The organism is Vibrio sp. Isolate23 (genome assembly GCF_022398095.1).
In the GTDB taxonomy this organism is placed as follows: domain Bacteria; phylum Pseudomonadota; class Gammaproteobacteria; order Enterobacterales; family Vibrionaceae; genus Vibrio; species Vibrio coralliilyticus_A.
In genome coordinates this window covers 57,672-115,342 of sequence record NZ_JAKEUV010000006.1, presented here as the reverse complement: position 1 = coordinate 115,342, position 57,671 = coordinate 57,672, and the positions used below count along the sequence as shown (strand labels likewise).

General features: G+C 40.0%; 55 protein-coding genes (2 of these 55 cut by a window edge). 15 read left to right on the top strand and 40 right to left on the bottom strand.

Features of this window, described 5'->3' with window-relative positions; all coding sequences use genetic code 11:
* From birA to wecA, 3 genes are all read left to right on the top strand, one after another.
* Nucleotides 1–656 carry the 3' portion of a bifunctional biotin--[acetyl-CoA-carboxylase] ligase/biotin operon repressor BirA gene (gene birA, locus L1D31_RS15380; RefSeq protein WP_239837961.1) on the top strand. 307 nt of this gene lie to the left of the window's left edge, so 656 of the gene's 963 nt are visible here — the last part of the coding sequence; its start codon lies off the left edge, out of view; it ends in the stop codon at nucleotides 654–656.
* A 109-nt stretch (nucleotides 657–765) separates the two neighbouring features.
* Nucleotides 766–2,106: a CDP-diacylglycerol--serine O-phosphatidyltransferase gene (gene pssA, locus L1D31_RS15375; protein WP_239837960.1), complete on the top strand. Its 1,341-nt coding sequence runs from the start codon at nucleotides 766–768 to the stop codon at nucleotides 2,104–2,106.
* 60 nt (nucleotides 2,107–2,166) lie between these two features.
* Entirely contained in the window at nucleotides 2,167–3,243 is a 1,077-nt protein-coding gene (wecA, locus tag L1D31_RS15370; protein WP_239837959.1) for a UDP-N-acetylglucosamine--undecaprenyl-phosphate N-acetylglucosaminephosphotransferase, read from the top strand.
* A gap of 6 nt (nucleotides 3,244–3,249) precedes the next feature.
* On the opposite strand, the gene L1D31_RS15365 is transcribed toward wecA, so the two are convergent.
* From L1D31_RS15365 to wecB, 22 genes are all read right to left on the bottom strand, one after another.
* The gene (locus L1D31_RS15365; protein ID WP_239837958.1) at nucleotides 3,250–4,476 is read right to left on the bottom strand and encodes a glycosyltransferase family 4 protein; all 1,227 of its coding nucleotides are present in this window, start codon (nucleotides 4,474–4,476) and stop codon (nucleotides 3,250–3,252) included.
* 4 nt (nucleotides 4,477–4,480) lie between these two features.
* Entirely contained in the window at nucleotides 4,481–5,992 is a 1,512-nt protein-coding gene (locus L1D31_RS15360; RefSeq protein WP_239837957.1) for a heparinase II/III family protein, read from the bottom strand.
* Nucleotides 5,993–6,154: 162 nt separating this feature from the next.
* Nucleotides 6,155–8,272 carry a bi-domain-containing oxidoreductase gene (locus L1D31_RS15355; RefSeq protein WP_239837956.1) on the bottom strand — a complete coding sequence of 706 codons (2,118 nt, stop codon included), beginning with the start codon at nucleotides 8,270–8,272 and terminating at the stop codon, nucleotides 6,155–6,157.
* A gap of 337 nt (nucleotides 8,273–8,609) precedes the next feature.
* Nucleotides 8,610–10,526: an asparagine synthase (glutamine-hydrolyzing) gene (gene asnB / locus L1D31_RS15350; RefSeq protein ID WP_239837955.1), complete on the bottom strand. Its 1,917-nt coding sequence runs from the start codon at nucleotides 10,524–10,526 to the stop codon at nucleotides 8,610–8,612.
* 54 nt (nucleotides 10,527–10,580) lie between these two features.
* On the bottom strand, nucleotides 10,581–11,711 hold the full coding sequence (locus L1D31_RS15345) for a glycosyltransferase family 4 protein (RefSeq protein ID WP_239837954.1): 1,131 nt from the start codon (nucleotides 11,709–11,711) through the stop codon (nucleotides 10,581–10,583).
* 32 nt (nucleotides 11,712–11,743) lie between these two features.
* On the bottom strand, nucleotides 11,744–12,814 hold the full coding sequence (locus L1D31_RS15340) for a hypothetical protein (protein WP_239837953.1): 1,071 nt from the start codon (nucleotides 12,812–12,814) through the stop codon (nucleotides 11,744–11,746).
* Nucleotides 12,795–13,682, bottom strand: a complete 888-nt coding sequence (locus tag L1D31_RS15335; RefSeq protein ID WP_239837952.1) for a Gfo/Idh/MocA family oxidoreductase — start codon at nucleotides 13,680–13,682, stop codon at nucleotides 12,795–12,797. Before L1D31_RS15335 ends, L1D31_RS15340 begins: the two co-directional genes overlap by 20 nt.
* A 9-nt stretch (nucleotides 13,683–13,691) precedes the next feature.
* The gene (locus L1D31_RS15330) at nucleotides 13,692–15,197 is read right to left on the bottom strand and encodes a UxaA family hydrolase (RefSeq protein ID WP_239837951.1); all 1,506 of its coding nucleotides are present in this window, start codon (nucleotides 15,195–15,197) and stop codon (nucleotides 13,692–13,694) included.
* Nucleotides 15,198–15,203: 6 nt separating this feature from the next.
* Entirely contained in the window at nucleotides 15,204–16,514 is a 1,311-nt protein-coding gene (locus L1D31_RS15325; RefSeq protein WP_239837950.1) for a glycosyltransferase family 2 protein, read from the bottom strand.
* Between the two features lie 29 nt (nucleotides 16,515–16,543).
* A complete protein-coding gene (locus L1D31_RS15320) occupies nucleotides 16,544–17,224 on the bottom strand; it encodes an acylneuraminate cytidylyltransferase family protein (protein WP_239837949.1) in 681 nt (226 codons plus the stop codon).
* The gene (locus L1D31_RS15315; RefSeq protein ID WP_239837948.1) at nucleotides 17,221–18,573 is read right to left on the bottom strand and encodes a surface carbohydrate biosynthesis protein; all 1,353 of its coding nucleotides are present in this window, start codon (nucleotides 18,571–18,573) and stop codon (nucleotides 17,221–17,223) included. Before L1D31_RS15315 ends, L1D31_RS15320 begins: the two co-directional genes overlap by 4 nt.
* Nucleotides 18,563–20,011 carry a hypothetical protein gene (locus L1D31_RS15310; protein WP_239837947.1) on the bottom strand — a complete coding sequence of 483 codons (1,449 nt, stop codon included), beginning with the start codon at nucleotides 20,009–20,011 and terminating at the stop codon, nucleotides 18,563–18,565. The genes L1D31_RS15315 and L1D31_RS15310 overlap by 11 nt, the downstream gene beginning before the upstream one ends.
* 9 nt (nucleotides 20,012–20,020) lie before the next feature.
* Complete coding sequence (locus L1D31_RS15305; RefSeq protein ID WP_239837946.1) at nucleotides 20,021–21,787, bottom strand: ABC transporter ATP-binding protein; 1,767 nt, start codon at nucleotides 21,785–21,787, stop codon at nucleotides 20,021–20,023.
* A gap of 262 nt (nucleotides 21,788–22,049) precedes the next feature.
* Nucleotides 22,050–22,754 carry an acylneuraminate cytidylyltransferase family protein gene (locus tag L1D31_RS15300; protein WP_239837945.1) on the bottom strand — a complete coding sequence of 235 codons (705 nt, stop codon included), beginning with the start codon at nucleotides 22,752–22,754 and terminating at the stop codon, nucleotides 22,050–22,052.
* A complete protein-coding gene (locus L1D31_RS15295; RefSeq protein WP_239837944.1) occupies nucleotides 22,754–23,815 on the bottom strand; it encodes a nucleotidyltransferase family protein in 1,062 nt (353 codons plus the stop codon). Before L1D31_RS15295 ends, L1D31_RS15300 begins: the two co-directional genes overlap by 1 nt.
* A gap of 13 nt (nucleotides 23,816–23,828) precedes the next feature.
* Nucleotides 23,829–24,482, bottom strand: coding sequence for an acetyltransferase (locus L1D31_RS15290; RefSeq protein ID WP_239837943.1), 654 nt, complete (start codon nucleotides 24,480–24,482; stop codon nucleotides 23,829–23,831).
* Nucleotides 24,475–25,548 carry an N-acetylneuraminate synthase gene (neuB, locus tag L1D31_RS15285; RefSeq protein WP_239837942.1) on the bottom strand — a complete coding sequence of 358 codons (1,074 nt, stop codon included), beginning with the start codon at nucleotides 25,546–25,548 and terminating at the stop codon, nucleotides 24,475–24,477. Before neuB ends, L1D31_RS15290 begins: the two co-directional genes overlap by 8 nt.
* Before the next feature lie 7 nt (nucleotides 25,549–25,555).
* Complete coding sequence (neuC, locus tag L1D31_RS15280; RefSeq protein ID WP_239837941.1) at nucleotides 25,556–26,749, bottom strand: UDP-N-acetylglucosamine 2-epimerase; 1,194 nt, start codon at nucleotides 26,747–26,749, stop codon at nucleotides 25,556–25,558.
* Nucleotides 26,750–26,766: 17 nt separating this feature from the next.
* Nucleotides 26,767–27,918: a LegC family aminotransferase gene (locus L1D31_RS15275; protein WP_239837940.1), complete on the bottom strand. Its 1,152-nt coding sequence runs from the start codon at nucleotides 27,916–27,918 to the stop codon at nucleotides 26,767–26,769.
* A gap of 12 nt (nucleotides 27,919–27,930) precedes the next feature.
* On the bottom strand, nucleotides 27,931–29,121 hold the full coding sequence (locus L1D31_RS15270) for a UDP-N-acetylglucosamine 4,6-dehydratase (RefSeq protein WP_239837939.1): 1,191 nt from the start codon (nucleotides 29,119–29,121) through the stop codon (nucleotides 27,931–27,933).
* A complete protein-coding gene (gene wecC, locus L1D31_RS15265) occupies nucleotides 29,118–30,386 on the bottom strand; it encodes a UDP-N-acetyl-D-mannosamine dehydrogenase (RefSeq protein ID WP_239837938.1) in 1,269 nt (422 codons plus the stop codon). Before wecC ends, L1D31_RS15270 begins: the two co-directional genes overlap by 4 nt.
* A gap of 22 nt (nucleotides 30,387–30,408) precedes the next feature.
* Nucleotides 30,409–31,533, bottom strand: a complete 1,125-nt coding sequence (gene wecB, locus L1D31_RS15260) for a UDP-N-acetylglucosamine 2-epimerase (non-hydrolyzing) (RefSeq protein ID WP_239837937.1) — start codon at nucleotides 31,531–31,533, stop codon at nucleotides 30,409–30,411.
* 221 nt (nucleotides 31,534–31,754) lie between these two features.
* Between wecB and rfaD the strand changes: the two genes are divergently transcribed.
* Both rfaD and L1D31_RS15250 read left to right on the top strand, forming a co-directional pair.
* Nucleotides 31,755–32,696, top strand: coding sequence for an ADP-glyceromanno-heptose 6-epimerase (rfaD, locus tag L1D31_RS15255; RefSeq protein ID WP_239837936.1), 942 nt, complete (start codon nucleotides 31,755–31,757; stop codon nucleotides 32,694–32,696).
* A gap of 82 nt (nucleotides 32,697–32,778) precedes the next feature.
* Entirely contained in the window at nucleotides 32,779–33,894 is a 1,116-nt protein-coding gene (locus tag L1D31_RS15250) for a glycosyltransferase family 4 protein (RefSeq protein ID WP_239837935.1), read from the top strand.
* Nucleotides 33,895–33,918: 24 nt separating this feature from the next.
* On the opposite strand, the gene L1D31_RS15245 is transcribed toward L1D31_RS15250, so the two are convergent.
* Both L1D31_RS15245 and L1D31_RS15240 read right to left on the bottom strand, forming a co-directional pair.
* Nucleotides 33,919–35,094 carry an O-antigen ligase family protein gene (locus L1D31_RS15245; protein WP_239837934.1) on the bottom strand — a complete coding sequence of 392 codons (1,176 nt, stop codon included), beginning with the start codon at nucleotides 35,092–35,094 and terminating at the stop codon, nucleotides 33,919–33,921.
* On the bottom strand, nucleotides 35,091–35,816 hold the full coding sequence (locus L1D31_RS15240) for a glycosyltransferase family 25 protein (protein ID WP_239837933.1): 726 nt from the start codon (nucleotides 35,814–35,816) through the stop codon (nucleotides 35,091–35,093). The genes L1D31_RS15245 and L1D31_RS15240 overlap by 4 nt, the downstream gene beginning before the upstream one ends.
* Before the next feature lie 356 nt (nucleotides 35,817–36,172).
* Here L1D31_RS15240 and L1D31_RS15235 point away from each other — a divergent pair, with 356 nt between their 5' ends.
* The 6 genes from L1D31_RS15235 to L1D31_RS15210 are packed head-to-tail and all read left to right on the top strand — an operon-like array spanning nucleotide 36,173 to nucleotide 41,556.
* Nucleotides 36,173–36,727 (top strand): acyltransferase, encoded by a 555-nt coding sequence (locus L1D31_RS15235; protein ID WP_239837932.1) that lies wholly within the window; start codon nucleotides 36,173–36,175, stop codon nucleotides 36,725–36,727.
* A 19-nt stretch (nucleotides 36,728–36,746) separates the two neighbouring features.
* The gene (gene waaF / locus L1D31_RS15230) at nucleotides 36,747–37,778 is read left to right on the top strand and encodes a lipopolysaccharide heptosyltransferase II (RefSeq protein WP_239837931.1); all 1,032 of its coding nucleotides are present in this window, start codon (nucleotides 36,747–36,749) and stop codon (nucleotides 37,776–37,778) included.
* A gap of 3 nt (nucleotides 37,779–37,781) precedes the next feature.
* On the top strand, nucleotides 37,782–38,801 hold the full coding sequence (locus L1D31_RS15225; RefSeq protein ID WP_239837930.1) for a glycosyltransferase family 9 protein: 1,020 nt from the start codon (nucleotides 37,782–37,784) through the stop codon (nucleotides 38,799–38,801).
* Between the two features lie 27 nt (nucleotides 38,802–38,828).
* Nucleotides 38,829–39,608, top strand: coding sequence for a glycosyltransferase (locus L1D31_RS15220; protein ID WP_239837929.1), 780 nt, complete (start codon nucleotides 38,829–38,831; stop codon nucleotides 39,606–39,608).
* Nucleotides 39,605–40,876 carry a lipid IV(A) 3-deoxy-D-manno-octulosonic acid transferase gene (gene waaA / locus L1D31_RS15215; RefSeq protein ID WP_239837928.1) on the top strand — a complete coding sequence of 424 codons (1,272 nt, stop codon included), beginning with the start codon at nucleotides 39,605–39,607 and terminating at the stop codon, nucleotides 40,874–40,876. The genes L1D31_RS15220 and waaA overlap by 4 nt, the downstream gene beginning before the upstream one ends.
* Nucleotides 40,876–41,556 (top strand): acyltransferase, encoded by a 681-nt coding sequence (locus tag L1D31_RS15210; protein WP_239837927.1) that lies wholly within the window; start codon nucleotides 40,876–40,878, stop codon nucleotides 41,554–41,556. The genes waaA and L1D31_RS15210 overlap by 1 nt, the downstream gene beginning before the upstream one ends.
* A 3-nt stretch (nucleotides 41,557–41,559) precedes the next feature.
* On the opposite strand, the gene L1D31_RS15205 is transcribed toward L1D31_RS15210, so the two are convergent.
* The 9 genes from L1D31_RS15205 to L1D31_RS15165 form a co-directional block, all read right to left on the bottom strand.
* Nucleotides 41,560–42,288 (bottom strand): glycosyltransferase family 25 protein, encoded by a 729-nt coding sequence (locus L1D31_RS15205; RefSeq protein WP_239837926.1) that lies wholly within the window; start codon nucleotides 42,286–42,288, stop codon nucleotides 41,560–41,562.
* An 11-nt stretch (nucleotides 42,289–42,299) separates the two neighbouring features.
* Nucleotides 42,300–43,289, bottom strand: coding sequence for a glycosyltransferase family 2 protein (locus tag L1D31_RS15200; protein WP_239837925.1), 990 nt, complete (start codon nucleotides 43,287–43,289; stop codon nucleotides 42,300–42,302).
* Nucleotide 43,290: 1 nt separating this feature from the next.
* Nucleotides 43,291–44,157, bottom strand: a complete 867-nt coding sequence (locus tag L1D31_RS15195; RefSeq protein WP_239837924.1) for an NAD(P)-dependent oxidoreductase — start codon at nucleotides 44,155–44,157, stop codon at nucleotides 43,291–43,293.
* The gene (locus tag L1D31_RS15190; protein WP_239837923.1) at nucleotides 44,154–44,729 is read right to left on the bottom strand and encodes a dTDP-4-dehydrorhamnose 3,5-epimerase family protein; all 576 of its coding nucleotides are present in this window, start codon (nucleotides 44,727–44,729) and stop codon (nucleotides 44,154–44,156) included. Before L1D31_RS15190 ends, L1D31_RS15195 begins: the two co-directional genes overlap by 4 nt.
* A gap of 26 nt (nucleotides 44,730–44,755) precedes the next feature.
* Entirely contained in the window at nucleotides 44,756–46,069 is a 1,314-nt protein-coding gene (gene rfbH, locus L1D31_RS15185; protein WP_239837922.1) for a lipopolysaccharide biosynthesis protein RfbH, read from the bottom strand.
* Nucleotides 46,069–47,151: a CDP-glucose 4,6-dehydratase gene (gene rfbG, locus L1D31_RS15180; protein WP_239837921.1), complete on the bottom strand. Its 1,083-nt coding sequence runs from the start codon at nucleotides 47,149–47,151 to the stop codon at nucleotides 46,069–46,071. Before rfbG ends, rfbH begins: the two co-directional genes overlap by 1 nt.
* 3 nt (nucleotides 47,152–47,154) lie before the next feature.
* On the bottom strand, nucleotides 47,155–47,928 hold the full coding sequence (gene rfbF / locus L1D31_RS15175) for a glucose-1-phosphate cytidylyltransferase (protein WP_239837920.1): 774 nt from the start codon (nucleotides 47,926–47,928) through the stop codon (nucleotides 47,155–47,157).
* A 22-nt stretch (nucleotides 47,929–47,950) separates the two neighbouring features.
* A complete protein-coding gene (locus L1D31_RS15170) occupies nucleotides 47,951–48,916 on the bottom strand; it encodes an FAD-binding oxidoreductase (RefSeq protein WP_239837919.1) in 966 nt (321 codons plus the stop codon).
* Between the two features lie 81 nt (nucleotides 48,917–48,997).
* Nucleotides 48,998–49,693, bottom strand: coding sequence for a 3-deoxy-D-manno-octulosonic acid kinase (locus L1D31_RS15165; RefSeq protein WP_239837918.1), 696 nt, complete (start codon nucleotides 49,691–49,693; stop codon nucleotides 48,998–49,000).
* Between the two features lie 94 nt (nucleotides 49,694–49,787).
* On the opposite strand from L1D31_RS15165, the gene L1D31_RS15160 reads away from it, so the two are divergent.
* A complete protein-coding gene (locus L1D31_RS15160) occupies nucleotides 49,788–50,843 on the top strand; it encodes a glycosyltransferase family 9 protein (protein WP_239837917.1) in 1,056 nt (351 codons plus the stop codon).
* 27 nt (nucleotides 50,844–50,870) lie between these two features.
* The gene (locus L1D31_RS15155) at nucleotides 50,871–51,656 is read left to right on the top strand and encodes a glycosyltransferase family 2 protein (RefSeq protein WP_239837916.1); all 786 of its coding nucleotides are present in this window, start codon (nucleotides 50,871–50,873) and stop codon (nucleotides 51,654–51,656) included.
* A gap of 45 nt (nucleotides 51,657–51,701) precedes the next feature.
* Here the strand turns inward: L1D31_RS15155 and L1D31_RS15150 are convergent, their stop codons facing one another.
* Nucleotides 51,702–52,736 (bottom strand): glycosyltransferase family 9 protein, encoded by a 1,035-nt coding sequence (locus L1D31_RS15150; RefSeq protein ID WP_239837915.1) that lies wholly within the window; start codon nucleotides 52,734–52,736, stop codon nucleotides 51,702–51,704.
* Nucleotides 52,737–52,847: 111 nt separating this feature from the next.
* Here L1D31_RS15150 and coaD point away from each other — a divergent pair, with 111 nt between their 5' ends.
* Nucleotides 52,848–53,342 (top strand): pantetheine-phosphate adenylyltransferase, encoded by a 495-nt coding sequence (gene coaD / locus L1D31_RS15145; protein ID WP_239837914.1) that lies wholly within the window; start codon nucleotides 52,848–52,850, stop codon nucleotides 53,340–53,342.
* Nucleotides 53,343–53,374: 32 nt separating this feature from the next.
* Here the strand turns inward: coaD and L1D31_RS15140 are convergent, their stop codons facing one another.
* The 6 genes from L1D31_RS15140 to radC all read right to left on the bottom strand — a co-directional run bounded on the left by L1D31_RS15140 (nucleotide 53,375) and on the right by radC (nucleotide 57,330).
* On the bottom strand, nucleotides 53,375–54,379 hold the full coding sequence (locus L1D31_RS15140) for an NAD-dependent epimerase (RefSeq protein WP_239837913.1): 1,005 nt from the start codon (nucleotides 54,377–54,379) through the stop codon (nucleotides 53,375–53,377).
* A 90-nt stretch (nucleotides 54,380–54,469) separates the two neighbouring features.
* Nucleotides 54,470–55,276 carry a bifunctional DNA-formamidopyrimidine glycosylase/DNA-(apurinic or apyrimidinic site) lyase gene (gene mutM, locus L1D31_RS15135; RefSeq protein ID WP_239837912.1) on the bottom strand — a complete coding sequence of 269 codons (807 nt, stop codon included), beginning with the start codon at nucleotides 55,274–55,276 and terminating at the stop codon, nucleotides 54,470–54,472.
* Between the two features lie 30 nt (nucleotides 55,277–55,306).
* Entirely contained in the window at nucleotides 55,307–55,792 is a 486-nt protein-coding gene (locus tag L1D31_RS15130; protein WP_239837911.1) for a hypothetical protein, read from the bottom strand.
* A 178-nt stretch (nucleotides 55,793–55,970) separates the two neighbouring features.
* A complete protein-coding gene (gene rpmG / locus L1D31_RS15125) occupies nucleotides 55,971–56,141 on the bottom strand; it encodes a 50S ribosomal protein L33 (protein WP_004410866.1) in 171 nt (56 codons plus the stop codon).
* Between the two features lie 13 nt (nucleotides 56,142–56,154).
* Complete coding sequence (rpmB, locus tag L1D31_RS15120) at nucleotides 56,155–56,391, bottom strand: 50S ribosomal protein L28 (RefSeq protein WP_004410867.1); 237 nt, start codon at nucleotides 56,389–56,391, stop codon at nucleotides 56,155–56,157.
* 276 nt (nucleotides 56,392–56,667) lie between these two features.
* Nucleotides 56,668–57,330, bottom strand: a complete 663-nt coding sequence (radC, locus tag L1D31_RS15115; RefSeq protein WP_239838079.1) for a DNA repair protein RadC — start codon at nucleotides 57,328–57,330, stop codon at nucleotides 56,668–56,670.
* 242 nt (nucleotides 57,331–57,572) lie between these two features.
* On the opposite strand from radC, the gene coaBC reads away from it, so the two are divergent.
* A protein-coding gene (gene coaBC / locus L1D31_RS15110) for a bifunctional phosphopantothenoylcysteine decarboxylase/phosphopantothenate--cysteine ligase CoaBC (RefSeq protein WP_239837910.1) crosses the window boundary here: on the top strand, nucleotides 57,573–57,671 show its 5' portion. 1,107 nt of this gene lie beyond the right edge of the window; the window shows 99 of its 1,206 coding nt (coding positions 1–99); the start codon lies at nucleotides 57,573–57,575; its stop codon lies beyond the right edge, outside the window.

Genomic DNA, 57,671 nt, shown 5'->3' with positions numbered 1-57,671 from the left:
GGGCAGTTTGCCTTGCAGAGTATCAAGCCAAAGGCAGAGGTCGCCGAGGACGAGAATGGGTATCTCCTTTTGGCTCAAACTTATACCTATCGATGTTTTGGCGTTTAGATGCTGGTATGGCAGCCGCGATGGGGTTAAGCCTTGTGGTTGGCGTGGCAATTGCCGAAGCTCTTGAAGAAATGGGACTGACAGGTGTTAAGTTAAAATGGCCGAATGACCTCTATTATCAAGATAAGAAGCTCGCGGGCATTCTGGTCGAAATGTCAGGTCAGGCTGGTGCAGCGGCCAACCTTGTCATAGGTATGGGGCTCAACTTGATGATGTCAGAGTCGACGGAAGGTATTAATCAACCTTGGTCTAGTCTCTCTGAGGTGGCAAACAATCAGGATATTGATAGAAACCAGCTCGCGATTTCCATGATAACTACACTGCATAAAGCGTTGACTGATTATGAACTGTATGGAATGGTCGGGTTTGTGGAAAGATGGAACCGACTGGATAACTTCATCAACCGTCCTGTTAAACTGCTCATGGGACCGAGAGAGATCACTGGGCTCGCTAGAGGTATTAACGAACAAGGCGCGGTACTTTTAGAAACGAAAAATGGTTTGGAAACTTATATTGGTGGTGAGATCAGTCTTCGCTCAAATAAGTAAATCACAGGCTTTACCATTGCGATTGTCGAAGCAAGATCTGGCCGCTAGGAACTGCTAGCACATTTTGCTAATATCCATGTCCACGTTAAGTAAAGGTAACCCATCCAACATGATGACTAATAGGAATTTATTCGAACAACTTCCTACTTTGGCGCAAGATCCCGCTCAGTTTGAAACCCTTTATGCGGCTAAAGATTTTCGAATTCGCTTAATTGAAGCGATTCGTCAGGCAAGTAAACGAATCTACCTGGTTGCTCTTTACTTAGAAGATGATGAAGCGGGAAGAGAAGTCTTAACCGAGCTCTATGAAGCCAAGCAGCGTAACCCTGGTCTAGAAGTGAACGTCTGTGTTGACTGGCACCGTGCTCAACGTGGTTTGATTGGTGCTGAGCCGGGGGAAACCAATGCCTCCATGTATAAAAACTTTGCAGATAGATACGAACATAAAATTCCAATCTATGGCGTACCTGTTCGAGGACGTGAAGTCTTTGGCGTCTTGCACTTAAAAGGCTTCATTATAGATGACTCAGTCATCTACAGTGGCGCGAGTCTTAACAACATCTATCTTAATTATAAAGAACGCTATCGTTTCGATCGCTATCACGTTATGAACAATAAAGCACTTGCAGACAGCATGAGCAGTTTTGTGCAAAAAGAGATGATCGAACATCCGGCAGTGAATGATTTAGCCTGTCCGAGCAAACCTGATACCAAAGAGATAAAAGTACAGATTCGCCAGCTACGTGCCTCTCTCGCGAAGTCCACCTATCAATTTGAGCCCCAGACTGTCTCTCAAGAACAAGTCGCGATCACGCCAATCGTTGGGGTTGGGAAAAAGCGTAATAAACTTAATCAAGGCATCAATCAATTACTAGCAAAAGCGAAAGATGAAATTTTCATCTGCACGCCCTATTTTAACTTCCCACGCAGTGTTGCCAAAGAAGTCAGAAAAGCCCTAAAACGTGGGGTAAAGGTGACTATCGTCGTAGGTGATAAAACAGCCAATGATTTTTATATCTCGCCTGAGGAAGAATTTAAAACGATTGGTGGCTTACCTTACCTTTATGAGCGTAACTTGCGCCAATTTGCCAAATCCAATGAAGCCAATATCGCAAGTCGTAAACTGTCTATCCATTTATGGAAGCACGAAGAGAATAGCTTCCACTTAAAAGGCATTTGGGTAGATAAGCGCTATATGCTAATTACGGGTAACAACCTAAACCCAAGAGCCTGGAGTCTAGATCTAGAAAACGCGATCTTTATTCAAGACCACTTCCACCACCTCACTCCTCAGTTTGAGAAAGAAGTGAAGAATATTCTTCAGCATACTCAGCTAATTTGTACTTATAGACAGTTAGAAAAAGCGGAAGATTACCCTGAGGCGGTGCAGAAGCTAATACGTAAGATCATCCGACTAAAAGCGGACAGAGTGTTAAAACGGATTTTGTAGGCAATACTTTCTTTTTCCGTATCAAAAATTATTACTTTTATAAAGCAACTAGGCTTCAAAATGCTAATCCATCTCATAGATTTATCTTTCTTATTTTTCTTTTCTTTAGCAACAACTTTCACTATGCGTAAAGTTGCTAAAAAAGTTAGTTTAGTGGATAAACCTAACTCCAGAAAGCTGCATAATGGTGTAATACCTCTAGTCGGTGGGATATCTATTTGTATTTCTATACTTTACTTCTTATTCAATAATCCAAATATTTTACCAAATACAGTTCTTTATTCCACTTGTATTATAATACTTGTAGTGGTGGGCGCTTTGGATGATAAGTTCGACCTTAGCTTCAAACTAAGATTTGCAATACAAGCAGCACTATCAGTAGCAATGATGATTCTCGGAGGTATAGAACTAAATACTATAGGGGATATTTTTGGAACTGGTGAGATAGTGACTTTAGGCTGGTTTGGATATTTAGTTACAATTCTAGCTGTTGTAGGTGCAATTAATGCTTTTAATATGGTAGATGGGATTGATGGATTACTGGGTGGCCTATCCATAGTTACATTTGGAGGTTTGGGGTTGATGTTAAGTCATGACGGGCAATACAATCTTGCCTATATATGCTTAGTTTTAGTTGTTGTTATTATTCCTTATATACTATTGAACTTAGGGTTGTTTGGTCGTAGGAGAAAGGTATTCATGGGAGATGCGGGGAGTATGCTCATAGGCTTTACAGTTATTTGGCTCTTGCTGCTCTCTAGCCAGAATGGCACAAATCCTCCTTTGCGCCCTGTAACGGCACTATGGTTAATTGCTGTACCACTCTTGGACATGACTGCAATTATGGTTCGTCGCATGCGTCGTGGTGATTCACCATTTAAACCAGATAGAGAGCATTTGCATCACATTTTTCAAAGGCTTGGTTTTAGCTCCACTCAAACACTCGTTGCAATCTCATGTATTGCCACAGCCTTTGCATTTATTGGGATTTATGCCGAAATAAGGGGCGTTCCTGAATTTGTGATGCTATACAGTTTTATAATATGCTTCTTTATATATCTTTTAGTCTTAAGTAATATATGGAAAATAACCACTTGGGCCAAGAATAAATTAGGAAAATCAAACCACAATAACTAATAAAAATTAATTTTTGGCTAGCTTAGCCAGGATATCAAGCATTTTATTAGCTAATACTTCTCTATTGAAAACTTTAGAGGATTTTATACTAGATTGTTTAAGTTCCTCTTTCTTATCTGAGTTTTTGTAAAGTTCTATTATAGCATTAGCGATTCCTTCCTTACACTCAGGCTCAACTACTATACCCGTATTGTTCTTCTCGACGATCTCTGTCGCTTCTCCTTTTGGTACACTCATGATGACAGGAAGCCCCATCGCCATACATTCAAATATTTTTGATGGTATCACAGTTTCGAATAAAGGATTATTGATCAGTGGAACCAGTGAAACATCACACAGAGACCATACTTGGGGCATCATTTCCTTTGGCTGCCTATCAATAAAAACAACATTGCTCAGATTCTTGCTCTGGGCAACAGCAATAACTTTCTCTTTAGCAGCACCACCACCAGCAAATACGAATCGAATATCATCGTTATCTTGAAACATTTCCGCTACATCCGTAATAGTCTCTAATCCATGTGCCATGCCATGGGTTCCTACGTAACCGACTACAAATTTATCTTCTAAACCGTATTGCTGAGCTAGCTCAGAATCTTTGCTTTCGACTTTTTTATACCTAGATAAGTCTACTCCATTAAGGACTACGCTTATTTTCTCTTTATCCACTCCTCGAGCTACGAGCTCCTTTTTGAAAGAATGTGTTACTGAAATAATACAGTCAGCTCTGTGATATAGAAACAACTCTAGCTTTTCTAGCATTCGTATTATATAACTATCTTTCATTGCTCCAACTGCAGTGATCGATGCAGGCCAAATATCTCTTAACTCAAATATAAATGGGGTTCTTTTTATTGCAGATAAAGCCCATCCACCACAAGCACAAAAAAATTGAGGGGATGTAGCAATAACTAAATCGACTTTTTTCTGTAGCAAGCCGGCTAAGAAACCAGATACCATAAAAGAGAGGTAATCTAATATCCTTTTAACAAAACCTTCGTTTGCGGATATATAAGTTTTAACTCTCACTACTCGAATACCATTCATATTACTGACATCGTAGAGTTTATTTTTGTACCCTTGATAAACCTTACCTTCAGGGAAATTAGGGGCACAGGTAATCACAGTAACGTCATGTCCTGATTTTACCCATTGAATAGCATGTTCATAAGTTCTTGACGCTGGAGCATTGCCCTCTGGAGGAAAGTTATCAGTCATAAATAGTAAATGCATAATCTTAAAACCTTAACGAAACGGTCAAACGAGATTTGAAAACAGGAATGCAAAACTTGATTGTCGGAACCATTTTTCCAAATTCAGGGCACCATATAGCATTTTCTACCTTTATCGGACTGCTACTTTCCATGATGACTTCTTTCCCACAACCTAAAACCAATTTAACTATCTTGCCATCGACAAAAGCTTGTATGTTGGGATGAAGATGGAGGTAAGCATTAGCTTGCTTATAAGTACCCGACAAAGAATCAACAATGTCAATTTGATTAGATTCAAATAACCACTCGCGATGATGGATAACTTTCCCTTTTAATCGCATATAGCCGTCATGAGAGCATGATATACAAAGACCAGTAGAAGATTCTTCAATACTAGTTACTGACGGATATGCTCTTTTAGCAACTCTAAACCCGCTCCATACTTCTGAAGAATCCAAACCATCAACTTCGACAGTATTGTGGGCAGCTGTTTTTCGTTGCCTTAAGCGTTCTTGACTAAGGCCATACTCTCCGGTGCCTGTGTTCACAAATACACGCTGTCCAAAAATACTCAACTCGAAACTTAGCGTATCTGCGTGTGCGTGTCCCGGGATATAATCTGGCCCTATGCGAGCGACATCTAATATAGCTTTATAGTTTTCCGACTGAGCCACAATATAGCCTGTATCTTGATAATGTCTGTAAGTAATAGCGTCGCCCACCTTTGATTTGTCACTAATGACATATGGTATACCTAATACAGCAGCATATTGAGACAATGATTGATACGTAGCTGCGATTCCGATTGCGGAGTCGTTAAAGAAGGAAACTTCGCCATCCGGATGTTGGAGTGATTCTGAATAATCGAGCATTTTGTTAATCACTAAAGCCCACTGAATTTTCCTTGTTTCAAACTCTTGAATATCATAAGTATTGGCTAAGTTATAGAGATCCAACATATCAGCAAGAATAATGTTGTGATACATGGGGCTTAGCTCAAAATTACCCCCGTCATGAAGAATCTGTTCAGAGACTTCAGTATCAATGATTTCAAGACCTTTTTTAAGCCATTCATCGGCTGGCTCACCTTTAAAGTAACAGCCAGCAAATACTAAAGCTTTAGCATTTGCAAATAAGTGGTTACCCAATAAATGATATTCTAAGTTCTGACGTAGCACATGGGCTTGGAGATACAAACTTTGCCTACTATTATCAACGTTATACCCATGCTTGTGAAAGAACTTAATCCAGTTCACTATTCTTAACGACAATGGGTAAGGTTCCCAACCATTGCCAAATAAGGGAGGGTTTTCTTGTATCCAAGAGTTGATGAGAGAAACACAGATGTCGCGTCGATTTGAAGAACCAATCGCATTTATATCATCAAAATAGTGCAGGTTGTATAACCACAACTTAGATTTATCGGTGTCATTCCAACTCCCCACATCACCTTCTAAGTTAAGGAAACGATATTTATTCTCTGATATATATGAACTTTGTATTAGCTCTTTATCCTTCCACGGTTGTTTGTTCAATCTTAAAGACGGCGTCGAAGAGAGTTTGAGATCTGTTTTTTTGAATCGTCGTCGAATTCTATCTATCAACTGTATAAGCTTAAGATACTTGATAGTATGGAAAAGTAAGTAGATTTTTTTCATATCAAAAAAGGGGGAGCGTATTGCCCCCAATAAGAATAATTAACGTAGCGATTGCGCAACCTGGCAAGAAATCCTTGCTACTTCGACAATCTCATCAAACGGAATTGGAGATGGTAATCCTTCAGTAATACTTTCAACAAAGGCTTTTGTACAATTGTCCTGTCCTTTATCTTGAGCCATTAGCTTAAGCTTACTAAACCCATTCCAGCCAAAACCACTCAGTTTGCGGAAGTTATCCAACTGTAAAACCGCATTATTTGAGAACACTTCAATTCGCTCTTTAGGGAAAGATTTACCACCATTAGCAAAGTAGTGAATCGTACCAAATGAGCCATCCTCAAAACTCAGTGTAATACTCGCTTTATCTTCTTTAATCGCGATCCCTGGGGAATCCCCCATACACACCGCATTAAAATCGACAATCTTAGATCCCGCTAAAAAGCGCATAAGATCAATATAGTGACAAGCCTCCCCGATGATTCTACCACCACCGACCTCTGGATTTTGAGTCCAATGGTCGGCCGGTATTTCACCCGCGTTCATCGTCATAATGAACGTTTTTGGGCCAATAGACTTAGACAACAGTTCTTTCATCTTATGGATATGAGGAGCGAAACGACGATTGTACCCAACCATGACTTTAGGTTTGGTGTTACTTTCATTATAAGTCTGCTCGATCTGGTCTACCTCATCCAGCTTTAACGCCAACGGCTTTTCAACAAATACATGCTTCTCAGCCTTAATTGCGGCAATGGTTTGTTCCGCATGTAAATGGTGCTGAGTTGCGATCACTACCGTATTGGTTGACGCTTCTTTTAATGCCTCATTTAGGTCAGTAGAGGCTTTCGCAAACTCTAGCTTTTTACCATGGTGGACTGCACTGACCCCGCCACTGGTAACAACGGTGTCAAGTTTTGCACCAGCCTTCTTAAAAGCGGGCATTAACACTCTAGATGCGTAGTTTCCTGCACCCACAAATGTGCAAACAGCATCGGATGCTTGATAGGTTTGTACACTGTGAAGACTGACTCTTCTTTTGGTCAGCTCACTTTCACTGGCTCTTGGATAGTCTAAAACGATTCCAAGTGCTGTCTTATCTTCTAGACACTGATAGGCTTCTAAAGCATTGTCAATGGAGTAGCGGTGCGAGATCAGAGGCTCAACATCCAGAGTTCCCGATGCCATCATATCTAAAACAGCTTCAAAGTTTCTCTGTTCTGTCCACCGTACGTAGCCAATAGGGTAATCATTCCCTTTCTCTTCATATTCACTGTCATAACGACCTGCGCCATATGAACAGGAGACCTGAAAAGTCAGCTCCTTCTCAAAAAAGTCAGCTCTAGATAGCTCCAAACCGACAACACCAACCAGTACAATGCGCCCACGTTTGCGACACATCTTGGCCGCCTGAGATACAGGCTCATTGCTCTTTGTAGTCGCAGTAATAATGACTGCGTCTACACCTCTACCCCGAGAGAAAGATTCTGCATGCTGTATTGGGTCTCCCCCTTGAGATAAGTCGACGGTTTCAGCCCCCAACTTCCTTGCAAGTTCACACTTAGCAGAATCAAAATCAATCCCGAGTACTCGACAACCGTTAGCACGCAAAAGCTGCACAGTCATTAGCCCGATCAAGCCTAAACCGGTAACGACCACGCATTCACCTAGTGTAGGCTTAACCAAACGTATTCCCTGTAATGCGATGGCTCCTAGAACGGTAAACGAAGCAGCTTCATCACTGACAGAGTCTGGTACTTTAACACAAAGATTTTTAGGGACTCGAACAACTTCAGCGTGATACCCATTTGAAACAACTCGATCTCCAACTTCAAAACTCGAACCTCCGTTATCTAGAACCTCACCAACATTACAGTATCCAAGAGGCAAAGGCTGATCTAGTTTAGAACGAACAGCATCAATAGTAGGAGCTAAACCATCAGTCTTAACTTTCTCCAATACCATCTTGACCTTATCTGGCTGCTGTCTCGCCTTGTCTATATAGCTCGCCTTTCCAAAATCAATAAGCATTCTTTCGGTACCAGCAGAAACAAGAGTTTTGCTGGTAGAAATTAGGATGTTTCCAGATTTACTTTGAGGACAAGGAACATCAACGACATTAGTTTCACCGTTTGCGATATTTTGAAGTACTTGTTTCATATTTTCTTTTATACCCTAATTTTATTATCAAATTTTAAAAAAATCATATTCATCGATGAGTTATACTAATGACTTTAAAATCTCAAAAAAATTTTATATTTCGCAGAAAATACATTCATCATAATTTAAATAATGGTAAAAAATCACTATTTACTCACCTTAAAAATCATTAGGAACACTTGTCGTTAACAACCTACCTGCTAAAAACTCACATCCAACGTCAAAATACAACATGACAAAAAAGCCTGTACATAAATCAACTATTTTAAGCAAAATTATTCTTATAAAATAAACTTCGTCATACGATAATTAAAAATATTAGAAATTCTAAATAATCCTATCGAACTAGATCTTCCATCTTTATATGTTTCGGTTTATCAACATCAACAAATTGGCGCATCCAAATTTCCAATGTCAACAAAGCGTAAATTGTATAGGCGAAGTCACCTTTACCCTTCTCATTATCCTCAATTAGAGCTTGAACCTGTTCAAAATCAAACAGCCCTCTACGTTCGATATTTTCCTTAGATAGCAAAGAACTGATTAATGGTTTAAGTGGACCACTTAGCCAGTCTCGGACGGGTGCACCGAAACCAGTCTTAGGCCTATATATAATATCATTTGACAGAAATATCTCTGCCGATTTTTTCAATATCGACTTACCTACATTATTTTTTTGTTTAAGCTCTGTAGGTGTTTTAGCAGCTATTTTAGCCAATCTCTGATTAACTAGAGGGACTCTAACCTCAACACCATGTGCCATACTCATTTTATCAGTATAATTAAAATTATGATCGACTAGAAAGAAAGCTTTATCGATTGACAATGTTTTTTCAACGAGATTTCCTTCTTGAGCATCGACCTTATCTCTAATTATTTTCTCTGTTCTTTCTAAGTCGATATTTTCAAGAGCATCTTTCGTAAATAAAGCCTCTAATTTTTCTCGTTCCAGCCAAAAAAAATAAGATCCTATCGACTCCTCTGCTGTCTTATTTAAGACACCAGCTACTTTATGAACCCTTCTACCGAAAGCTGAGCTCGATGGTACAGACCTAAAAGCGAAAGCCGTTAATCGCCTCATAAACTTTGGTACTTTGTCTATTTTGCTTTGATGTGCTGCTAATAAATGTCTGCGATACCCTGTGAAGAAATCATCTCCACCAGCACCGGAAAGCAATACCTTAATATTTTTCTGTTTTGCTCGTTCGCAAATTTTATAAGTGTTTATTATGGCCGGATCTGCCTGAGGTTCATCCAAATGATATATACAGGCAGATAAAACCCCCACATCACTTACAGAGCTTTCAACTATGTTTAAGTTTAGGTTCAGGTCTGTGGCTACTTTTTTAGCATATGGTAAATCGGCTGCAAAACCATCCTGACCCTCTCCCAAATTAATGGTGAAGACTTCTTTGAATGAGTCACTTGATTCTTTAGCTAAAGCACATAGTAAACTTGAGTCTAATCCACCGGACAAGAATGACCCTACTGGCACATCCGAAACTAATTGAGAGTCTACAGATTTCTTTAATCCACTCCTCAATTGATCTAGTGCACTTGCCTCACTCAATTCAGGGGTGTAATTCGGCAAATTATAGTATTGATCTTCAGATAAAAGCTTACCCGATTGAAACACATGAAAATGACCTGGCTTTACTTTCTTTACTCCGGACAATATTGTGTGCTCACCAGGAGACCATAGATAACAAAGATAGGCAGAAACACTAGTTATATCTATTTTACGAGAAACAATTTCAGATTGAAGTATTGCTTTAATCTCAGACGAAAAAACAACTGCGTCTCCCACAATCGAGTAGTAGAGTGGCTTAACACCGAAGTGGTCTCGTACCAATGTAAGTTTATCTTTTAAAGTATCATATATTGCGAAAGAGAATATGCCATCAAGCATAGATAAAGACCTATCACCATACTCTATCCATAAATTTAAAAGGACTTCACAGTCACCATTTGATTTGAACTCATATCCTTTTCCAACTAGCGATTCGCGAAGCTCTTTATAATTATATATTTCTCCGTTAAAGACAATTACATATCTATCACACTTAGATGCCATTGGTTGATCACTAGTTGGCGACAAATCTATAATAGATAACCTAACATGACCTAACGCCAGTTTAGAAGATGGCCTTAAATAAATACCTGAACCATCAGGGCCTCTATGTGAAATCGATTCATTCATCTTTTCTATCAATTCATGACTTGATAAACCAAAGTATCCGTTAATTCCGCACAATTTTACTTCACCTTAAATTCTTCTTTTCAATAAGTCTTGGTTTATTTTCAGCCTTTACTCGCCCAGTATATGCTTCAAAATGCGAGAAATATGAGCTTCCCTAGTAAATTTCCTATCAAATAAAGCTAAACAGTTTTGACTCATCTTTGCATAAACTTCTGGTTCAGATATACGTTTAACTGCATCTACAATACTATGAGGAGATTTATATTTCACAAAGAATCCCGTTTCTCCATTCACTAGCATATCAGGAATAGCGCGATAATCTGTTGCTATAATAGGAATACCAAACGCTAAGGCTTCAATAATTGATACAGGCTGACCTTCGTTATTGTAGTTTGTTGGCAAAATGAAGACATTTGCGCCTCTCAAGAGCTGGAGTTTACTTTCTCCTCCAACAGTCCCGTGGTAAGTCACTATGTCTGAGAGGCTATTATCTACAACAAACCTTTCGAATTGAAGTTTTGATTCTTTTTCAGACCTGGTACTGGAGTCGTCTGCATTGCACAAAAAAGCACCTGCAAAATCAACTCTTATATCGTAACCATCATTCACTAGCTGTTTAACAGCCTCTAGCACATCGAGGTATCCCTTGGATTCTATTAGATTAGACAGAAAAAGAAGCCTAATTGAACCTTCACCTAAGGATTTAAAATTCTCTTTTGGTGACTCAAATGGTAAACCATTTTCTACAACAAAAATACGCTCTCTTAAGCCGGGCTCAAAATCGTACATGTGTACTAGCTTCTTTCCAAGTACTAGAATTCTTTCAGTTTTTAATAACGTATAACTGATTAAGTATTGCATTAACCTCGTCTCACCTTCGTAGAAGTTATGGTAATTTCCACCTTTAAGATGAACAACAACCTTACGTCCAAAAAAGCTTGCCCCCAAAATAAAAATCAAATCTCTCAGGAAACCATACCTTGACTGTGAAATAGTGAGGTAAACTCTCGCGTCATTGGTCATTATGTACCACAAGTAAACTAACAACGGAAAAATATAGCTTCGTACTCTAGATATCTTACCAATGAAACCATTATCAATTTTTTCACGCCTGTCAGCGATATCAATAACTTTTATATCGTAATCTATTGACATTACATCAACAAGCATAGCAAATGACATTGACTGCCCATGATTTGGTGGTGGCAAAGGACCAACTAATATTATTTTACTTTTCATATATAAGTAACTTTTCCATAAATATTTGTGTATTATACAACAATTGATGTTACATACTTAAAAATGTCATATGCAATAAACACCCAAAAAATAACAGCGAATTGATGTACTTTAAACTCGGAGTTAACTCTCAAAATTTTAGGATTAAAGAAAACTATCATTGAAATGGTAACATGGATAAGCATGAGAACTCGAGAAGTGCCAAAATATATAATTATTGCAGACATAACAAGCCCGCCTAATAGTTTCCTGTTTTTATACAAAAATTTATTTTCTAAGGGTTTTAATGCTAATATAAAAAATAATAACAAAGGTAAAAGAGCATACTTCAACACGTCATACATGAAATATGTTTTATTTCTTATTAGATTTAGTAAAGGCTCAAAATCCTTACTATCGGTGACAGAAAATATCAAAAAGAATGTTATTAACAATAAAGAAATTGATAGCTTTAAAAAGAAATCGTAAGCAGAATATATTGGTGTAATATATTTATCTCGCCTTAGGGTGTATAAGAATGGAGCTACTAATACAATAGAGAAATGTGAAAGTACTGAAAAAACAAAAAACCAGCTCGCAGTTTTCTGTTTATTTTTACTAGCAAAAATAAATGATAGAACCAAAAACAATACAGCAATTTTTAATCGATGTGTTATATTAAATAGAACGAACCAGTAGAAACTAAAAAAAACAAATAAGATCAACAACATAGATTGAACTGCTAGTTTTTTTTTGTCCATATTCATGGAAAATACAAGTAGTGCAATAATTCCAATGCTAAAAATATTAAGAACCAACTCCGGATTATTGCCTAAAAATGATGTAACTATCAGAGCTGACGCATGCGCTATAGGCTCAGGTGCCTTTATCGTGTTAGCAGCGATAAAAATTATATTACTCACAGTACTATCTGTATACAGAGCTACCGTAGATAAATCACTTAACCATGCATGATAATACTTGTCTGTCAAATAGGGGTCTGCCTTTTCGTGGGTAAATTTTGTAGCCAACATAAAGGCAAAAAGTACGAAAAGAAACACAATTGATTTAAAGGCAAATTTATAAAGCCTCATCAACACTCCATTATTTATTAAATTCTTCATTTATTGCCCAGACAACCGATGAAATAGACTCAACCAGCTCTAGGTTTTTAGTATTGTTTGAACTTGATAATACTTCATGTATAGCAGATCGGTAGTGCTCAGCTAGACGACTAATTTCAAAAGGAACAGATAAGTTAACTTCACCGTTTACTGTTGATAAGGATTGTGAACTATGATTTAAACTAAAACATAAGTTATCTTGAGTAATCTGAGAAACCTTAATATTCAAATTTTTATCCCAATGAACATTAACAAATTGAACTATTTCTTTCCCGAAAGAATTCGAATACTCGCATTTAGCACTGAAACATTGATGATTATTATTACTTACTTCACAATTTTCTAAAGTAAAGTCACCACCAGTAACCTTGTGAAAAACACTTATTACATTATAAATACTATCCCAAAATGGGCCTCCAAGATTTTCCTTTTCATTGCTATATGGATCGGAGAAAAAATGAGAAATAGAAAAGTTCTGTTTAAGCTTAAATCCATCTAAATTAGGCAACAATAGCATCTCCTTACCAAAATATGCATGTAAAGAAAAGAATATTTTATAATTGTTAGCTAAACTAATGATTTTATTGTATTCTTCTTTATCCGTTGCAATAGGTTTTTCAACAATTATTTTTTTGCATTGAAAAATAATTTTCTCCAAAACCCTTAAGTGACTGTTTGGTGGTGTAGCAACTATCCCTATATCAAAACAAATAGAAGACAGATCTTTTATTTTCTTGGCCCATGAAGGTATTGCTAAATTTGTATCTAAATCATAAATATAAACTTGGCAACTAGAATCAATGCTATTTATTGCTTGAGCATAAGCACGACCAGCGTGGCCAAACCCGCATATTAAAACTTTCATCATTACTTTACCTTAAGTGATTGGAGCAGGGTTAAACAAAGTTAAACTGTTGAATATCAGATTCTTTTCAGCTTTGGTTTCTTGTCCACTCGCAACTCGAATTACCAAGTCCAACAGTTCACTTGTCAAAAGATCAAAGTCGCAATTTTCATTTATCAACTTACCAGCATCAAAATCTATAATCTCATTCCATTTATTTGCTAGCTGTGAGTTACTAGACAATTTTATGGTAGGCAAGCCTTTAAGGTTATAAGGTGTTCCTCGACCTGTAGTAAATAGTTGAATATTAGCACCTGCTGCTAAATATAGCGTTCCACAAACAAAGTCTGATGAAGGACCTGCTAAGAAGTTTAAACCTGTAGAGCTAACAGCATCTCCTGGATATATCACATCATTGATCTGAGCCAAACCTGATTTCATTATTGATCCAAGAGCCTTTTCACGAATATTGGAAAGACCACCAGCTTTATTTCCTGGTGTTGTATTTGCTTTGGAATCGGCTCCACCTCTTTCTAAATAATTATCATACCATCTTAAACCTGAGATTAATTTGCTATGAACTCTTTCATTAGCGCATTTTCCAGCGACTAGCTCAATTGCGTCTCGTACCTCTGTGATCTCAGAAAAAATCGTTGTCGCTCCGGAGCTAACAAGTAAATCAGAAAACCGTCCTAATAAAGGATTTGCAGTTAGGCCAGAAAAACCATCACTACCACCACATTGCATTGCTACTTTTAGCTCAGATATATCACATTCGACTCTCTTTCTATGATTGAGGAATACCAACTCATTCCTAATAGCATCAACGATAGTATCTAATAGAGCACTAAAGTTGTTAACCTCCGTATCTTGTAGTTTCAAGTAACTGTAGTTTCCGAGATCGAGGTGCTTTTGCGTAAGCTTTTCACAACCGAGCCCGATTACGAGCTTTCTACCCCCAAAATTAGGGTTCTTAGCAATATTGTTAATAGTTTTGATTGGAATATGTGCATCTGTAGCGTTGATTGCTACGCCACAACCATATGCATGGATAGCAGGGACAATCCCATCCACATTTTTGTAGTCATCCATGTATTCACGATTGGCAATTTCACATGCACGCTCCAAAACACCAGCTACACATTGTACTGTTGTCGTAACACATAAATAGTTACGTGTGCCTACTGTTCCGTCTTCATTCCTAAAGCCCCAAAACGTCCTTGAAAGCTTCTTATTTGATGTTGAATTAAACTTGATAGGGGTATACTTCAAACTGTCTAGCCCAACAGGTTCAACGTGAATCGTATTCCTTTCGTTAACTAGAGCCCCTGAAGAAATATCATGCAGAGCATAAGAAATCAAATAACCCGCTTTGTATATACCTTCGCCAGCTTTAATTTCCTTTAAAGAAACTTTGTTGCCAAAAGGTATAAATTCATTTACTTCAACACTATCGATAATAACCTCGCCGGCGTTTACACCCGTTTCGATGGAAGCTAACGCAATGTTATCTGAATCATGTAATTTTATTACGTTCATTCGGTACTATACTTCGTTTTTTAAATCTATAACTGAGTAATTACTAAGTGGGCTAACGATTTTTCTGTAAGCATAGGCTTTGCCTAGCAACAACTTATTTGGTTTTAATTCAACAATGGTTTCCAACTCTTCCGTTTCAAAATAATTTGTCCAACCACTTTCAGCTAATATATGTTTGTCATTACATTCGTGATTAGATGAGGCAACAAAACTATGCTCGCATCCAAATAACCAGTCGTTGTCTTCCAACATAAGCCTTTCAACAGCTAAACTTGTAACATACTTAGAAGGAACTTCCTCTCTTACATCAAAGTAACCAATAAAATCATAAAAACGAGATTCTTCGCAAAAGTCCAAATAAAGATTGGAAAGGTCTTTAAGTAGGCTGTTTGAATACTTGTGACTTTTAATAATACGGTTATTTCTTATAGAAATACCATTCAGTTTCTCGTCACCCAGCAATCCTTCTGAAATGGGAAAACAGAAAATATCCCAACCTTCAAAATTGCTAACTATTTGTTTGTGTTTTGCACGAAGGTTTTTCGAATCTTCTTTTCCATATCGATCTGATATTAGTAAGAATAGTGCTTTCTTCGGTGTTGTGAAAATTTCAGGCTTCCCATAATATGTTGATATATCATCTCCATTACTGTGAATGCGATCCATCATTCCAATTACACCTCGTAAGCGCGATAGGTTGCCAGTTTGGTGAATACCATGGTCGTGATACACAACCGCACTAGCGGTATAGTATATATACTTACCCTCATTTACTCTTGCTTGTCCCCAAGAACGATCTTCTATATTCGTCAAACTCTCATCAAAAGGGTGCTCCAACAAATCTGAACGTCGATACGCTGCATTAGCATTATGAATAAATGGATCATTTTTTTGTAGTACATCATCTAACCCAAACGTTAGCCAGAGATCCCTTTTATCGTTTGGGTTTGATGTCAGTAATGGAATTTGTCGACCGTATGAGCCACAAACAGCATCGTCTACCAAAGGCTTTATCAGTTCGTCAAGCCAATATTTGTTTGCAGGTACGCAGTGAGCACTGATACATATACAATATTCGCCCGTAGACTTTTCAATTCCAATATTCAATGAAACTGAAGGATTATACTTTGCCAGATAACACACCTTAACATCCGGACAAACCGCCATTGCTCGTTCAATAGTACCATCTGAGCTTTCATTATCCACGAGCACTATTTCAATTTTGTATTGTGTATCTTGTGCTAAAATAGCCTCTAAACACCTGCCAATCCAAAACTCTTCATTCTTGGTCCTAACAATTACAGATACTGTCTTCATTAATCTAAAGTTCCATCGCTCAATTTTTATTAGCTGATTTTTGCAATAGCCTCAGCAAGGATAAAGTCATCCAACGAGTCTACATCCACCGAACGAGAAGTTGGCATGAGATAGGCTGCTACGTTTCCAAAAATTCGACAGCCGCTTTCGACTAGATTCTTACTAGAGAAAAAATAAACCGCTTTGTTCTCTTTAAACTGATTCCAACCCTCGGTCTGGCGTGCAGCACGCTTAGCGGGAACATAATTCGTAGGCGAGAAAAAGTCACCTTTCTTTTCCCAAAGATAATCACTAGCTTCACATAAACTTAAGGCTGTATCTGCATTATTCTGTAGCATCACCTGATAAGTCCCCTTAATATCTTCTGGACTTCGTAAAGGAGCAGTACAATACAGCAGGGAAATCAGACAATCTTCTAAAATAGGGTATTGAATCTTATAATTCTCTATTGTCCAAATCATTAATGGATCAACTTCTGCAACATCTGACCCTAACTCTACTGGACGGATAATCACTTCAGCTCCGGCATTTCTTGCAATTTTAGCGATCTCTTCGTCGTCGGTATTGACTAAAATTAAATCAAATAACCCTGATTCTTCTGCTACACGAATTGTTCGTGCGATTAACGGTTCACCGAGAAAAGATTTCACATTCTTACGAGGAAGTCCCTTTGAACCTCCACGAGCAGGAATAAACGCTACTTTTTTCATATAATTTCCTTATTTCCTTTTAGAATAAATGCTTTTGAATTTATTTTTTTTATTTGGTAATTAAATTTCTTCTTAATAATACTTTTTTCAATCTCAGAACAAAATTCTTGTATTTGATATAAAGATAGTTTACCAAATTTTAATTCATATTTCTCGACTCCATCAACCAAAGTTGATTTATCCAAAAACTTAAATCTCAATTTTTTTATCAATAAGTAGAGTGTCTTTTTTATTATAATTCTTAAATGCATTTTATTGATACCTTTACCAATCTTATAACCAAGGTTGCACTTATCTCTAAGAATTTCATAAAGTGTATCTACAAAAAAAGGTTTTTTATCAAAAAAGTTATATATATCCATATCTATAGTATTATTTTTCTGGATACTCATAGTATTTGATAAATCTCTGGGACTGCTAATTTTTTCAGCTAATTCTAGACTTGAGTGACAATTGAACGTCGAAAACTTATTTGCATATTGATCATACGTCTCGCCAGTTAATTCAGGTCTTAGACCGAAGACCAACTTTCCTTGCGCTCTCGCTTCTATTGCAGTCGTGCAGCCATCATGAACTACACAATCAGCCCAATCAATTTGAGTGCCAAGTGAAGTTTCTTTATCAACTTTAACTTTCCCTTCGAACATAGCTATATACGTGTCTATGTTCTCAGCTGGATGCGGACGAATTATGACATCTTTCCCTTCCTTAACAAGCAAGTTAACAGCACTAACAAACTCTTGAAAAATAATCTCATCGTTTGCAACAATTTGTTTAAATTTATAAATATCTTGATCTGTTTTTAGGTATCCAAGGTCTTTGAAGGTTTTAATAATATCAGTTTTCTGGATAGGGTTTACGTAAGAGAATCTGGTATTGAATAGAACTTTTTCAATATTTTCGTTTGGCTGATGAGCGATCTTACGTTTACGTGCAATATCAAACCTCAAATCTCCTGCCAATTGAAGCTTATCAGTCTGTATACATCGCCATATTAAAGATCTTTGCGTTTCCCCCCAACACAAAACTGTATCAGCTTCTTCAATTACCTCAGAAGACACACGTCCGTTCATATATCGTTGTTCATCAATTACGATAAGCCCTTCTGTATCGTGAACAATTACCTTTGCACCACGCCGTTTGAAGCTCTTAATATAATCAAGTGACCAAGCCGCATGATCTTTGTGGAAGACGACTCCGCCTTTAATGTTGCCAAGGATTGGATTTAGTTGATCACATACAAGTACGTCATAGCCCTTTTCCACCATTGATAGTCCCAAATACAATCCCGTATAAATTTCCCTTTGAAATAATTCAATGGGAATAATGAGTAACTTATCACCCTGCATCTAACAGATTCCACTTATTGAATTTTTCTAGTATTAAACCAGACAGCGTGTTCGCATTTTCGGCGTCAGAGATACCACAGTGACTTCGATAACGGTTATCTACCCATGCTCTTGAAGTATTTAATTGACATGCATAGAGGAAAGCTTTGACTTCTTGTAGTGTTGTTGGCTTAAAATCATTTACAACAGTATTAATGGCATGTTTTAGAGACCCTGTATCACTCACCTTAAAAACATTTGGTGCATCCATGTAAAAGTAACTACCAAAGATGAAGACAGGTTTATGGTTCAAAAAACCTTCAAACCCTGCTGTACCTGTGACTGTCGCGATCGCGCTTGCTTGCTTCACAAGATCCAAAGACTTAATACTATTGTCTGCCAATATCACCTTGTCATTAGGGCGTAAGCGGCTAAGCGCATAATCTTTGCCTCCAGCTTTGACATGTTTTTTTACCACCACTAGCCAGTCATCAGGGAGACTCTTAACCAACATATCAATCATCAAATCTTGATGAACATAATCTCCCCCCAATGGACATGAAGAACACTCAGGTTGAAAATGAAGTGGTAAATATACATATTTCTTATCGTCAAGATGCTCTAGCAACTCAACTTTTTTAAAGTTTTGATTATCCACAAAGTATTTTTTACGCAATAATCCATTTGCTAGGGTATCAGTAAAGGTCTTGCCATGCTTATACCAATGAACCTTATTTTCTATACGGTAGCGAATGGAAGATACTATTTTCTTTGCACTCAAATTTTTCAAACTGCTACTTGTCGCGCCAGTGAAAGTCTTATTCGCATTGTCTCGGATATCTAAATAGGCAGAAAATCTATCATCTAACAGTATTTCTTGCTCTAAATTTACTTTCGCATAAGTTTCTTTCAAACCAGACATACTATCTTCGATGTTTTCTAGAGGGTATAAGGACACATTCTTGTTCAAAACTACATTTGTTCGATAAAACATTAGAGTTTTTATACCTAGAATTTTGGATACATGATATAGGATATAATCAGACACAACGTGTGGTACGATTGTAAATACGCTAGCCTTAACATCATGTTTAATCAAATAATTATACCAGTACCTAACAACATTATGATATAAGTTTATCCTTTGTTGATAAGTTAACAAGCCACCTGTGTCATCGTATCGGTCAAGCATTTTCAAACAGTTACTTTCACAATTTCTCAATTGATCGAGCAGTTGAGAATCTAGTGGAATCTCATTGTAACTATCAAAGTCTTGAAACATCCCAAGTGAACATTTCCTGTAAGAAAAGCGTCGCACGACTTCAAAGTCCAGCTTTGTAGTATCAGTAACCACAACATGTGGGTTGATTCGATAGTTGGATTTTTCGACCGCTTGTCTTACCGTGTGAATCAAATTATCGGAATAATTCACAAACATTACATTTATACGATTAACCATTTGACAGCTCTAATCTTCTTTTTGATCTAAATTGTTAAGTTTTTTAAAAAAATCTGAGTTCGACTTTAGAAAGTCAAAGGAACCGCTATCTATAATTTTACCATTTTCCATAATATAAATGTTATCTGAGTCGACAACTGTATTTAGCCTGTGAGCAATCATAAGTACCGTAAGTCCTTTCATAGCAACCAACTCTCGTATGATTTTTTGTTCCGTTAAATTGTCAAGTGCGCTTGTACCTTCATCGAGGATTAGAACCTTTGGAGAGCGATATAGTGCCCTAGCAATCCCTAGGCGTTGCTTTTGCCCTCCAGAGAACCTTACTCCATTTTCACCAAGTATAGTCTGGTAGCCTTGTTCCATGGAAGATTCTATATATTCATGTAGACCAACTAATCTACACACATGTTTGGCCTTTTCTGAATCAACTTTGCCTGCTCCGAAAACGACATTATTCTCTATTGAATCATCGATAATAACAATATCTTGTGGTACATAGCTGATCATTCCATCATCATTCTTAAGAGATTCATGCCAATTTAACGAGCCCTTTGAAGGTTTTAACAACCCAGTTATGAGTTCTATCAGAGTGCTCTTTCCGCTACCTGATTTACCAACAAACGATACTAATTCTCCTGCTTTGATGTTTAAAGACACATCTTGAATAGCGCTCTTCTCTGCTCCTGGATACTCATAGCTAACCCCATTAAGTTCAATAATGGACTGTGTATTATCATACTCAAAGTGAATGCCATTGGTATCACCTTGAGGAAGAGAATGAATATCGTTGGAAATCAACTCTAGTGCGTAATTGGAATTTTTTATTTTTACCGTTGCACCATAAACCTGTTGCAAACTTGGCAAAATCCTATATCCAGCAAATGCAAAAAGAGTAAGTTTTGGGAGAATGCTTTCTAATTCCACTTCGTTCAATAGCATGAAAGCAACCATAACGATCAAACCACCAAAAGCAATTCCCTCCAGCAGATAACGAGGTAATTGCCCATAAATTTTAACAATTGCGGTTTTTGCTGCGAACTCTTTAGCTGCATGTTCAAATTTTCCAACTGCAAGGTCTGACTGTTGGTAGATTTTTATTTCCTTCAAGCACTGGAAGCCTTCGCTAATATATTTATAACGCAAAGCGTTAAAGTGGACTCTTTCCTTACCATTGGTAACCAAACTACTACTCAAAATAAAATAGATCGCCCCATACCCAAGCACCAACGTTAAGATAATTATCAATGTAACGAGCACATCAATATAAAGAAGTAAAATAATTAATCCCATAAAGATCAATGCATTGGATATTAAAGTCAACCAAGGCAATATATTTTCTGCAATGATAATTGTAACTTCACTTAATATTTTCTTAGAAAGATCTGAAGAGTTTTGAGTAATGTGCCACTCATAATCTCTTGCCAAATATTTTTTAAACAATGTCTTACTTAAACGATATTCGAGTAACATTGAATACTTATACTGAAAGAAGAATGAGAGTGACTTACCTATTAGCGAAATCACCAATACCATCAGTGTGATCATTGCGATAAAAATAAGAAAGTGTGTTTGCTGTTCAAAATTAAAAATTTCGTAGACACTCAATACCAATTCATTTTCAAATATCATATCTTTATTCGTTAGAATAGAAAGGAGAGGCAAAATAGATGCTACGCCTACAACGTCAAATATTGCTACAACAGTAAACAATAGCAATAGTAAAACGAGTTGAGATTTTTCTTTTCCAACTAAAAGAGATAATGTTTTTTTTAGCATTTTTATTTTTTAAACTCCATTTGACTAGGTTTCGTCAAACACAATACCTTCAATTATTTTGATACTCACCGAACAACATCTGTCCAAGGAAACGGATATGTATTTTCTAAGTTACAGTTCAAAAATTGAGAGCATACTAGCCCGTGTTCCCTTTAACCATAAACATATTGATGAATTTTCCCTAAGCTGACTTGCAAAAGCAGACTTTGAAGAGCTAATTTTAATTTATTCTTAAAATTTGCCTTTATTCTCCATGGAAAATTTATAATTCTTCCTTTATTGCATGTTCAAACATAACTTCAGCAATATGGAAATCCACAATAGTATCTATATCAACAGATCTTTCTACAGGCATAGCGTGCGCTTTTACTTTTTCTGAATAAAAGATCCCCTTATTTTGCACAAAACTGTCAATTTTAAACGCATAAATGGAACCATTTAGCCGATAGTAATCAGGTAATTCCTGAGAACGTTTCCCTATTGCAGATTCTGGAAAGAACTTTCCCATTGTCATATCCTTCGGCAACGTATTTGACCACAATGGACTATGCTCACAAAGACACACAGAAACAACGCCTTCAGTCTTTTCATCAAAGGACTCAAGTAAAGTATCAATATCTTTTGTTTCTCTCAGAGGTGAAGTTGGTTGCAGCAACACAACGTAATCAAAGTGTTCATCGGTGTGCTCAAGAGCATGAAGAATTACTCCATTAGTGCTCGCAGTGTCACCTGAAAGTTCTTGAGGCCGTAAAAACGGCACATCACCACCGTATCGTTGCGCTATCTTTGCAATAACTTCACAGTCGGTGCTGATTATAACGCGATCTATATATTCAGATTTTTTAGCTGCATCTATCGACCATGCAATTAGTGGTTTATCAACAAGTTGTTTTATGTTTTTACCGGGTAATCGCTTACTTCCCCCTCGAGCAGGGATGACAGCAATCACTTTCTTGCCATCTAACATTACTCTAACCCTAAAGATAGTATGTCCATCTGCGCACGATTGAAGTCCTCCATATGACCAATATCAAGCCAATATTCATGAATTGGGAACATTAGTACTTTTTGTCTCTCCTGCATATGTTGCTCGAGCAACGTAGGCATGTCGATTTTCTGGTTCTTGTCTACCGATTGAATCACTAGGGGAGACACGACATAGATACCAGCATTAACGAAAAAGCGTTGAACTGGTTTTTCTACCATGCTTGTGATTTGATTGCCCTTCCCAGTAATAACACCATAAGGGATTTGGTAGTCGTATTCTCGAACGCACATTGTCGCATCTGCGTCATTTTCCATATGGAAGTTTAGCAAACGCTGAAAGTCTACTTTGGTCAACACATCGCCATTAATCATAATTAAGGGTAGGTTCCTAGGCATATCTTCAGGGAGTAAGCCTAGAGCACCGCCAGTACCTAAAGGAGAGTCTTCGTGTACATATGAGATGCGGACGCCAAGTTCACCACCATCACCGAAATGTTGGTGAATTTGTTCAGGCATATAATGCGTTGAAATGTAGAAGTTGTTGAAGCCTGCTTTAATGAAACTCTTAATTACAGTTTCTAGAATTGGTTTATCACCAACTTTCAACATTGGTTTAGGACAGTTGTTTGTAAGCGGCCGTAAGCGAGTACCAAAACCACCAGCCATAATAAATACGGGGTTTTGATATTTATCCTTACTAAGAGCACTGTGAAGAGTCTCCAAGCCCACAACTTTGTTATCTTGATCGAGTAATGGCACAGATAGAATTTGCTTTTTTTCCATTACCTCTACGAGATGTTCTTTTGATGCCCCTTGCTCCGCGGTAATAGGCTTAGAGTTCATAACCTTCGCCACAGAGTCGGTTAACACCAGATCATTTAATAGGCCACGTCGAATGTCACCATCAGTAACCATGCCTAGAAGTTTTTTATCTTGATCAACAACTACGGCGACACGCAATGCTTCGCTGTTGATGATTTCTAATGCTTGCTTGATCGTACTTGATTCAGATATCAGCGCTTTTTGCCAAGAATGACTCATACTCTACCTTTTGCTAAGAATTTGTTTTAATGACTGCTCTAGCAGGGTATGCGATGGTATTTTCATCCAAAGACTGAGTCAGACTGGCACCAGCCCCCACGATAGCGCCATAGCCAATACATACCCCTTGGATAACTGTCGAACCAGCCCCAATATAGACATTTTCTTTTGTTTCTACTTGACCACACAAGGTTACTTTGGGAGCGATATGATTATAAGCACCGATTTTACAGTCATGCTCAACCAAAGCACCTGTGTTGATTATACTATGGCGACCCACTGTTGCCCCAGTCTGAATCATCGCCATAGGTAAAATCTGAGCACCAATTTCAATCTTAGAAAAAGGTGAAACGAATGCACTGTCTGCGATGACCGTCTCAAATTGATAACCTAATGAGAGAAAGTATTCATTAATTTTTTTCTTAAAGCCGGATTTGGGCATCATTCCAATACCGTTGACCAAAAGGATCTTATCTTTGTCAAACCTCAGAATATCCTCGTCCTTTTCAAGGATGGAAATTCCTTTAAATACAGAACGTTGGCTGACATCTTCAGGGCTTATCACGGCAAGTATGTCTCTTCCCTGCGTAAGCAGTATTTCAGCAAGAACGGAGGCATGACCGCCTCCACCAATCATTACAATAGGAAGATTCACCTCATCACTCAATGATCAACTCTCCTGCTTTGTATCCTTTGGTTGCTTTAGTGCCAAGAAGTTCCCAATAGCGATAAGGGGACAAACCAATGCCTGGACGCTTAATCGTGAGGTTAGACTCTGTTAACTCTTCGCCCTTTTCAATACCCTTTGCTGCTACTAAACTTTTGCGTGCTACGGATTTGTTTTCCACTTCAGAAACTGTAGGAGTTTTTACGCTAGAGCCTAATGCAATCTCAATCTGACGGATGGCTTTTACCATTGCCTCTAGCTCTTGTGGCTCTAGAGAAGCTTTATGGTCTGGACCTTCCATGTTTTTATCTAACGTAAAGTGCTTCTCTATAAGAACAGCACCACGAGCAACAGCCGCAATTGGAATCGTAATTCCTTCACTGTGGTCCGAATAGCCTGCCGCCAAGTCAAATGCTAGCCCTAGCGTATCCATTGCTCTTAGGTTGATTTCTTCCATTGGAGCAGGATATTCCGTCGTACAATGAAGAATTGTTACTTTCTCTTTTAGCGCTTTTTGACCAGCTTCTGATGCATAAGCTTCTTGGAAACCTAGCATCGAAGGTTCTGCTTTTTCATCTGTTGTATAACCGAAAGCAATCACTCCAAGAGCTGTCTCAATTTCGGAAAGTGTTGCCATACCTGTTGATACAATAAGATCACAACCAGTACGAGCATGAGCCAATACAAGAGGAGCGTTCGTTAACTCACCGGAAGGCAACTTCAATCGCGTTAAACCAAGATCATTGACTAAGAAATCTAAACTTTCTAAATCGAAAGCTGTTGATAGAAATTCAATACCAAGCGAATCACAGTATTTGACGAGATCATGGTGGGTCTCGTACGACAGTTCCAAACGGCTTAACATCGCTAACTGAGACTCTTGCTTTTGAGTATTTGTTACCTGATATTCGGCTTGCTTAGCCTCTTCGGTAACTAGGTTTTTTGCTTTAAAAGTCTGGAACTTTACTATATCCGCTCCAGCTTTGTGAGCAGCATCGACCAAAGAAAATGCTAGTTCTTCTTGACCGTTATGGTTTACACCCGCTTCGGCAATAATCAAAGTCATTATTGTCTCACTCTACTTTCTTGTTTAAGTCAGGTTCAATGTTTACATCATAAAAAGACTTACAAGGATCAAAGTCCAGTCCTTTAATCATATCTATGACTTGCTTGCTACTGTCACCTTGCCCGTAGGGGTTAGCAAGACTTTCATCTTCAGCTTTATACTTTCGGCTCACAGCGAGGTCAATCGCGTTACTGATGGATTCTCTCGTAGCAGTGGTGTTTAAAACACTTTTTGCGGCCAAGCGTCCCTTTTGTCTAGCCCCTATATTCACGGTAGGAACATCAAAAGCTGGTACTTCAATAATACCACTCGACGAATTACCAATAACTGCAGCCGCATGCTTTACCGAGCTCAGATAACGCACTTGCCCTAGTGATGGGATTGCCAAGACACGTTTTGGTTGACTTGCCGCATAATCTTCTAGCATTGGGATAATGCGTCGACCACCGTCATCTGCGTTAGGGTAAGTCAATATAACTTGATGATCAGGGTATTCATCCAATGCGTCTAAAAGTGATTGAAAGCTTTCCTCTGGAGATTCGTTACCCAGAGTAACAGGATGATAAGTAACGACAAAGTAAGGTTTTGTGAGTTCAAAACTTAGTGATTCACTCAACTCAGAAACCGTCATAAAAGACGCTCGGTTTAGGTGGTCTAAGCCAATTGCACCAATATTTCTTACACGCGCTGGTGATTCACCAAGTTGAATCACTCGGTGTCGGTATTCGTCTGTCGATGTACCATGTAGGTAACTCAACTTGGTAATCGCATGACGAATTGCATCGTCATAAGCACCTTCTGTTATTTCACCACCATGAAGATGAATGATCGGAATACGAAGTATCATAGCTGTTTGCGCTGCAGCGAGCGCTTCAAAGCGATCCCCAAGAATGACAAGAACATCTGGAGCTAGTCGCGACAAGGCATCGGCAAACCCTAAGACACCCAGCCCCATACTTTTCGCTGTACCTACAGCGGAATCAGAAGACAACAAAATCTCTATTTTCTCATCAATATTGAAGCCATCTTTTTCAATTTGTTTGTAAGTATCACCGAATTCCGGAGATAGGTGCATACCAGAAACAAGCAATTGAAGTGTTAGGTCAGGATCGCTTTGTATGTCCTTTAAAAGCCAAAAGAGCAGACCATACTCTGCTCTTGTACCAGTAAAGACCGCAACCTTTTTATGTGTCTGCGTCATGTATGTATTAAACCTACTTAACCTTTGATTTCCACTGGGGTACTTGGAAGATTGATTAGGTGCGCCTCAATAAACTCTGAGTAAGTTAGATCACCACGTATTGCATTCTCAAACATAGGTAATCTGTGCATGAGCTGCCAAATAGGTCGAGTCATCACGCCTGAACCATTTGTGCCTTTAAGTACCTCTTCACGACTTTCTTTATCCGGACAAATGATCGCATTTAACCAATAGTTTGACTGCGCATATTCAGGTTCAATGACAAACTTGATGTCTGAACCTTTAAAAAAGTCATTGTAACCTTCAGCAAGCACTCTCTTTTGTTTTAGGTACTGCTCGATAACTTCCATCTGAGCACACCCTAGAGCTGCATTCAGGTTTGGCATACGATAGTTGAAACCAGGTTCATCATGGAAAAACTCATACGGATGAGGAACTTTTGCTGTCGTAGTAACATGCTTCGTTCGCCCCCCTAATTCTTGAGTCTTACATAACACCATACCACCACCGCCTGTAGTGATGATCTTATTGCCATTGAAGCTGACAGCACCAAAATCACCAATAGTACCGGTGTGTTTACCCTTATAGAAAGAGCCTAAACTTTCTGCGGCATCTTCAACCAGCGTGATGTTCCATTTCAAGCAAACAGCAACCAGTTCATCAAGCTCTACGGGGTGACCAAACGTGTGCATTGGTACAACGGCTTTGATTCTTCTACCTGTTTTTTTATGGATACACCCCGCGTCTGTGACTTCAGTATTCTCTTCTAAAAATGCATCCACAGCCTTAGGGCACAACCCTAAACTCACTGGAGATATATCCAGAAAAATAGGCTCTGCCCCCATATGATAAAGAGCATTGCAGGTTGCAACAAAAGTCAAAGCTTGCGTGACGACCAAGTCACCTCTTTGAACATCAGCCATGTACAATGCAGCATGCAATGCTGCTGTACCATTCACTGTCGCTACAGCTTTAGCCGTACCAGTGTAAGTTTCAATTTTTCTCTCAAAATCATCAACAAACTTACCGACGCTAGAAACAAATGTACTTTCAATCGTTTCCATTACGTACGCTTTTTCGTTGCCATCGAAAGTCGGTGCGTGTAAGGGAATAAATTCGTCTGTTTTGTAAGTATCTCTCACAAATTCAACAATAGATGTCGCTTTCATTGAATGCTCCACTTACATCTTGCTATCGAGGTATTTACCCGTTTCTTTGTGCCCGAAATCAGGGATCATGGTAAAGAACAGTTTCACAATCTGCTCTTTAGTCCAAGCTCGCTCACCTTTCATCTCTGAGATGCTGTTTTCAAACAAAGTAAGAAGCTCTTGCTCATAAAGAGGTTCATTTTTGATGATGCCCAGATTTTCGAATCGAGACATATCCAGCTCTTCTTTATCTGTAAAAAACTCTTCGAAGTCTTTTTCACCCGTTGTATCACTTGCAGTAAACAAACATGGCCACTTGCCCTGCTCTGGAAGTGTATGTGAAAGTTGGCGAGCTTCTTCTTCTGTTTCACATAGGTGAGGTTCAAAACCAAGTTGCTCTAGGTATTTCACCGCGATATCTGCAAACGAAATAAGATGTAGAGCTTCACTCAGTTTCGGGAAGAAAATGTCACGGTTTTCACCAAAGATACAAGACATTAAACATAGTTCTCCCGACTCTTGAGGGGTAACAAAATAACGCTTGATGTCGTTTGGGGCCACGATAGGTTGGCGCTTTTGGATACGTTGGTTAAATCCGTGAAGTAGCGAACCATCAGAGAATGCTACATTTGCAAATCGAGCAGTTGAGATTGTCATTTGTTCGCTTTTACGCATCAGGAACATTTCCATAATACGTTTGGACGCCCCCATCATATTGACCGGGTTTGCAGCTTTATCTGTTGAAACACAGAAATACTTTTTCGCACCAGCATCAATAGACTGTTGGATCGTTTTGTCTGTATTAAAGACATTCACATCGATCATGCGCATCAATGTATAAGGATCTTTTTCACTTCGAACATGCTTAAGCGCAGACAAGTTCAATACATAATCAAACTTACCATCGGCTTTAATGAATGCATCATACTCTAGAGAACCAATGTCCAAAGCAAATGTTTGGAAGTCACCATCAATGTAACCAAATGAGCTACGGATATCTCGAACAAGTTCTACCATATTGTTTTCACTAATATCGACAACATGTAGCTTCTTAGGGTTACGTTTGAAAATCTCTTTAGTTACGGCTTGTCCGATTGAGCCAGCGCCGCCCAAAACAAGGAAACTTGACGCAGAAACAATACGTGATAACTCTGCTTCATAATTTTCAATATCTTGTGTGAATAAGGCTTCAGTACGACCGATTAAAGGCAAAATAGCATTCATTGCCAAATCCCCTTGGTATCTACTAAGTATGGTGAGTTTATTGATTTAGCTTTAAATTCCTTGTGGTCAACAAGCATGACATGAATATCAGCCGTCGACTTTGCAGCGTCAAAGCTCTGAAGATCGACTTGCTCCAATGAACTTGGCAATTGATGAATATTAGGTTCAACTGCAATTACATTCCCCATATGGAAAGAAGCAATTTCTTTTACAATCTGCATTGCGGGGCTTTCACGTAAGTCATCGATGTCAGGCTTAAAAGCTAAACCGTAACAAGCAACTATAACCTCTTTGGCTGTTTTATCATCATTCTCTTGCAGGAAGTCTGCAATAGCCATTTTAGTCTTACCGACAACCCAACCAGGCTTACAGTCATTAACTTTACGCGCCGTATGAATAATCTGAGCTTCTGCTGGAGTTTTCGAAACAATAAACCATGGATCAACAGCAATGCAATGGCCACCGACGCCTGGCCCTGGTTGAAGGATGTTCACACGAGGGTGACGGTTTGCTAGTGCGATCAACTCCCACACATTGATATCTAACTTATCACAGATAACAGAAAGCTCATTTGCAAATGCAATTTGAACGTCACGAGAGCTGTTTTCAGTCAACTTCGCCATTTCCGCAGTGCGTGCATTGGTGATAACACATTCTCCTTGAACGAATGTTTGGTATAACTCAACTGAGCGTTGTGAACACTTCGGAGTAAGGCCACCAATAACACGGTCATTTTCAACTAACTCTCTCACTACATGACCTGGCAAGACACGCTCTGGACAATGAGCGATATTAATGTCGGCATCTTCACCGTGAGTCTGTGGGAATGTAAGATCTCCACGAGCTTGAGCCAACCATTCGGCCATTTGTTCTGTTGCACCAACTGGTGAGGTCGACTCTAGTATAACTAAATCACCTTTCTTCAAGGCAGGAGCAATAGCTTTACTCGCAGCCTCAATATAAGAAAGGTCAGGAGCAGGTACTTCACCTTCTTTACAAGGTAAGAAAGGAGTTGGAACAGCGATGAGAAACGCATCAGCTGCTTCTGGAGTTGTAGTCGCTTTTAGATAGCCTTCTTTGACTGCGGCATTTACGATCATATCAAGCTCTGGCTCTATGATATGAATTTTACCTTGATTGATAGTGTCTACAGCATGTTGGTTAACATCAACACCAACGACCTTTTTCTTGCGTGATGCGAACATTGCTGCTGTTGGCAGACCAATGTAGCCTAAACCTACAACTGATACTGTTTCAAAAGACATATATACTTCTCGTTAAATTAAATTATTTTGCAAGAACATCTAGAATGCGTTGGCAGGCTTTTCCATCACCGTAAGGGTTATGTGCAAAGCTCATTTTCTTATAGGCCTGTTCATCTTCAAGCAAAGTCGTTAAACCTGAAACGATTCGATCTATGTTAGTACCAACCAACTTAACCGTGCCAGCTTCTACTGCCTCTGGGCGCTCTGTCGTATCTCTCATGACCAACACGGGCTTACCTAAAGAAGGGGCTTCTTCTTGGATACCTCCCGAGTCGGTAAGAATAATATGAGATCTATTCATCAAGTAAATAAATGGCAAATATTGTTGAGGCTCAATCAGATGTACATTGCTTATTCCCGCAAGAATTCGATTGACAGGCTCACGTACATTAGGGTTCAAGTGCACTGGATAAACGATTTGAACTTCTGGTTGCTTCTGTGCAGTAAAGGCTAACGCTTCACAAATACGCTCAAAACCGCCACCAAAGCTTTCTCTTCTATGACCAGTAACAAGTATTAACTTTTTATCTTCGTGAAGGAATGGAAATAATTCAGACAAGTACTGCTGAAGAGCCTCATCTTGATCTATTTTTTCTTTGATCATCAAAAGAGCATCTATAACAGTATTGCCTGTCACAGAAATGCTCTCTTTATCAAAGTTTTCTCTCAACAAGTTGCTTTGAGAAGTCTCTGTCGGTGCAAAGTGAAATTGAGTTAATGCACCCGTCAACTTTCTGTTTGCTTCTTCTGGCCACGGAGAATAGATGTCTCCTGTTCTTAATCCTGCCTCGACATGACCAACAGGAACTTGCTCGTAGTATGCTGCTAGGCTAGCAGCAAACGTTGTTGCTGTATCACCATGAACTAAAACCACGTCGGGTTGAAACTCTTGTAATACCGATTTTAGTTCTAATAAGATTCGAGCTGTTACATCGTTTAGTGACTGCCCCATCCTCATTAAATTCAAGTCATAATCTGGCTTGATTTCAAATAGTTCAAGCACTTGGTCTAACATCTCTCTATGTTGAGCCGTTACACAACACTTTGCTTCAAATCTTTCGTCAGCAGATAAAGCATGAACCAAAGGTGCCATTTTTATCGCTTCAGGTCGCGTACCAAATACCGTGAGGACTTTTTTCCTTGACATATAGAACCTATAAAACCAACTGCATTGTATAAGTAATCATCCAGTGCTTTACCTAGATACGCACCAAAAGAACAACTATGTTTTCACTAAAAAGATTGTAAATATTAACTTATATTTCTTTTTCATTCGACTACTCCCTTCATACTTCACCACTTCCTATGACAGCGTTAACAAGCATGATATGATATTCGCACTTTATCACTCTGAGTCTTAGGAACATTATGATCATCGTAACAGGCGGTGCTGGCATGATTGGCAGCAACATCGTTAAAGCATTAAATGAGAAAGGCATTAACGACATTTTGGTAGTCGACAATCTTAAAAATGGTAAAAAATTCCAAAACTTGGTTGATTTAGAAATAACAGACTACATGGATCGTGATGATTTCCTAACTCAAGTCATGGCGGGTGATGACTTCGGGCCGATCGAGGCAATATTCCACGAAGGTGCTTGTTCTGCGACAACAGAGTGGGATGGTAAGTATATCATGCTCAACAATTATGAGTATTCAAAAGAGCTGCTCCATTACTGCCTTGAGCGTGAAATTCCTTTCCTTTATGCCTCTTCAGCAGCAACTTACGGTGAAACTGATACATTCATTGAAGAGAAAGAGTACGAAGGCGCACTAAACGTATACGGCTACTCAAAACAGCAGTTTGATAACTATGTTCGTCGAATTTGGCAAGATGCTAAAGAGCATGGAGAAAAACTGTCTCAAGTAACTGGTTTCCGTTATTTCAATGTTTATGGCCCTAGAGAACAACACAAAGGTTCAATGGCATCTGTTGCCTTTCATCTAAACAACCAGATGAACGCAGGTCAAAATCCTAAACTATTTGCTGGCAGTGAAACATTCAAGCGTGACTTCGTTTACGTCGGTGATGTTGCAGCAGTAAACTTATCATTTTTAGAAAGTGGCCAGTCAGGTATCTTTAACTTAGGTACAGGGAATGCTGAATCTTTCGAAGAAGTCGCTAAAGCCGTAATTAAGTTCCATGGCAAAGGTGAAATTGAAATTATACCATTCCCAGAACACTTAAAAGGTGCTTACCAAGAATTTACGCAAGCCGATCTAACCAAGCTGCGTGCAGCAGGTTGCGAGCATAAATTTAAATCTGTGGCGGAAGGCGTTGCTGAATATATGCAGAAGATAAATAAATAGCCTCTAATATTTTAAAGGCTTATATGGGAAAGGGGGTTCCATTACCACCTTTTTACTGCCTCTCCACTAGAAAAGGTAAGTTGTGACAAAACCGGCAATTCTTCATATTTGTCTTTCCCAAGGCTGGGGGGGGCTTGAGATGTATCCTATACGTACAGGTAAGCAATTTTCAGAACGTGGTTACTCGGTTTACGGACTTTGCGTGTCCGGTACTCAAGTGGCACAAGGAATGAGAGATGCTGGCATAGAAACCTTTGAAATTAGAAGTAAAGGAAAGCTGATTTTTTCTGAGTTGTTTAAACTCAATAAGTGGCTAGAACAAAAAGATGTTTCAATTATACATTGTCATAAATCAGGGGATATTCTTATTTCAGCCCTTCTCAATCTAATGTCCAAGAGAAAAGCATTCTTCACAGAACATATGGGCGTTACTCGTCCTAAAAAAGACCTATATCACAAATGGGTATATTCCCACCTTAATCAAGTTTTCTCAATTAGTGACGAGACATATCAAAGAAACATTAAATCCCTCCCTGTTATCAAAGAAAAAATATCTCGGCTATGGCTAGGTACTGATATACCTTTAGCGCCTATTGAAGATCAGAAAGCGATCAACTTAATTAAAGATGAACTAAGTATGCCACAACAATCAGTCATCATTGGTAATGTAGGTAGAGTCTGCCCAGGGAAAGGACAAATGGAGCTCCTAGAAGCATTTGCTTTACTACATAAAAAGTATCCGACTCTACAATTGCTGCTTGTTGGGGGGTTAGATGTTACAGATGGTTCTGATAATGATTTCGTAAAACAGCTTAAGGCGCGAATAGCTGAGCTGAACTTAACAGATAGAGTACACTTAACTGGATTTAGGAAAGATACAGAACGAATGCTGGCAGCAATGGATATTGTATGCCTACCCAATCACAATGAAGCATTCGGATTAACAGCCATTGAAGCTATGGCAGCAAAGAAGCCAATAGTGGCGGCTAATACAGGCGCGCTGCCAGAAATTCTCATCTCAACCGCTTTACAAACAGACCCATTAGATCCTCAAAAAATAGCAAATAACATAGAACACTATCTGATTGACAATGAGCTAATGAATAAAAATTCAAATTTAGCGTATCAGCGAGTTCAGTCAGAATTTTCGATGAATGCCCATATAGAAAAGCTTGCGAAGCACTACCATCACAGCTGACTTAATTCCCTTGCCCAATCAAGGCTAGCTTGACCTTGATTGGGTAAGATTCAAAGACAATAAGCCGATCACAAGAGTGAATAAATAAACCACATGCGTATGGTGGAAAGGCACATCAGATAATCCCGCAATGAGCACAAGCATAACCATCACTTGGATAATAACGCTATCTTCTTTTTGTTTTTGGTCCTTATTGAGTCTTATTGGATAAAAAAACCAGACCATCATAATTAACAGACCAACAGAACCATACCTAGCAAGGGTATCTATATATTGATTATGGAGATGAGGCTGTCGATAAGCCATTCTATTGGGAACTTTGCGAATGCCTTCTTCTAACATTATATCGCCTTGTCCCAGAATAGGTTGCTTTTGCCAAACATCTACACCGAACGTCCATAAATCCAATCGCGCACCAACGGATGTCTCATAATTCCCTTTACTTATAGAATTAAACTCAACCACTGTTCTATCAATACGTTCATTTATCATAGGCTTAAATGAAAAATAAATAGCACTCAAACCAATCAATGTGAAAGCTCCTAGCTTCATAAAAGATAAAGCATTAAAGCTTCTGTATATTACAAACATCATAACTATTGGGTATGCTACCCAGACCCCTCGAGAATCAGTCAAGATTAGTGCCCATAGAGACAATAAAAAACCTACAATACATAATCCTTTAATAACTCTAGATTTATAGTACTTAGTCAGGGATAAAGATGATAAAGACACAAATGAGCAGTAAAGTGCATAAGGTATTGGATTAGTTGCCATGCCGACCCTAGCCACATTTAAGTAGTAGTGTTCGAATATAGCATTAAGCCCACATACATATGCGGAAAATATAATTGTATTATATACCCAAGCCCTAGAAAACTTACTCCAAGGAATAACTGACAAATAGATTAAACACGTAATTAAAGTTCGAGGTAATCCAAAATTATCCCCCCTCAAAACATACATAAAAGAGCAATATGTAAAGGTCAGAATGCTAGCTAAAAAAAACTTTTTATAATTATTCTGTTTAAAATTAACCTTAATATGTTTTCTATATTTTATAACACTATAAACAATAACAATAACTGTGACTCTTGAAACTAAATATTTAGTATCAGTGAAGTTAAAAATTGATATTAAAACTAAAAAAATTGGAGAGAAAATAAATGCCTTCTCCAACTGATGAACTAAATTCTTCATTGATACTTTCTGTTATAAATGCGTAAGATAAGCTTTCTGTATAGAGAGTACAGCTCTCGAGTAGGTTTCCGATACCAACTAGCTTTACTTTCTTCACCTAGTTGAATTGTTGTTTCGAACTCTTGGGGGTTTTCAACAACAGCAGGGGAAAGGATATAAGACGGCATATCATGTAGATACAAAGAGCCAACATAGTTATCTACTGGCATGCACCATCGTTTAGAGTGGCGAACAAGTTTTTTGGCAGCACTCGGGGAAATCGCATAGCACCTGAGTCCACCATAGTTATTTGTCATAAAAGAGATACTAAAATTATCACTTTCTTCCTTGAGGTACAAAACCCCTTTGTCAGTTTTAGGCTCTAAACGCAAAAATCCATAACTATCGATTTTTTCTTGAACCACTTTTAAACTACTCGGAAATGAAGGCAAGATTGCTGCGTCATCCTCAAAAACTATAATAGGCTCATCAAGCTCAATCGACTTTTTCCACAGAAGGTAATGACTTCCGTATACACCTAGCTCTCCTTTCGAGGGCATTCTGCCGCTGGTAAGCCATAGTCGTTTAGCATAGTTATAATTTTCGAACAATTTGTGAGGAGGCTCTGCTCTGCCGTCAACTGCATCAAAAAACTCAAAATCAATATTAAGTTGGTCTAGCTGCTTCTTGATGTACTCTCTACGCTCAGGACTACGCTTTAAACTAATAACAAAAACTTTCACTAAACACTACCAAACCAAGAGAAATGGACGCCATTAGACCATATATGACAATTAAATTGAACCTAATTTCACCAACACTCACACAAACCTAACGTCACATCTCCATCCCACGATCCTCTTAATAATTGATGTTTACCCAACGAATCAAGAACACGAAAGCAACTGGTTTCACCCAAAGACTTATCCAAGTGTTTAGCACAACTCAATCATAACTACGTTCAATATCCATAAACCCAACTATATTAACTGTGTTTTCAACACAGTTATAGACAACGTCATTACATGGTCATTGCTTTATATTTTAGTTAATGAGCTATACCATATAAAAATGATATGGATAGATATAGGTGAATACAATGTTCAGTTTTACTAACAGACTAAGAAACAAAATAAAAATATCGGGTCGACATCAATTCGCAATAGATCCATCTTCAAAAATACGACAATGTAAGATTGTTATTAAAGGAGATAACAACAGCCTAAAAATAGGAAAAAATGCAAACTTGCGTCGTTGCAACATTGAAATAGATGGTAATAATTGTCATTTAATAATTGATGACAACACAATCATAGGCCATGACTGCTACCTATCCGCCAGAGAAAATGGAATTAAGCTCAGAATAGGTGAAGGAAGCATGCTATCCCGAAACGTAAAAATCATGACCAGTGATGGTCATAACATTACTAAAGATGGAAAACGCATTAACTTTGCTCAAAGTATCGACATTGGCTCTAAGGTTTGGCTAACCGATAATGTAACCGTTTTAAAAGGAGTGACTATCGGTGAAGGATCGATCATTGGCATTAATTCTACTTTGACTAAGTCAGTCCCATCGGGCGTCATTGCGGTTGGTAACCCTGCCAAAGTCGTACAGAATGAAGTATCATGGCAGCATGAACTGACTTATTAGGTGCACCCTAGCTTCTTAAATGAAAATTCTCATTATCGGTCCCTCTTGGGTTGGCGACATGGTGATGTCGCAAAGCTTGTATACGACTCTCAAAGCCAAACATCCAGACTGTGAGCTGGATGTTCTTGCTCCTGCTTGGTGTAAGCCCATACTAGAGCGTATGCCTGAAGTACATCAAGCCATAGAGATGCCGATTGGTCATGGTGACTTCAATCTGTTTGGTCGAAGAGCTATTGGGCATGAACTACGTAAAAATAATTATAGTCATGCATACATCTTACCTAATTCAGCAAAATCAGCTCTAATTCCATGCTTTGCTCGAATACCGAAACGAACAGGTTGGAAAGGAGAGTTCAGATACGGTCTGCTGACAGACCTTCGTCCTGACAAGCGTGTTTTTCAATATATGGTCGAGCGGTATGTCGCGCTCGCCTCATCTTCTTCCTCTATGCTGGAAGAGGTGGCGTTGGCTAATTGCCCAAAGCCAAGACTAACAGTCGACATCACTTCTCAACTCGCTGCTCGTCAGAAACTAGGTTTAGATAGACAGCTTCCAGTCGTAGGCCTATGTCCTGGGGCAGAGTTTGGCCCGGCAAAGCGCTGGCCAGAAAAGTACTACTCAGCTCTTGCCAAATATCTTATAGATAAAGGCCAGCAAGTTTGGTTGTTCGGCTCAGAAAAAGACAAAGCTGTCACCGAACAAATCAAATCAGCTCTTACACCAGAACAACAACAATACTGTTTTAATTTAGCAGGGAAAACATCCCTTATCGAGGCGGTGGATTTGTTGGCAGCCTGTCATACCGTTGTATCAAACGATTCAGGTTTAATGCATGTTTCTGCGGCGGTCGGGTGTAATATAGTCGCTATTTACGGCTCTAGTTCACCAAAATATACGCCACCTCTGACTGACACGTTAGAAATGGTGCATACTGACGTTGAGTGTCGGCCGTGCTTCAAACGAGAATGCCCACTTGGTCACCAAGACTGTCTCAATAAACTAATGCCTTCTCAAGTCATCAATGCTGTTGATAAATTTCTAGAGCAATAATTCATGAAACACCTATGGTTTGAGCGTGGTGCTTACGCTTCTAAAAAAGCACGCAAGTATATTCAAGATGATTTTCAGCCTCAAAAAATCAAGAAAATAGCAGTAATTAGACACGCAGCACTTGGGGATCAGGTTGTTGTTCGTCCATTTTTGGTTGAAGCACGAAAGTTTTTCCCTAACGCAGAGATAACCTTAGTGCCAGTCTCTAACTATATGTATGGTATACCGAGTGACTTGGTTGATCATGTTCATGTGATGCCAGGAAAAGAGCCAGGGAAAACAACATCTGTCAAAGAAAAAGTTCAAAACATCAAACAACTAGGCGAACAAGACATAATTTTCGATTTGGCGAGCACTAACCGTTCTCATTGGATGACAGCATTAAGTAAAGCCAAACTAAAAATAGGCTTTCCATACAAATGGTACTTCTGCGGTACTTTATTTAATGTTGCCGTTCATCGCTCTGATTTTCAGCCAGAAGTGGAATGCATGTTAGATATGCTCAAGCTACTAGGCCACAACCCCTCTCACCCACTGGACTTTGCCTATCCAGATCATCGCAAACTGGTAGACACTGAAGCTCCCTATGTGCTCTATTTTAACGGCGCCTCGCAGCTGCGAAAAATATTATCCAAAGAACAAATGTTTGCGGTATTAGAGAAGGCAGTCCAAGAGAACCCAAATCATACTCACGTGTATCTGGAAGGCAAAAATGACTTTGAGAAAGGGGATTTTTGTCAAAGCCTTTTAAAATATCCTAACTTTAAAATTCAGCCGTGTTTGCCACTTGACGAACTCGTAGACTTAACGGCGAAAGCAACGTTAATGGTCGCTCCTGATACTGGCGTCCGGAACATTGCAATTTCGACCCATACACCAACTGTAGGCATTTTCTATGCGACAGTGCCGTTTCGATATACGCCTTTGTATGAGCACCATGATATCGTGATGAGTGCTGATGGCTCAATACCGTCCACGGTACAAATCACAGATGCAATTTCCCGTGCCCTATCGAGCCAATAACTTCATTTCGGAATTTTATAAGCAGCAATGAAAAATCTATCAATTTTAGTTTCCAATCGACTCATTAGGCTCATCGGCAACATTTTTAAAATGTTGTCATACCCTTTTCATGCTTTGTTTCCAAATAAACGCTTTACGATTCCATCTTTGTCTAAGCCGAAAGTGGTTTCTAGTGAGCAAACCAAGATTCCCAAGATAATATGGCAAACCAACTTCTCTGCACGAAGTACTTTACCTGTTTATCTTAACTACCTGTTCAATCGCCTGATGTCATTAGATTATGAGTATCGCTATGTTAGTACAGAAGAACGTGCCGAGTTCATCAAAGCCAATGCTTCTGAGCGAGTATATAACGCTTACATGCAATTAAACGATGGTGCTGCACAAGCTGATTTATGGCGACTCATTACTATCTATACCCATGGTGGTATTTACATGGATATAGACGCAACACTCGTATGGCCGCTCAAGCATATCCTGCCTCAAGATGATAACGCGATGTATGTGAAGCTTGAAAAGAATCAACACTTTACAAACTTCTTTCTCGCATCAGAACCAAATAACCCAGATTATGAATTAGCCATCAACAAGATTGTCGAGAACATTGAAAGTCGAAATATTGCGCAAGGAGTCTATTTTTTAACGGGCCCGATGGTGATCACTGAGGTTCTAGAAAATAAACAGGTTGCTTACAAAGAAAGGAAGTACGTTTGTATACAAGGCACATTTACGAATGAGCACTTTCAATACCTAGATAAACCTCGTAGCAAATGGACACATAAAAAACCGGAAGATCTCCTCAAGTGATACGAGTTCTATATACACTTTTACTAGTCATTGCACTTCCTTTCCTTTTACCAAGCTTATATAAACATAAGCTTGGTAAACCTTCCGTGGGCTCTCGCTGGAAAGAACATTTCGGTTTCACACCTAGCCTGAACAACCCTGAGAAAAAGCCTGTCATATGGATTCACGCTGTTTCAGTGGGAGAAGTTATTGCTGCATCACCGTTGATTAAGAAGATACATCAAGCCCGGCCAAATGCTAAAATCCTTGTCACTACTACAACTCCAACAGGTGCTAAGCAAGCAGAAAATTTAAAAGAATATGCCGAACATAGATATATGCCTCTGGATTTTACTTGGGCAGTCAAAACCTTTTTAAAAACAGTCAGACCAAAACAGTTAATCATTATCGAAACTGAACTATGGCCCAATACATTGATAGCTGTATCTAAACAGAATATTCCTATCACTATCGCAAACGCACGTTTATCCGATAAATCATTTCGAGGCTATACAAAAATCAAGCCTTTGTTTGATAACTTTTCTCCTGCTTTAAGCCAAGTCATCTGTCAGCACAAAGATGATGCTAAAAGGTTTGAGAAACTGGGAATACCACAAAGTAAAGTCTATGTCTCAGGCTCCATAAAGTTCGATATCTCTATTTCAGCTAAGCAATTAGAAACGGCAAACCGACTCAGGTCTGAGTTAGGCTACTCTCGCCCGATTTGGATTGCTGCCAGCACCCATGAAGGTGAAGATGAAAAAATACTCGCTGCCCACTCACAAGTTGTTGAGCATGTACCAAATGCCCTACTCATACTGGTTCCTAGACACCCCGAACGATTTAATGATGTCATGGTACAATGCAGTGAACACTTCACAACTGTACGTCGGACAACCAAAGTAGCAGTTACAGAAAATACAAAAGTGTATTTAGGTGACACTATGGGTGAAATGTTGACACTCATTGGCGCGAGTGACGTCTGCTTTATGGGGGGGAGCTTGATTGGAAGTAAAGTGGGAGGGCATAACCTATTAGAGCCGGCCGCACTCTCAAAACCAACCCTGACTGGACCGAGTTATTTTAATTTTGCCGACATCACACAACAGTTATTGGCTGAAAATAGTTGTCAAATAATCAATTCAGAGTCTGATCTAGCAGACAAAATCATTTTGCTTCTTCAGTCTCCAGCGCTCAGGGGTGAACAAGGCCAAGCGGCCTTAGATGTAGTGGAACGGAACCGAGGCGCACTCGAAAAAACAGTCCAATACATATTTGGAGAAAAGTGATGAGTTTGAAGAAGTTGTCCAAGTTATACCATTATGTGAGATGCGTACCCAAAACACTCTTCTTTAATTTTTATTACCTTCCATTTAGCCAAGCGATAAAATTGCCAATTCTGGTTAATCATCGCACCAAGTTTGTGTCTTTAGGCGGTAAAGTATCTATTCCTGAGTCTGCCAAACTAGGGAAAATCAAACTAGGGTTTGGGCGTGTACAAATAGCAGATAGCAAGTACTCTCGCTTTATATGGAACGTTGATAAAAACGGGCACATTAAGTTAGGCCATCACATTAAGATAGGCACAGGTTCCAAACTTCACATCACTGGAACATTAACCATTGGTTCGGGAAGCAATTTTACGGGCGAAGCGACTATTGTTTGTCATCGAGAAATATCTTTCGGTCACAACTGTTTAGTCTCTTGGCAGACTCTATTTATGGATTCAGATCTACACAAAATTACCGATTCAGAAAATCAACAAACTAATCCAGATCAACCAATCACCATTGAAGATAAAGTATGGGTTGGCGCTAGGTCTACGATTCTTAAAGGGGCTCACGTAGCAACCAATTCCGTTATCGCAAGTACTTCTACTGTGTCTCGTCAGTTTGATGGCAATACCGTTATCGGTGGAAACCCCGCACATGCCATTGCAGACTTTACAGGGAAAGCGTTCCACCTATAACACTTAGAGCCTGCTATTTTTCATATTCCATAAAGACAGTCGTATAAAAACGTAAAAACGATAAATTTCACGAGTCACTTTAAAATAAATAGGCGTTTTGAGTTTCGCTCCGCTATTTTGAATCGTAGTTCCCATGTCTGCAGGATCTAACACTAAATAAGGAATAATACCGGTACACTTTAAACCTGTGCGGTATGACTCACCGATATGGTTATCCACTGCGCATAACCAGCGCTTACTCTTATCAAGAAGCTTCTTTGCACCGCTAGGAGAAATACTGTATCCACGTGTTCCCCCACGGTTATCGTGCCAAAATACACTGTGAGAACCATTAATCTCTTCTAATAGAGTCGCTTTGCCATTTTGTGGCTCAACTCGAATATATTCATAACCTTTATTATGCATTTGCCCTAAAGTGTTTAAAGACGACTTCATAAAGTGAGTAGGTAAACAATCGTCTTCAATAATCAAAATCGGCTCATTGAGTTCTATACAGTTTTGCCATAGACGATAATGACTGGCATAACAACCACGCTCACCTGGAGTTAATGGTCTGCTACGAAATATTCTCCGATGTTGATCATCCGGTAAATTGATCAAGTCTTCAGGCAGGCCTTTTCGTCCATCGACAGCATTGAAGAACTCAAATTGGATATCTTGAGCTTCTAGTGTATTCTGGATTCTCTCTTGTCGCTCAGTAGACTCTATCAACGATATTACAAAAACTTTCATAGAGAACACCTTTACAAAAACAACTTTGTTACGTCTTTAAGCACAGACCAGAAAAATCGAATACGGAAAATACGCATGATCTTCAAATCACGATCTGTAATATTCATATGTTCTTTAATGACATTGAAATCAAGATTAGGGTTAACACGAGATAAACGCTCAAAATACCTCATAGATAGCACTCTGCATGTTAAAGTCGTTAGAGGTGTCTGCTTATAAAAACGTGTTCTCATATCAAAATCATTACAAACAAACCTTTCTAATACCTCTTTCTTCATGCTTTCATTCTCAGCCCATCGATAATAAGAAAGGTTCGCTTTAACTCTAATCGAATTATAACTATTGATATAGCGACATAAGAAGTCATAATCTGCTGTAGGGTATAAATCCGGGTTAAAGCCTCCAACATCCAAGCACACCTGTTTATCCATAAGTATGCCCAACGAGCCTGGGTTAATATTTCCCCAAAAGCAATCCTTTAATTTAAGTTCTTTTTCTTTTATTTTCTTATCACTATTATATGGATGAAGATCACTTTGGTTGGTAAAGCTCTGGTTATCTACTTTAACAAAACTATATTTTTCGTATTTTGAAACAATATCTAACCAGTCTTTATCGAGTAAATCATCATCATTAAGTATTGTAATTCTACTTGCGTCGGCAAGTTCAATACATCGATTCCAATTCCCAAACATACCGATATTTTCATCATTAATATAATAACGAATTTTACTGTCTATACCTTTTAAACTCTCTATTATTTGCTTAGAGAATTCTCGACTATCGTCATTATCAACAATCACTATTTCAAACTTGATATGTCCCGATTGCTGAGCAGCAGACTTTACGGCTTCCAGTAGAAGTTTTGGCCTTCTATAAGTAGGAATTGTGATTGAGACTTCGACCGCCTCTTCTTGCTCTATTACATTACTCCACAATAATTGAGACTTTACTGCTGTATATTTATTAAAGTGATTGGTAGTCGATGTTAAATCAAACATTTTATTTTGGCCCTAAGAGATATTTAATACCTTCTTGCAGTGAAATTTTTTTCTTCCACCCGGGAAGTAGGGTATAAGCATGATGAGGAGGAGCCATAACTTCTCTGTCACGATAAGGGCGCATCCCCCAATTGATTCTGACTGGTAGCTGGGTAACACTTTCAACAAGGCTAACTAGCTCTCTTAGCGACGTGTCATCCCCAGTTAAAATGGAAAATTCCTCACATCTAGGAGTATCTGATGAGGCGACTCGCTTTAATGCTACGTTCAACGCGTTAATAGCATCACTAATGTGGCAAGCTTCAAACCTTTGCTCCCCGAGGCTCATATCTAAATCATTGCCTTTTTCAGCGGTTTCAATCAGTAATTGAATAATTTTTTTTCGATGATCTTCTTTGCCGTAGGTATCGTTGAAATGTAAATGTAGGCTATGCCATTTATACGCATCAGAGTAGAAATTCAATAACTCCTGAAAAGCCTGCTTGGTCGCAGCATATAGATTGGCGTAACGATAATGCTCTCCCTCAAACTTTTGCCATGTTGTACCTACATTGACGATTCGACATGTGCCCGTTTGATTCATCGCTTCGAGTAGTTGAGTACCAAATACAATATTAGCCTCTAGCATCGGGGTGATATCGCTTTCCTGATGGGCAGCCCGATAACAGGTAGCAAGATGCAAGACGACATCAATGTCCGTTAACGCAGCCTTAATTGAACTGATTGTTCCATCGTATTCATGAATACGAGCACCTGTAATAGAGCCATTGTTTGCCCTTACCAATGCATGAATGTCATACTCATTTCTCAAGGTGGCAATAAATTGCTGACCAATAAAGCCTGTCGCACCTGTCACTAATACTTTCATAAGAATGGGCTCTCATAGTTTTCTAAACTGGGAAATGATTGATCTCTCTCAGAAATAATCAATTCTCCTAGTGGTGCACCCTCAGTGTCTAAGCCCACACTTGACCATAAAATACCCTTATCTAGCTCTGGCGCATAAACATTATCAGTTTTGTAAAGCAACGTCGCATGCTCTGATCGCGTAAGAAAGCCGTGAGCAATACCTTTAGGGAGATAGACAAGTTGTGGTTTATTTGCATTCAATTCCACCGTGACAAGCTTGCCATAAGTCTGGGATGATTTCCGGATATCAACGAAGAAGTCGAGTACTTCCCCCTCTAGGCAAGTCACGATTTTGTTATGTGCAGCAGGTGGCTCTTGAAAGTGAAGTCCCCGCAGAACATTCTTTTTCGATACAGAATAAAACTCTTCTTGAAGGTCAAACTCAGAAATTGGCGTACCTTCAAAGAAGCTTGGATGAAAGGTTTTAATAAAGGCGCCGCGATGATCTTCAAACTTTGGAAGATCAATTAAGTAGCAGCCTGAAATATCGAGGTGCGTTATATTCATAAAATAAAGCCAATGATTTCTCATTGGCTTTCCATTCTTTATTGCTGTTTTTAGAAACTAACACCGAAAAACTCTTCAAACTTTTCGATAACAAAGTCCAAGTGATCTTGCCCTAGACCTGGATAGACACCAATCCAGAAAGTGTTATTCATGATCAAGTCTGTGTTAGTTAAATCACCGACCACTCGATAATGCACATTCTCAAAATACGGTTGGCGGGTCAGGTTACCGGCAAACAGAAGACGAGTACCAATCTTATATTGGTCCATGAACCTCAGCAGATCGACGCGATCAATACCTGAGTCTTCACGTATAGTAATTGGGAAACCAAACCAAGAAGGCTCTGAGTTCTCCGTCGCTTCTGGCAGAATAATAAACTCTTCACATGATGCTAAGCCATCACGTAAATACACATAGTTGTCCTTACGTTTTTGAACGAGCTCTTCTACTCTATCCATCTGAGCAAGGCCACATGCTGCCTGCATGTCGGTAATTTTCAAGTTGTAACCTAAATGAGAATAGGTGTACTTATGGTCATAACCATCAGGAAGTGAGCCTAGCTGCTGGTCAAAGCGCTTGCCACAAGTGTTGTCACAGCCCGGTGGACAATAGCAGTCACGCCCCCAATCACGAAAAGACTCTACTAACTTGCGTAGCTCTTTATCTTTTGTAAAAACAGCGCCTCCCTCACCCATGGTGATATGGTGAGCAGGATAAAAGCTGACGGTGGCAATATCACCAATCGTTCCAACCATTTGACCATTGTATGTTGAGCCTAAAGCATCACAACAATCTTCGATTAACCAAAGGTTGTACTTATCGGCAACACGACGAGCTTCGGTAAGGTCAAATGTATTACCCAAAGTGTGAGCCACCATGATTGCCTTAGTTTTCTCCGAAACGGCAGCTTCTATCATTTCTGGCTTAATTTGGTAGGTTGGAATATCGACATCAACAAATACAGGCACCAAGCCATTTTGGATCGTTGGGTTTACTGTCGTAGGGAAACCTGCAGCAACGGTAATCACTTCGTCACCAGGTTTTAGTTGACGTTCACCTAGTTTAGGGGATGTTAGTGCAGTTAACGCAAGAAGGTTAGCTGAAGAACCTGACGTCGTAGTCAACACATAAGGAACCCCCAAGTACTCTCCTAGGCGCTGCTCAAAAGCATCATTGAATCGACCTGTTGTTAACCAGCCATCAAGAGAGGCTTCAACCATTAATTGTAGTTCTCTTGCTCCAAGCACTTTACCTGAAGGAGGAACCACACTTTTTCCACCAACAAACTCTTTAGGTGCGTACTCTAGCTCTGCATATTGCTCTACAAGGTCTGCAATTTGAGCTCTTAATTGCTCTTTCGACATTATCTATTACCTGCTCTTGCGGTCATGTATTCTTTGATTTCATTTATCGTGTAGGACTTAATGTCTTCACCACTAAGCCAAGCTTTTTGCCAGCTTACAATTTTCTCCAGCGTCGTCTCTAGGCTCCAAACAGGTTGCCAGTTCAAGCGCATCTTTGCTTTAGAACAATCCAACTTTAGGTAATGAGCTTCATGAGGATGAACCTCTTGGCTCAAGAACCATTGAGCATCTTCACCCCACAACTGTGCTATTCGATTGACGATGTGCTCAACAGGTTGGGCATCTTCATCTCTAGGGCCAAAGTTCCATCCTTCGGCAAAGCTCGGGCCTTCTAAGTATAACTTTTCAGCGATAGCGATATAACCTGACAATGGCTCTAAAACATGCTGCCATGGTCGAATGGCGTAGGGGCTTCTGATCTCAACTTTCTTATTATTGGCAAATCCTTGAAGAATATCAGGGATAAGGCGGTCCTCAGCCCAGTCTCCACCACCGATCACGTTACCAGCTCGAACCGATGCGAGTGCACAGCCATGTTCTTGATACTTATCTGAGTTGAAGAAAGATTGACGATAAGATGAGGCCACCAATTCAGCACAGCCTTTGCTATTACTGTATGGGTCATACCCTCCCATGGGTTCATCTTCTCGGTAACCCCATACCCACTCACGGTTTTCATAACATTTATCGGAAGTGATATTGACGACCGATTTGACACCACCAACTTGTTTAATGGCTTCCAGGAGATACACGGTGCCCATAACGTTTGTCGAATAAGTTTCGATGGGTTCTTCATACGAAAGACGAACGAGAGGCTGAGCAGCCATATGGAAAACAATTTCAGGCTTAAAGTCGTGTATTGCCTGTCTTAAATGCGTAAAGTCGCGAATGTCTCCTTCTTGCGATGACATCCCCTCCCATACCTTTGCTTCTTCAAACAGGCTTGGGGTCGTTGGCGCTGGTAGAGAGTAACCTTGGACAACCGCCCCCATTTCTTGTAACCACAGAGACAGCCAACTTCCTTTAAAACCTGTATGGCCAGTGACAAAAACTCGCTTACCTGTCCAAAACTTAGGATTCATGCTTTACTCCCAAACTTTCCAAGGCGCTTTACCTGACTGCCAAAGGCTTTCAAGATACACCTTGTCACGCAATGTATCCATTGGCTGCCAAAAGCCATGGTGCTCAAAAGCCATCAGTTCGCCATCTTTCGCTAATTGATTTAAAGGGTACTGCTCCCAAACACAGTCATCACCATCAATGTAGTTCAATACCTCTGGTGAGAGAACAAAGAAGCCGCCGTTAATCATCGCCCCATCACCTTTGGGTTTTTCTTTAAAGCTCTGTACTTGGCCCTCTTTCATGTCCAAGGCACCAAAGCGACCAGGTGGAAACGTTGCCGTCAATGTTGCTTTCTTACCATGTGACTTATGAAATTTGATAGTTTCAGTAATATCAATATCACCGACACCATCGCCATAAGTAAAGCAGAAAGCCTCATCGTCCTTCAGGTAGTCTGCGACACGCCCTAAGCGTCCACCTGTCATAGAATTGTCACCTGTATCTACCAGTGTGACAGTCCAAGGCTCTGCACGCTTACGGTGAACCTTCATCTCATTATTTTGCATATCAAATGTAACATCAGACATATGCAGAAAGTAGTTAGCGAAATATTCTTTAATGACATAACCTTTATAGCCACAGCAAATAATGAATTCATTAATACCATGCGAGGAATACTGTTTCATGATGTGCCATAAGATCGGTTTTCCACCGATCTCAACCATTGGCTTAGGTTTTACAGAGGTTTCTTCACTTAGGCGCGTTCCTAAGCCGCCTGCGAGAATAACTGCTTTCATTACTATCTCCAGTTATTAGACGCTACTTTGCGGGAGTAAAGGCGTCCGAGTGAAAGTGTTTCAATGGTAAATTATGATCTGAGAATAATGCTTTGGCTGCTTCAATCATAGAAAGAGAACCGCATGCATATACATCATACGGTTCTAAATTGGCAATGTCCTCGATAACGGCATTTTGCACATAACCTACTCGACCTCCCCATTCTGGAGATCGAGATAAAACAGGGATAAAGCGGATGTGCTTGTTACCTTTCAGAAGTTTTATAAACGCCTCATCATAAATTTCATCTGGCGTTCTCATCCCCCAATAAATGGCAACATCCCTTTTATCATTATCGTGAATTAGTTGTTCGACCATGGCTTTTACAGGCGCAATTCCAGTCCCTGTCGCTAAGAAAACAATGGGCCGATTGGACGCTCTCACAAAGAATGTACCTTTAGGCCCTTCAATGCGCATCAACTGATTGGCTTTTAGGTCATTAAACAGAAGATCTGACATCTTGCCCTTAGGGACCTTACGAATATGCAGTTCTAACTCCTGACTATCAACCATTGCATTAGCAATTGAATAACTGCGTTTCACTCCCTTAAAAATGAGGTCTAGATACTGCCCCGGACGAAAAATGAAGTTAGCCGTGGGAGGAAAGCGAAACTTGATGATCAAGATATCCTCTGTAGGAAAAGTGATATTAGACACTTTACACGGCAGGGTTTGCTGTTTAATTGCGCTAAGTTCTGGATAGAATTCAGCTTCAAGGACCAAGTCCGATATGGCTTTAGACTGGCAGGTCAGAATAGTCCCAGAGTGTACTTTTTCACCAAGTTCATTCAGCACTTCTCCGGAAATAACCTTTGCTTCGCAGACACCACAATCTCCGTTTTTACAACTATGTTCCAGCGTGATCTCCTGCGATAGTGCATCATCTAATAAATTATCTTGGCTGCTGAAACGCACTCCTGAGGGAGAAAGGGTTATGTCATATTGCATCGGTTTTATGTATTAAATTACAAGAAAATAGGCCTACATTATAGTATTTAGGGCAAGACTGTGCGAGACGAAAAGCAACAATCAGGGGGTTATTTGGATTGATAACCAATCCACCTCACACCAATGAATATTGAGCTTACCGGCTTCCTTCTCAAACGACCTTTTCAGTCTATCCAAGTTGCTCTGCTTCCAGCCATTTCCTGCTTGCTGATAGCATTTATCAAAGTCAATTATCCACACTTTGTTCTGTTCATCTATCAGGATATTGTGAATATTAAGGTCGGTGTGATTGACTTGTGCATCATGCATCTTGCGAATTTCGCAGCCAATCTTCTGATACATTTCTGCCGGAAGTGGCTTTTCTATCAGAATAGAAACCAAATCTCGTGCATTGGGGATTTTCTCACTCAGAAGATCCGCTTGGTAAGTGAAGCCAGCTTTCACCGCTCGGGCAGCAATTGGCCTAGGCACGTTGACGCCAGCTTCAATCAAAGTATTTAGCAGCTGAAATTCCTGATAGCCGCGAGTTTTTTCCCAGCTTGAAAAGAGATAACTATCTTCCACTAGTTTTCCAAACAAACCACCGCGACGATAATGCCTGAGTGCCGCTTCGATAGTTTTCGTTTGCACAAACCAAGTGGTACCACGTCCTTGGGCGCTACCGATGACTTTACCGGCATTTTGCCAAAATTCAGCGTCAAACACCTGCTTAGGGTCTTCCTTAAGCAAGCTTTCGTCATACCAGATGGTTTGGTTGTCCAATTGCACGGTTTTCATGCGGTGGCTATCTCTGATTAAATTTCAGTGGTCATTTTACATTTATTGACTGCCTCTGCATAATCTTCACCATTGCTAGCCAAAAGAATTATTTATGAGCCTTTTTTCTTCTGCCCCTGACTCTTTGTGCATTCTGCGTTTATCTGCGATTGGTGATGTGTGTAATACCGTTGCGGCAGTGCAAGCCATTCAGCGGCAGTGGCCGCAGACCGACATTGTCTGGATCACAGGTAAGCTTGAAGCCAAGCTTATTGAAGGCATACCCGGTATTCGTGTGATTGTTTTTGACAAGAAGGAAGGCTGGCAGGGCTATAAAAAACTTTGGGCAGCATTAAAAGGGCAAAAATTCGATGCACTGCTGCACATGCAGTACGCATTTAGAGCTAGTATCGCCACTCTTGGCATTAAGGCGAAATACAAGCTCGGCTTTGATTCAGTCCGCAGTCAGGACTTCCAAACTCTGTTCACCAATGTCAAAGTGCCGTCACCAGATTCCATGCACGTTTTAGATGGATTGCTCGCCTTTGGCCACACACTTGGTGTTCAAGATATGAGCCCCGTCTGGACGCTTGAGTATTCAGATGAAGATCAACATTGGGCACAACAGCAATTGTCTGCCGACAAACGCAACTTGGTTGTCGTACCTGCGGCAAGTAAAGCCTACAAAAACTGGACAGTAGAAGGCTACGTCGAACTTATCCAGTACGCCGTCAATCAAGGCTGGCAGGTCACCTTAGCTGGTAGCCCTGCACAGGTAGAATTAGACCTAGCAAAGAAAATTGAGAACAAGCTGACATGTACAATCAACAATCAGGTCGGCCAAAGTTCGCTGAAGCAAATGCTGGCACTGTTAGACCAAGCTGATTTGGTGATCGCCCCCGACACTGGCCCTGCGCATATGGCCAATGCGGTCAATACACCGGTTATTGGCTTGTATGCCCACCATAATCCTGAACGCACTGGGCCTTATCAATATCGCCAATATGTGGTGTCTGCTTATAAAGAAGCAATTCAGGCTGAAACGGGGAAATCTGCAGCTCAGCTTAGCTGGCGTGCCCGTGTCAAAGACAAAAACGCCATGCAGCGCATTCAACCTCAGCAAGTCATCGCCATGTTTGATAAAGTAACCACAGAACTCCATTTAAAATAAATTCCGAGAGACTTCAGAGGTACCACAGTGAGTAAACCAACCATTGCCGTCGCACTTATCGTTAAGAACGAAGCGCAGCACCTGAAAGCTTGTTTAGAAACCGTTCACGACTGGGTAGACGAGATTGTGGTTCTGGACTCTGGAAGTACAGACAATACCGAACAGATTGCACGCAGTTTTACGGACAAGTTTTACGTCAACCCTGACTGGCCTGGCTTTGGCCCTCAACGTCGCTTAGCTCAGTCCTATGTTGAGTCGGATTACGTCCTGTGGTTAGATGCCGATGAGCGTGTCACTCCTGAGCTCAAGCAAAGTATTTTAGATTCAGTGAGTGCAAATAAGCCGGATACCATTTATCAAACGGCGCGTCTAAGCTGGGTGTTTGGACGCTATATTCGTCATTGCGGTTGGTACCCAGACCGTGTACTGCGCTTATACCCGACAAAGCTGACGCAGTACAATGACGCTCTGGTTCATGAAAAAGTCGAGGTGACGAAAACCATGAAAGTCGAAAACTTGAATGGCGACTTGATTCACTTCACCTATAACGACATGAATCACTACTTAGTGAAGTCGGCGGGCTATGCCAAAGCCTGGGCTGAACAGCGCGAGAAAAAAGGTAAGAAAAGCAGCATCTCACAAGGCATTTTGCACGCATTAGGCTGCTTCTTGAAAATGTATGTTGTTAAAGCCGGCTTTCTTGATGGCAAGCAAGGCTTCTTGCTCTCCCTACTTTCAGCACACTCTACTTTTGTGAAATATGCGGATCTGTGGATTCGCAGTGAAACAGACAAGATGCCAGATAAATTCTAATCTTTTCAATCCAGACAAAGGGCGATATTTCTATCGCCTTTTTTATTAATTCAGCTTACGGCTTATCCATGGTTGTAACTCTCTCGAGACCACATCTATATCAATTCTGGCCATATTTTCCTGACTGGCTTTATCTTCTGCCTCTGGTGGGCAAAAAGCGATATGGTTGCCTGCCGAGTTAATTGGTTTCCAGCGCAGCGGTGTCGCTGAACGCTTACTTGGAAAAAAGCCAACGGTCGGTACATCTATCGCCGCCGCGATATGCAAGGGCCCAGTAGAACCTGCAATAAACAAGTCGGCACAAGCAATAGAACAAGAGAAATCAACTAAACCATCGTTCTTGTCGTACACCACCGAGGCTCTGCCCTTTTCTTTCAGTAGGCTATGTAACTCAGCGGCTTTCTGTTCTTCTCCCGGCCCAGCGGTCAGTATAATTTCAAACGGCTCCGGCATATCGCAGATTAACTGAGTGTATTGCTGTAGAGATAAGTTATTGGCTGAACCACCGCTACCGGCATGAACGAACACCCATTGCTTCTCTACGTTCAAATTCAATTGTTGTGAGAGTTTGTGCTTTTGTTGCTGCAGATCGTCAACTGAGAAAGAGAGGTAAGGTGCGCCAAGCTCAATAACCGCTTGACCAATATCCGTTAAAAACGCACGCACTAAGTCCAGGTTGTATTCGTATTCCGGTTTTGCTGATTGTGAACGCTTTTGTTTGATACGCTTGTTGTAAAAGATCTGCGCCAACTTTGTCGCCGGAGCAAGACGGTAAGGAATTTTCGCTTTCCAGACCAATTTCGCGTTATATGTCGTAGAGAAAAGGTTGATGGATGCATCAAAGCGCTCCGCTTTTATTTGCTCAATCAAAGTCGATTGCGCCTGCTTAGAACCCTTCTTCGTTGGATCAACCAACACTTTATCAATCCAAGGACAAAGCTCTGCCAGGGCCACTGTGTAATTAGGTACCAGCGCTGTAATCTGACAATCCGGCATCGAAGCTTTCAGCATCGCGAAACTGGGCCAAGCCAGCATGAAGTCGCCTATCTTGTCGTTACGAACCACCAGTATCTTTTTCATTACTTTTCCCAACTCTCAATCTTTGCTCCCAATGATAACGGCTAAGTTGGGTAAATGTGAGCCTTTTTGTTACCATTAAGCGATATAAAAGAATCATTTGAGTAACTGACTGTGAGCAAAAAACGCCTTTCCCGAGTGATCTACCCAGGGACCTTTGATCCGATTACTAATGGCCATTTGGATCTAATCGAACGTGCGGCAGATATGTTTGATGAAGTGATCATTGCTGTTGCCGCCAGCCCAAGTAAGAACACCATGTTTACGTTAGAAGAGCGCGTAGCTTTTGCGCAGCAGGTGACTCAGCATTTGGACAATGTAAGCTCGAAGGGATTTTCGGGTTTGATGGTCGACTTTGCCAAGCAAGAACATGCCAATGTTCTTATTCGTGGTTTACGAACCACCGTCGACTTTGAGTATGAATTTGGTTTAACTAATATGTATCGTAGACTGATGCCCGGATTAGAAAGCGTTTTCCTCACACCCGCAGAAGAGCATGCATTTATCTCCTCGACCATAGTCCGTGAAGTGGCTATTCATGGAGGGGATGTCACCAACTTTGTGCCTAAAGCGGTCGCTGAGGCATTGAAAAACAAAGCGAAGGTTTAAAAAGGCGAGCATATAGCTCGCCAATTTATAAATCACAATTCGTAGTATTTTTTGTACCATTCAACAAAAGCATTTACACCTTCTTTCACTTTTACTTTTGGTACATAGCCAGTAGCTTCAAATAGATCTTCAGTTTCAGCGTATGTCGCATAAACATCTCCCGGCTGCATTGGCATGTAATTCTTCTTAGCTTCAATACCTAAAGACGTTTCCAGAGATTCAATAAAGTCCATTAATTTTACAGGGCTACCATGACCAATGTTAAATATCTTATATGGAGCAGAACTTGTTGCTGGCGAACCTGATTCCACCGACCAATTATTTGATTTAATTGGAACAATATCTTGTATACGGACAATGCCTTCAACAATATCGTCAATATAAGTGAAATCACGACGCATATCACCATTGTTATAAACGTCAATTGTCTCCCCATTCACAATTGCCTTAGTGAACTTAAACAAAGCCATATCGGGCCGTCCCCATGGCCCATAAACTGTAAAGAACCTGAGACCTGTCGTTGGAACGCCGTATAGATGGGAGTAGGTATGAGCCATCAATTCATTCGATTTTTTGGTTGCAGCATAGAGTGAAATTGGATGATCTACCGAATCCGAGGTACTAAACGGCATTTTTTGATTAAGTCCATACACTGAACTAGATGAGGCATAAACGAGATGCTCAATCTTATTATGTCGGCACCCCTCTAGAATAGTAAGGTGACCAACTAAGTTGCTATCCGCATATGACATTGGGTTATCAATCGAGTAGCGAACCCCAGCTTGAGCAGCCAAGTGAATTACACGATCGAACTTTTCCTGACTAAACAGATTTGCAATACCGTCGCGATCGGCAAGGTCCATCTCTAAAAACTTGAAATTTTCATGCTGAATGCGCTCTAGACGGTCATGCTTTAGCGATACTTGGTAATAATCATTAAGGTTATCAATACCTACAACACAGTGACCAGCTTCACACAACTTTTCCGTTACTGCAGACCCAATAAAACCTGCTGCACCCGTTACTAAATACTTCATCTATAATTCTCAAATCTACTTAATTACTCAAAGTCTAACGACTAGGACGCATAACTGCTAGTCATTAAAAATTAACCTAGGTTCAATTTTTTATAACTGACACTTACAACAAAAAAACGTATTGCGCTGACCGATTTTCTGCTCTTCAATCTCTTCCCCACAGCTAGGGCAAGCTTCACCTGCTTTGCCATAAATTTTCAGCTCTTGAGCAAAATAGCCCGGTTTACCATCCGCCTGAGCAAAATCTTTTAATGTCGTCCCGCCCTGCTTAATGGCCGTATCGAGCACCTGTTTAATCTCTTTAACCAAACGTTGCCACTCTTTCGCCGTTAGTGTGCCTGCTGCTCGTGTCGGATGGATACGTGCACTAAACAATGACTCATTGGCGTAGATATTTCCTACACCAACTACGACTTTGTTATCCATAATGAACTGCTTCACAGATACACGCTTATTAACAGCTTTGTGAGCAATATATTGCGCATTAAAGTCTTCTGTTAGAGGCTCTGGTCCCATCCGGCCCAACGCATCATGTTCACCATCTTCAGTCCACAACCAAGCCCCGAAGCGTCTTGGGTCGTTATAGCGTAATACCTTGCCATTGGTCAGTTTCAGATCGACGTGATCGTGTTTCCCCGGCTCCATGTCTGCATCCAGTACACGCAACGATCCTGACATCCCCAAATGGACAATCGCGCTGCCTACATCGGTTTCAATTAGCAAATATTTTGCACGACGAGAAATACTGCGGATCACCTGACCTTCCATCTTCTTTAGCTCATGCGGGATATCCCAACGCAGCTTAGGGGTACGAAAAGTCAGCTTGGCAACAGTTTGTCCAGCCAGATGAGGGGTGATCCCCATACGGCTGACTTCAACTTCAGGTAATTCAGGCATAGTGGTTAAGCAATTAATAATTCTGGGCGTCTAAGGTAGCAGATATTCCGGAGCAACTGAAACAGCGATCCATTGATCCTGCCAGTTTTTCAGCAGCCAAAATTGCGGCGTTTGGTAGAAGGTGATCCTTTGAGGCTCTTCCTGATCACGATACCAGACTTCAATCGTCTGCGGTGCGGACAATTGAGGCTTTAAGCTATCAAACGTTTTCTGGTCTACTTCGGTCCCGACGAGACCCACCCAGCGCTCAATCAATTCCTGCGCAGCAAGGTGGCTTTGCTGAGTCAGAACCCATTCACCATTTACGAATTCCAACGACCAGTCAGAAAAATGCAGAGCTTTCAATTCTGCGGAGGGGTTGAGCAAATAAGGGTAAGGGCTAACTTCAGCGGTCGTTTGGTCGTCAATCAAATAGGTTTTGATGATAGTCGGCAAATTGAGAATCGCGATAAACGCGATAATGCCCAATATCATGATGTTATTCCAGCGACGGCGTCGTGAGGTAGAAACACGCATGAATTTATACTTCCCTAAAGATAACTACAAGAAAGGTAGCAGAAAATAGCAAAGGGGGGAATGAAACAGAGGGGAACAACGGTTGGTTGCTATTAGGATAACAGGCAATAAAAAACCCAGCGAGAACGCTGGGTTTCAAATACAGACTTCTGTTTAAGAAGCTTCAAAGAAGAATCAATTACTTGATTTTCGCTTCTTTGTACATAACGTGCTGGCGAACAACTGGATCAAACTTTTTGATCTCAAATTTGCCTGGCATGTTACGTTTGTTCTTGTCAGTAGTGTAGAAGTGACCAGTACCTGCAGAAGATACTAGACGGATTTTCTCACGTACGCCTTTCTTTGCCATTGCCTATTTCCTCTTAAACGTTTTCGCCGTTTGCGCGAATGTCAACAAGAACAGCATCAATGCCCTTCTTATCGATGATACGCATACCTTTAGCAGATAGACGTAGTTTAACAAAACGTTTTTCGCTCTCTACCCAGAAACGATGAGTTTGTAGGTTCGGCAGAAAACGACGCTTAGTAGCATTGCGTGCGTGTGAACGGTTGTTACCCGTTACTGGACGCTTACCAGTTACTTGGCATACTCGTGACATGAATGTCTTCTCCAAAATCGTTTCAGCTCGATATCAACCTTGGTGGCCGAACCTCTCTAGTTCTCTAAGAAGAATTTCGAGGTCTTATACCGCTATGGAAACCCATACAAGGCTATCAAAGGTCGCGCATTATACTAACTTGACTAGCATTGCTCAAGACCCGAACAGATCCTTTTTCAAGGTTTTCGTGATCTTTTTTAGGCAGAGCTGATAATAGTTCAAAAAATGTCGGGGGATTGTAGCAGAATTCGCGCAACTCACAACAAATAATGTGATTTAAATCCATCCACGCTCTGCAAAGGAGACCACCTCTCCATCTCCGACGACGAAATGGTCGAGAATTCGAATATCCACTAGCGCCAATGCATCACTGATTCGCTGAGTAATTCTACGGTCGGCTTGGCTTGGTTCCGCAATCCCTGATGGGTGGTTATGAGCAAGAATCAACGCTGCCGAGTTAAACTCTAATGCCCGTTTGACAACTTCTCTTGGATAAACAGACGCTGCATCAATCGTACCTTCGAACATCACTTCGTCTTTAATTACCCGGTGCTGATTATCGAGAAACAAAATATAGAAAGCTTCACGCTGGCGATCGCGCAGCATACTCAAAAGGTAAAGTTTGGTTTGTTGCGGGCTGGTCAGAGACTCCCCTCGCTGTAAGGTTTCACTCAAATAGCGCTGTGTCATCTCAAGTACCGCTTGAAGCTGGACATATTTCGCCTCACCGAGCCCTTTATGCTGGCAGAACTCTTCTTTGCTCGCAGCGAATAAACTTCGTAACGAACCCAGCTCTTTGAGTAGTTTGTCTGACAGCTGAAGAACATTCATGCCCTGAGTACCGGTACGCAAGAAAATCGCCAGCAATTCAGCATCGGTAAGTGACTGCGGGCCTCTGGTTAACAGCTTTTCTCTCGGCATTGACTCACGAGGTAACATAGTTAGAACACACCCTTCTACGGTAAACACAGTGCCTCTAGCTTAAACAAGCTTGTCATCAAGCTCGTGCGCTGAAACTTTATCTTCGAAGTAGTGAAAGATTTTCTGTAAATAATAGGTATATAAAGAAGCAAAAAATAAAAAAGCAAAAACGTGCTGAATCTGCAACAACACTTTCCATTTCTAGAGTCTCTAATTGCTGCGTGGTAATCTACCCCCAGTATTTTTTAAGGATGATCATCATGCAAACACTCGCGGGCAAAAAGATCCTACTTGGTATCGGTGGTGGTATTGCCGCTTATAAATGTGCCGACCTAACACGTCGTCTGATTGAACGTGGC

Coding starts and splice junctions, on each gene's coding strand:
- L1D31_RS15160 (WP_239837917.1), top strand. CDS start 49,788: ATGAGCCTTTTTTCTTCTGCCCCTGACTCTTTGTGCATTCTGCGTTTA.
- waaF (WP_239837931.1), top strand. CDS start 36,747: ATGAAAATTCTCATTATCGGTCCCTCTTGGGTTGGCGACATGGTGATG.
- L1D31_RS15200 (WP_239837925.1), bottom strand. CDS start 43,289: ATGTTTGATTTAACATCGACTACCAATCACTTTAATAAATATACAGCA.
- L1D31_RS15340 (WP_239837953.1), bottom strand. CDS start 12,814: ATGAAGAATTTAATAAATAATGGAGTGTTGATGAGGCTTTATAAATTT.
- rpmB (WP_004410867.1), bottom strand. CDS start 56,391: ATGTCACGAGTATGCCAAGTAACTGGTAAGCGTCCAGTAACGGGTAAC.
- L1D31_RS15220 (WP_239837929.1), top strand. CDS start 38,829: ATGAAAAATCTATCAATTTTAGTTTCCAATCGACTCATTAGGCTCATC.
- L1D31_RS15310 (WP_239837947.1), bottom strand. CDS start 20,011: ATGGTTAATCGTATAAATGTAATGTTTGTGAATTATTCCGATAATTTG.
- L1D31_RS15275 (WP_239837940.1), bottom strand. CDS start 27,918: ATGAAAGCGACATCTATTGTTGAATTTGTGAGAGATACTTACAAAACA.
- L1D31_RS15130 (WP_239837911.1), bottom strand. CDS start 55,792: ATGCGTGTTTCTACCTCACGACGCCGTCGCTGGAATAACATCATGATA.
- radC (WP_239838079.1), bottom strand. CDS start 57,330: ATGTTACCTCGTGAGTCAATGCCGAGAGAAAAGCTGTTAACCAGAGGC.
- neuC (WP_239837941.1), bottom strand. CDS start 26,749: ATGACGCAGACACATAAAAAGGTTGCGGTCTTTACTGGTACAAGAGCA.
- L1D31_RS15150 (WP_239837915.1), bottom strand. CDS start 52,736: ATGAAAAAGATACTGGTGGTTCGTAACGACAAGATAGGCGACTTCATG.
- rfbF (WP_239837920.1), bottom strand. CDS start 47,928: ATGAAAGCAGTTATTCTCGCAGGCGGCTTAGGAACGCGCCTAAGTGAA.
- rfaD (WP_239837936.1), top strand. CDS start 31,755: ATGATCATCGTAACAGGCGGTGCTGGCATGATTGGCAGCAACATCGTT.
- L1D31_RS15365 (WP_239837958.1), bottom strand. CDS start 4,476: ATGCATTTACTATTTATGACTGATAACTTTCCTCCAGAGGGCAATGCT.
- pssA (WP_239837960.1), top strand. CDS start 766: ATGATGACTAATAGGAATTTATTCGAACAACTTCCTACTTTGGCGCAA.
- wecC (WP_239837938.1), bottom strand. CDS start 30,386: ATGTCTTTTGAAACAGTATCAGTTGTAGGTTTAGGCTACATTGGTCTG.
- L1D31_RS15315 (WP_239837948.1), bottom strand. CDS start 18,573: ATGCAGGGTGATAAGTTACTCATTATTCCCATTGAATTATTTCAAAGG.
- rfbG (WP_239837921.1), bottom strand. CDS start 47,151: ATGAATCCTAAGTTTTGGACAGGTAAGCGAGTTTTTGTCACTGGCCAT.
- L1D31_RS15140 (WP_239837913.1), bottom strand. CDS start 54,379: ATGAAGTATTTAGTAACGGGTGCAGCAGGTTTTATTGGGTCTGCAGTA.
- L1D31_RS15190 (WP_239837923.1), bottom strand. CDS start 44,729: ATGAGAAATCATTGGCTTTATTTTATGAATATAACGCACCTCGATATT.
- wecB (WP_239837937.1), bottom strand. CDS start 31,533: ATGTCAAGGAAAAAAGTCCTCACGGTATTTGGTACGCGACCTGAAGCG.
- L1D31_RS15225 (WP_239837930.1), top strand. CDS start 37,782: ATGAAACACCTATGGTTTGAGCGTGGTGCTTACGCTTCTAAAAAAGCA.
- rfbH (WP_239837922.1), bottom strand. CDS start 46,069: ATGTCGAAAGAGCAATTAAGAGCTCAAATTGCAGACCTTGTAGAGCAA.
- L1D31_RS15165 (WP_239837918.1), bottom strand. CDS start 49,693: ATGAAAACCGTGCAATTGGACAACCAAACCATCTGGTATGACGAAAGC.
- L1D31_RS15210 (WP_239837927.1), top strand. CDS start 40,876: ATGAGTTTGAAGAAGTTGTCCAAGTTATACCATTATGTGAGATGCGTA.
- L1D31_RS15325 (WP_239837950.1), bottom strand. CDS start 16,514: ATGAAGACAGTATCTGTAATTGTTAGGACCAAGAATGAAGAGTTTTGG.
- rpmG (WP_004410866.1), bottom strand. CDS start 56,141: ATGGCAAAGAAAGGCGTACGTGAGAAAATCCGTCTAGTATCTTCTGCA.
- L1D31_RS15195 (WP_239837924.1), bottom strand. CDS start 44,157: ATGAAAGTATTAGTGACAGGTGCGACAGGCTTTATTGGTCAGCAATTT.
- L1D31_RS15330 (WP_239837951.1), bottom strand. CDS start 15,197: ATGAACGTAATAAAATTACATGATTCAGATAACATTGCGTTAGCTTCC.
- L1D31_RS15320 (WP_239837949.1), bottom strand. CDS start 17,224: ATGAAAAAAGTAGCGTTTATTCCTGCTCGTGGAGGTTCAAAGGGACTT.
- L1D31_RS15345 (WP_239837954.1), bottom strand. CDS start 11,711: ATGAAAAGTAAAATAATATTAGTTGGTCCTTTGCCACCACCAAATCAT.
- L1D31_RS15270 (WP_239837939.1), bottom strand. CDS start 29,121: ATGAATGCTATTTTGCCTTTAATCGGTCGTACTGAAGCCTTATTCACA.
- L1D31_RS15235 (WP_239837932.1), top strand. CDS start 36,173: ATGTTCAGTTTTACTAACAGACTAAGAAACAAAATAAAAATATCGGGT.
- L1D31_RS15300 (WP_239837945.1), bottom strand. CDS start 22,754: ATGTTAGATGGCAAGAAAGTGATTGCTGTCATCCCTGCTCGAGGGGGA.
- L1D31_RS15245 (WP_239837934.1), bottom strand. CDS start 35,094: ATGAAGAATTTAGTTCATCAGTTGGAGAAGGCATTTATTTTCTCTCCA.
- L1D31_RS15295 (WP_239837944.1), bottom strand. CDS start 23,815: ATGAGTCATTCTTGGCAAAAAGCGCTGATATCTGAATCAAGTACGATC.
- L1D31_RS15205 (WP_239837926.1), bottom strand. CDS start 42,288: ATGAAAGTTTTTGTAATATCGTTGATAGAGTCTACTGAGCGACAAGAG.
- L1D31_RS15170 (WP_239837919.1), bottom strand. CDS start 48,916: ATGCAATATGACATAACCCTTTCTCCCTCAGGAGTGCGTTTCAGCAGC.
- L1D31_RS15355 (WP_239837956.1), bottom strand. CDS start 8,272: ATGAAACAAGTACTTCAAAATATCGCAAACGGTGAAACTAATGTCGTT.
- L1D31_RS15305 (WP_239837946.1), bottom strand. CDS start 21,787: ATGCTAAAAAAAACATTATCTCTTTTAGTTGGAAAAGAAAAATCTCAA.
- L1D31_RS15335 (WP_239837952.1), bottom strand. CDS start 13,682: ATGATGAAAGTTTTAATATGCGGGTTTGGCCACGCTGGTCGTGCTTAT.
- wecA (WP_239837959.1), top strand. CDS start 2,167: ATGCTAATCCATCTCATAGATTTATCTTTCTTATTTTTCTTTTCTTTA.
- mutM (WP_239837912.1), bottom strand. CDS start 55,276: ATGCCTGAATTACCTGAAGTTGAAGTCAGCCGTATGGGGATCACCCCT.
- neuB (WP_239837942.1), bottom strand. CDS start 25,548: ATGACTTTGATTATTGCCGAAGCGGGTGTAAACCATAACGGTCAAGAA.